This is a genomic window from Sinimarinibacterium thermocellulolyticum, assembly GCF_040327995.1.
Classification (GTDB): Bacteria; Pseudomonadota; Gammaproteobacteria; order Nevskiales; family Nevskiaceae; genus Solimonas; species Solimonas thermocellulolyticum.
This window is the reverse complement of the sequence record NZ_JBEPIJ010000015.1, coordinates 1-57,671: the sequence shown is the minus strand read 5'-3', so window position 1 is coordinate 57,671 and position 57,671 is coordinate 1. Positions and strand designations below refer to the sequence as shown.

41 protein-coding genes (1 of these 41 running past the window's edge) are annotated in these 57,671 nt (G+C 68.5%); 29 read left to right on the top strand and 12 right to left on the bottom strand.

What is annotated here, in order from left to right; all coding sequences use genetic code 11:
• From ABSH63_RS12585 to ABSH63_RS12545, 9 genes are all read left to right on the top strand, one after another.
• A protein-coding gene (locus tag ABSH63_RS12585; RefSeq protein ID WP_352890218.1) for a class I SAM-dependent methyltransferase crosses the window boundary here: on the top strand, window positions 1-874 show its 3' portion. The gene continues 299 nt to the left of window position 1, outside the view; only the last 874 of its 1,173 coding nucleotides appear in the window; the start codon falls outside the window, past its left edge; it ends in the stop codon at window positions 872-874.
• A gap of 25 nt (window positions 875-899) precedes the next feature.
• Window positions 900-1,565 (top strand): YceH family protein, encoded by a 666-nt coding sequence (locus ABSH63_RS12580; RefSeq protein WP_352890217.1) that lies wholly within the window; start codon window positions 900-902, stop codon window positions 1,563-1,565.
• Between the two features lie 13 nt (window positions 1,566-1,578).
• On the top strand, window positions 1,579-5,388 hold the full coding sequence (gene hrpA, locus ABSH63_RS12575) for an ATP-dependent RNA helicase HrpA (RefSeq protein ID WP_352890216.1): 3,810 nt from the start codon (window positions 1,579-1,581) through the stop codon (window positions 5,386-5,388).
• Between the two features lie 18 nt (window positions 5,389-5,406).
• Window positions 5,407-5,664 (top strand): type II toxin-antitoxin system CcdA family antitoxin, encoded by a 258-nt coding sequence (locus ABSH63_RS12570; RefSeq protein WP_352890215.1) that lies wholly within the window; start codon window positions 5,407-5,409, stop codon window positions 5,662-5,664.
• An 88-nt stretch (window positions 5,665-5,752) separates the two neighbouring features.
• Complete coding sequence (locus ABSH63_RS12565; protein WP_352890214.1) at window positions 5,753-5,980, top strand: CcdB family protein; 228 nt, start codon at window positions 5,753-5,755, stop codon at window positions 5,978-5,980.
• Between the two features lie 4 nt (window positions 5,981-5,984).
• Window positions 5,985-6,713 (top strand): orotidine-5'-phosphate decarboxylase, encoded by a 729-nt coding sequence (pyrF, locus tag ABSH63_RS12560; protein ID WP_352890213.1) that lies wholly within the window; start codon window positions 5,985-5,987, stop codon window positions 6,711-6,713.
• Between the two features lie 10 nt (window positions 6,714-6,723).
• Window positions 6,724-7,779, top strand: a complete 1,056-nt coding sequence (gene hemE, locus ABSH63_RS12555) for a uroporphyrinogen decarboxylase (RefSeq protein WP_352890212.1) — start codon at window positions 6,724-6,726, stop codon at window positions 7,777-7,779.
• Between the two features lie 29 nt (window positions 7,780-7,808).
• A complete protein-coding gene (yihG, locus tag ABSH63_RS12550; protein ID WP_352890211.1) occupies window positions 7,809-8,741 on the top strand; it encodes a 1-acylglycerol-3-phosphate O-acyltransferase, YihG family in 933 nt (310 codons plus the stop codon).
• Window positions 8,742-8,911: 170 nt separating this feature from the next.
• On the top strand, window positions 8,912-9,883 hold the full coding sequence (locus ABSH63_RS12545; RefSeq protein ID WP_352890210.1) for a chorismate transformation FkbO/Hyg5 family protein: 972 nt from the start codon (window positions 8,912-8,914) through the stop codon (window positions 9,881-9,883).
• 58 nt (window positions 9,884-9,941) lie between these two features.
• Here the strand turns inward: ABSH63_RS12545 and glpK are convergent, their stop codons facing one another.
• Window positions 9,942-11,411 carry a glycerol kinase GlpK gene (glpK, locus tag ABSH63_RS12540; RefSeq protein ID WP_352890209.1) on the bottom strand — a complete coding sequence of 490 codons (1,470 nt, stop codon included), beginning with the start codon at window positions 11,409-11,411 and terminating at the stop codon, window positions 9,942-9,944.
• A 76-nt stretch (window positions 11,412-11,487) separates the two neighbouring features.
• Between glpK and ABSH63_RS12535 the strand changes: the two genes are divergently transcribed.
• A complete protein-coding gene (locus ABSH63_RS12535; RefSeq protein ID WP_352890208.1) occupies window positions 11,488-12,447 on the top strand; it encodes an alpha/beta fold hydrolase in 960 nt (319 codons plus the stop codon).
• On the opposite strand, the gene ABSH63_RS12530 is transcribed toward ABSH63_RS12535, so the two are convergent.
• Window positions 12,414-14,969, bottom strand: a complete 2,556-nt coding sequence (locus ABSH63_RS12530) for a TonB-dependent receptor (RefSeq protein ID WP_352890207.1) — start codon at window positions 14,967-14,969, stop codon at window positions 12,414-12,416. The two genes, ABSH63_RS12535 and ABSH63_RS12530, sit on opposite strands and share 34 nt — an antisense overlap.
• Window positions 14,966-15,634 (bottom strand): TetR/AcrR family transcriptional regulator, encoded by a 669-nt coding sequence (locus tag ABSH63_RS12525; RefSeq protein WP_352890206.1) that lies wholly within the window; start codon window positions 15,632-15,634, stop codon window positions 14,966-14,968. Before ABSH63_RS12525 ends, ABSH63_RS12530 begins: the two co-directional genes overlap by 4 nt.
• A 101-nt stretch (window positions 15,635-15,735) precedes the next feature.
• On the opposite strand from ABSH63_RS12525, the gene ABSH63_RS12520 reads away from it, so the two are divergent.
• The 3 genes from ABSH63_RS12520 to ABSH63_RS12510 are packed head-to-tail and all read left to right on the top strand — an operon-like array spanning window position 15,736 to window position 18,821.
• Window positions 15,736-16,101, top strand: coding sequence for a c-type cytochrome (locus tag ABSH63_RS12520; RefSeq protein ID WP_352890205.1), 366 nt, complete (start codon window positions 15,736-15,738; stop codon window positions 16,099-16,101).
• 21 nt (window positions 16,102-16,122) lie between these two features.
• The gene (locus tag ABSH63_RS12515) at window positions 16,123-17,532 is read left to right on the top strand and encodes a D-arabinono-1,4-lactone oxidase (protein WP_352890204.1); all 1,410 of its coding nucleotides are present in this window, start codon (window positions 16,123-16,125) and stop codon (window positions 17,530-17,532) included.
• The gene (locus ABSH63_RS12510; protein WP_352890203.1) at window positions 17,529-18,821 is read left to right on the top strand and encodes a DSD1 family PLP-dependent enzyme; all 1,293 of its coding nucleotides are present in this window, start codon (window positions 17,529-17,531) and stop codon (window positions 18,819-18,821) included. Before ABSH63_RS12515 ends, ABSH63_RS12510 begins: the two co-directional genes overlap by 4 nt.
• 120 nt (window positions 18,822-18,941) lie before the next feature.
• Here ABSH63_RS12510 and ABSH63_RS12505 read toward each other — a convergent pair whose 3' ends face one another.
• The 6 genes from ABSH63_RS12505 to ABSH63_RS12480 form a co-directional block, all read right to left on the bottom strand.
• Complete coding sequence (locus ABSH63_RS12505; protein WP_352890202.1) at window positions 18,942-19,856, bottom strand: hypothetical protein; 915 nt, start codon at window positions 19,854-19,856, stop codon at window positions 18,942-18,944.
• A 27-nt stretch (window positions 19,857-19,883) separates the two neighbouring features.
• Window positions 19,884-23,669, bottom strand: coding sequence for a methionine synthase (gene metH, locus ABSH63_RS12500; RefSeq protein WP_352890201.1), 3,786 nt, complete (start codon window positions 23,667-23,669; stop codon window positions 19,884-19,886).
• Between the two features lie 411 nt (window positions 23,670-24,080).
• On the bottom strand, window positions 24,081-24,503 hold the full coding sequence (locus ABSH63_RS12495; protein ID WP_352890200.1) for a PaaI family thioesterase: 423 nt from the start codon (window positions 24,501-24,503) through the stop codon (window positions 24,081-24,083).
• Window positions 24,494-25,234 (bottom strand): TSUP family transporter, encoded by a 741-nt coding sequence (locus tag ABSH63_RS12490; protein WP_352890199.1) that lies wholly within the window; start codon window positions 25,232-25,234, stop codon window positions 24,494-24,496. The genes ABSH63_RS12495 and ABSH63_RS12490 overlap by 10 nt, the downstream gene beginning before the upstream one ends.
• Complete coding sequence (locus tag ABSH63_RS12485; RefSeq protein ID WP_352890198.1) at window positions 25,231-25,545, bottom strand: hypothetical protein; 315 nt, start codon at window positions 25,543-25,545, stop codon at window positions 25,231-25,233. Before ABSH63_RS12485 ends, ABSH63_RS12490 begins: the two co-directional genes overlap by 4 nt.
• Before the next feature lie 16 nt (window positions 25,546-25,561).
• Complete coding sequence (locus tag ABSH63_RS12480) at window positions 25,562-26,746, bottom strand: magnesium transporter (protein ID WP_352890197.1); 1,185 nt, start codon at window positions 26,744-26,746, stop codon at window positions 25,562-25,564.
• Window positions 26,747-26,889: 143 nt separating this feature from the next.
• Here ABSH63_RS12480 and ABSH63_RS12475 point away from each other — a divergent pair, with 143 nt between their 5' ends.
• Genes ABSH63_RS12475 through ABSH63_RS12460 form a run of 4 tightly spaced genes read left to right on the top strand, consistent with a single transcriptional unit; the run spans window position 26,890 to window position 31,883 of the window.
• Window positions 26,890-27,525: a TetR/AcrR family transcriptional regulator gene (locus tag ABSH63_RS12475; RefSeq protein ID WP_352890196.1), complete on the top strand. Its 636-nt coding sequence runs from the start codon at window positions 26,890-26,892 to the stop codon at window positions 27,523-27,525.
• Window positions 27,522-29,912: an efflux RND transporter permease subunit gene (locus ABSH63_RS12470; RefSeq protein ID WP_352890195.1), complete on the top strand. Its 2,391-nt coding sequence runs from the start codon at window positions 27,522-27,524 to the stop codon at window positions 29,910-29,912. Before ABSH63_RS12475 ends, ABSH63_RS12470 begins: the two co-directional genes overlap by 4 nt.
• Window positions 29,890-30,690, top strand: a complete 801-nt coding sequence (locus tag ABSH63_RS12465) for an outer membrane lipoprotein-sorting protein (protein ID WP_352890194.1) — start codon at window positions 29,890-29,892, stop codon at window positions 30,688-30,690. The genes ABSH63_RS12470 and ABSH63_RS12465 overlap by 23 nt, the downstream gene beginning before the upstream one ends.
• Complete coding sequence (locus ABSH63_RS12460) at window positions 30,690-31,883, top strand: hypothetical protein (RefSeq protein WP_352890193.1); 1,194 nt, start codon at window positions 30,690-30,692, stop codon at window positions 31,881-31,883. Before ABSH63_RS12465 ends, ABSH63_RS12460 begins: the two co-directional genes overlap by 1 nt.
• 171 nt (window positions 31,884-32,054) lie before the next feature.
• Here ABSH63_RS12460 and ABSH63_RS12455 read toward each other — a convergent pair whose 3' ends face one another.
• Window positions 32,055-32,537 (bottom strand): FKBP-type peptidyl-prolyl cis-trans isomerase, encoded by a 483-nt coding sequence (locus ABSH63_RS12455; RefSeq protein WP_352890192.1) that lies wholly within the window; start codon window positions 32,535-32,537, stop codon window positions 32,055-32,057.
• Between the two features lie 331 nt (window positions 32,538-32,868).
• Here ABSH63_RS12455 and ABSH63_RS12450 point away from each other — a divergent pair, with 331 nt between their 5' ends.
• The 12 genes from ABSH63_RS12450 (at window position 32,869) to polA (ending at window position 53,280) form a co-directional block, all read left to right on the top strand.
• Window positions 32,869-33,954, top strand: coding sequence for an efflux RND transporter periplasmic adaptor subunit (locus tag ABSH63_RS12450; protein WP_352890191.1), 1,086 nt, complete (start codon window positions 32,869-32,871; stop codon window positions 33,952-33,954).
• A gap of 32 nt (window positions 33,955-33,986) precedes the next feature.
• Window positions 33,987-37,247 (top strand): efflux RND transporter permease subunit, encoded by a 3,261-nt coding sequence (locus tag ABSH63_RS12445; RefSeq protein ID WP_352890190.1) that lies wholly within the window; start codon window positions 33,987-33,989, stop codon window positions 37,245-37,247.
• Window positions 37,247-40,306 carry an efflux RND transporter permease subunit gene (locus ABSH63_RS12440; RefSeq protein ID WP_352890237.1) on the top strand — a complete coding sequence of 1,020 codons (3,060 nt, stop codon included), beginning with the start codon at window positions 37,247-37,249 and terminating at the stop codon, window positions 40,304-40,306. Before ABSH63_RS12445 ends, ABSH63_RS12440 begins: the two co-directional genes overlap by 1 nt.
• Before the next feature lie 44 nt (window positions 40,307-40,350).
• On the top strand, window positions 40,351-41,820 hold the full coding sequence (locus ABSH63_RS12435) for a M20/M25/M40 family metallo-hydrolase (RefSeq protein ID WP_352890189.1): 1,470 nt from the start codon (window positions 40,351-40,353) through the stop codon (window positions 41,818-41,820).
• Window positions 41,821-41,902: 82 nt separating this feature from the next.
• A complete protein-coding gene (ttcA, locus tag ABSH63_RS12430) occupies window positions 41,903-42,790 on the top strand; it encodes a tRNA 2-thiocytidine(32) synthetase TtcA (RefSeq protein WP_352890188.1) in 888 nt (295 codons plus the stop codon).
• A complete protein-coding gene (locus ABSH63_RS12425) occupies window positions 42,787-43,668 on the top strand; it encodes a TraB/GumN family protein (RefSeq protein ID WP_352890187.1) in 882 nt (293 codons plus the stop codon). The genes ttcA and ABSH63_RS12425 overlap by 4 nt, the downstream gene beginning before the upstream one ends.
• Window positions 43,665-43,904 carry a hypothetical protein gene (locus ABSH63_RS12420; RefSeq protein ID WP_352890186.1) on the top strand — a complete coding sequence of 80 codons (240 nt, stop codon included), beginning with the start codon at window positions 43,665-43,667 and terminating at the stop codon, window positions 43,902-43,904. The genes ABSH63_RS12425 and ABSH63_RS12420 overlap by 4 nt, the downstream gene beginning before the upstream one ends.
• 6 nt (window positions 43,905-43,910) lie before the next feature.
• On the top strand, window positions 43,911-45,668 hold the full coding sequence (locus tag ABSH63_RS12415; protein ID WP_352890185.1) for an autotransporter assembly complex protein TamA: 1,758 nt from the start codon (window positions 43,911-43,913) through the stop codon (window positions 45,666-45,668).
• Complete coding sequence (locus ABSH63_RS12410) at window positions 45,665-49,021, top strand: translocation/assembly module TamB domain-containing protein (protein ID WP_352890184.1); 3,357 nt, start codon at window positions 45,665-45,667, stop codon at window positions 49,019-49,021. Before ABSH63_RS12415 ends, ABSH63_RS12410 begins: the two co-directional genes overlap by 4 nt.
• Window positions 49,022-49,075: 54 nt before the next feature.
• Window positions 49,076-49,228 carry an LPS translocon maturation chaperone LptM gene (gene lptM, locus ABSH63_RS12405; protein ID WP_352890183.1) on the top strand — a complete coding sequence of 51 codons (153 nt, stop codon included), beginning with the start codon at window positions 49,076-49,078 and terminating at the stop codon, window positions 49,226-49,228.
• 27 nt (window positions 49,229-49,255) lie between these two features.
• Window positions 49,256-50,503, top strand: coding sequence for a diaminopimelate decarboxylase (gene lysA / locus ABSH63_RS12400; protein WP_352890182.1), 1,248 nt, complete (start codon window positions 49,256-49,258; stop codon window positions 50,501-50,503).
• Window positions 50,500-53,280 carry a DNA polymerase I gene (gene polA, locus ABSH63_RS12395; protein ID WP_352890181.1) on the top strand — a complete coding sequence of 927 codons (2,781 nt, stop codon included), beginning with the start codon at window positions 50,500-50,502 and terminating at the stop codon, window positions 53,278-53,280. The genes lysA and polA overlap by 4 nt, the downstream gene beginning before the upstream one ends.
• A 355-nt stretch (window positions 53,281-53,635) precedes the next feature.
• Here polA and ABSH63_RS12390 read toward each other — a convergent pair whose 3' ends face one another.
• Window positions 53,636-55,123 (bottom strand): OmpA family protein, encoded by a 1,488-nt coding sequence (locus ABSH63_RS12390; RefSeq protein ID WP_352890180.1) that lies wholly within the window; start codon window positions 55,121-55,123, stop codon window positions 53,636-53,638.
• Between the two features lie 81 nt (window positions 55,124-55,204).
• Complete coding sequence (locus ABSH63_RS12385) at window positions 55,205-57,340, bottom strand: hypothetical protein (RefSeq protein ID WP_352890179.1); 2,136 nt, start codon at window positions 57,338-57,340, stop codon at window positions 55,205-55,207.
• Between the last annotated feature and the right edge of the window lie 331 nt (window positions 57,341-57,671).

Sequence of the window (57,671 nt, the reverse complement as noted above, 5' to 3'; positions counted from 1 at the left end):
CGCGCGCATCGAGGAATTCAACACACCGCTGCGCGCGCGCCGCAACGTCGCGCACCACTACGATCTCGACGATGCCCTGTACCGGCAGTTCCTCGACGCCGATCTGCACTACTCCTGCGCCTACTTCGCACGCGCCGAGATGAGCCTCGAACAGGCGCAGCAGGAAAAGTGCGCGCTGATCGCGCGCAAGCTCGACTTTTCGCCCGACAGTGCGGTGCTCGACATCGGCTGCGGCTGGGGCAGTCTCGCGCTCTACCTTGCCGCGCATCACGGCGCCCGCGTCACCGGCATCACGCTCTCGCAGGCGCAGCTCGACCTCGCCCGTGAACGCGCGCGTGCGCGCGGCCTCGCCGATCGCGTCGAGTTCCGCCTAGAGGACTACCGGCAGACCCAGGGCCGCTACGACGCCATCGTCAGCGTCGGCATGTTCGAGCACGTGGGCCGACCGCAGTACCGGACGTTCTTCGCGAAGCTGGCAACCCTGCTCAAACCGGACGGCAGCGCGCTGCTGCACACCATCGGCCGCAGCTCTCCGCCGGGCGTGGGCAATCCATGGATCCGCAAGTACATTTTCCCCGGCGGCTACATTCCCGCGGCCTCGGAAATCCTGCCGGCGATCGAATCCAGCGGCCTGGTGCTGTGCGACCTCGAAGTCTGGCGCCGCCACTACGCGCGCACGCTCGCCGAGTGGCAGCGCCGTTTTGAGCGCGCCGAGCTGCCGCCGACGCTCGACGCTCGCTTCCGCCGCATGTGGGACTTCTACCTGCTCGCGTCGGAGGCGAGTTTCATCCACGGCGATCTCGTCGTCTTCCAGGCCCAACTCGCGCATCGCAACGACCGCCTGCCGCTGACGCGCGACTATCTGTATCGTTAGCGCCCCGTTCTGGCTTGCGCTATCCATGTCCGAGCTTTCGCTGTCGATCTCCGAGGCACGCGTCGTCGCCGTGCTGGTGGAAAAATCGATCATGACGCCGCAGTACTACCCGATGACGGTCAACGCCATCATGCTCGCGGCCAACCAGAAGACCTCTCGCCATCCGGTGATGAACCTGACCGAGGGCGAGGTCGGCCACGCGCTGCACAGTCTCGAAGCGCGCCGGCTCGTCATGCGCGACAACGCCTCAGCACGCGCGCAGAAGTGGCGCCATCAGTTCCAACACCAGATGCTGCTCAAGCCCGAGACGCAGGCGGTGCTGGTCGCACTGATGCTGCGCGGTGCGCAGACGCTGGCCGAGCTGCGCGCGCATGCCGAGGCGCTCAACGGCCCCAGAGACCTCGACGGCGTGCGTCGTGCGCTCGCCGATCTCGCCGACCGCGCGCAGCCGCTGGTGACCGAGCTCGCCCGCGCCCCCGGGCAGTCGGCGACGCGCTGGGCGCACCTTTTATGCGGCGCGCCCACCGCCGATGCGGCGGCGCCGATCAGTCCCCGCAGCGCCGCGGCCGCGAACGACGAAATCGTCGCGCTGCGCGAGCGCGTCGCTGCGCTCGAAGCACGCATGGCGGAACTCGAAGCACGGCTTGGTATCGGGCAGCCGGGCGTCGCGCCGGCCAGCGGCGCCGACTGACCCGCTCCCGCTGATGGATCTCGAGGCGCTGCGCGGACAGCTCGCGGCAGCGAAGGACAGGCTGCTGCAGCGTGATGTCGCGCGTCTGGCTGCGCAGCTCGCGCGCGCACGGCCGCCGCGCTTGGACGGCGCACGCTTTGCGCGCGATCTCGAACAGGCGCTGCTGCGCGCCGACAACCGCCAGCGCCTGCGGCCCGCGCGCATCGACTATCCGGCCGAACTGCCGGTCTCGCAGGCGCGCGAGGAACTGCTCGATGCGATCCGCGCGCATCCGGTCGTCGTCGTCTGTGGCGAGACCGGATCGGGCAAGACCACGCAGTTGCCGAAGCTGTGCCTCGAACTCGGGCGCGGCATGCGCGGCCTGATCGGCCACACCCAGCCGCGGCGCCTCGCCGCACGCAGCGTCGCCCAGCGCATCGCTGCGGAACTCGGTTCCCCGCTCGGCGATCTGGTCGGCTACGAGACGCGCTTCGACCGGCGCGTGTCGGCGCAGTCGCTGATCAAGCTGATGACCGACGGCATCCTGCTCGCCGAGCTGACGCGCGATCACGCGCTCGACGCCTACGACACCATCATCATCGACGAGGCACACGAGCGCAGCCTCAACATCGACTTTCTGCTTGGCTGGCTCAAGCGCATCCTGCCGCAGCGGCCCGATCTGAAAGTGATCGTCACCTCGGCAACGCTCGATCCCGAGCGCCTGTCGCGGCATTTCGACGATGCGCCGATCCTGCGCATCGGCGGCCGCACCCATCCGGTGGACGTCCGCTACCAGCCGATCGGCGACGACGGCGATCTCGAAGCTGCGATCGCCGATGCCGCGGAATCCTTGTGGCGTGGGACGGCCGCGGGCGACATCCTCGCGTTCTTGCCCGGCGAGCGCGAGATCCACGACACCGCGCGTGTGCTCTCTGCGCGATTTGCGCACGCCGAGATCCTGCCGCTGTACTCGCGCCTGGCCGCGAGTGCGCAGGACAAGGTCTTCACCCGCGGCCAAAGGCCGCGCATCGTGCTCGCGACCAACGTCGCCGAGACCTCGCTCACGGTACCGGGCATTCGCTATGTGATCGACAGCGGAACCGCGCGCATCAGCCGTTACGCGCCGCGCACCGGCGTGCAGCAGCTGCATATCGAGCCGATTTCGCAGGCCGCCGCCAACCAGCGCGCCGGCCGCTGCGGACGGCTCGGTCCCGGCATCTGCGTGCGGCTTTACGCGCAGGACGATTTCGCGGCGCGGCCGCCGTTCACCGATCCGGAGATCAAGCGCGCCAATCTCGCCGGCGTGATGCTGCAGATGGCCGCGCTCGGCCTGGGGCGGATCGATGAGTTTCCGTGGGTCGATGCGCCCGAGGGCCGGCACGTGGCGGAGGCGCAGCGCGTGCTCAAGATCCTCGGCGCCTTCGACGAAGGCGGCCGCCTGACCGCGCTGGGCCGTGAGATCGCGCGCTTGCCGCTGGATCCGCGCATCGCCCGCATCGCGCTGGCCGGACGCGACGGCGTCGCGCGTGCCGCGATCCTCGTTCTGGCCGCGGCACTGTCGGTGCAGGATCCGCATGAGGTACCGGCGGACGCGCAGGATGCGGCACGACAAAAGCACGCGCAGTGGCGACACCCGCGTTCGGACTTTTTGTCCTTGCTGCTGCTGTGGCAGCGCTGGCGCGAATGGAGTGCCGCGCACTCGAACCGGCAGTTGCGCAAGCTGTGCCGCGAGCACTACCTGTCCTTTCTGCGCATGGAGGAGTGGGAGGCGGTGCACCGGCAGATCGTCGAGCTGCTCGGCGTATCGGCCGAGGCGGCGCAACCGCCGTGGACCGTCGAATCGCTCGATGCCCAGTACGCGCCTATCCACCAGGCCTTGCTCGCCGGCCTGATCGATCACATCGGCCAGAAAGTGCCGGAGACCGGCGAGTACCAGGGGCCCAAGGGCCGGCGCTTCGTCGTGCACCCGGGTTCGGCGCTGGCGAAAAAGTCCCCGCCGTGGATCATGAGCGCGCAGCTCGCGCAGACCTCGCGGCTGTACGCGCGCACCAATGCCGCGATCGAGCCCGATTGGCTCGCGCGAGTCGGCAGCCATCTGATCCAGCGCCGCCTGCTGCACCCGGCCTGGAACGTCGAGCGCGGCGAGGTGTCCGCGCTCGAGCATCTGACGCTGCTCGGCCTGCCGCTGATGACGCGGCCCTGCCACTATGGCTCCACGCATCCCGCCGAGGCACGCGCGATCTTCATCCGCGAGGCGCTGGTCGGCGGCCGCATGGCGCGCAAGCCGGTTTTCCTCGAACACAACCTGCGCCTCATCGACGCGATCCGCGACAAGGAGGCGCGGCTGCGCCGCCCCGATCTGCTCGCCGACGAAGCGCAACTGTTCGCCTTCTACGACGCGCGCCTGCCTGCCGAGATCTGTACAACGGCCGCACTCAAGAGGCTGTTGCGTGAGCCGTCCTGGACCGCGCGGTTGACGATGCAGGAGGCCGACGCGCTGCGACCCGGGGCGTCGACCGACATCGAGGACCAGTTCCCCGATCACCTCGACGTGCACGGCGTACGCATCGCGCTGTCCTACCACCACGATCCGGGCGCCGAGCACGACGGCGTCACCTTCCACATCCCGCTGGCGCAGCTGCACGCACTGCGCGCCGAGGACTTCGACTGGCTGGTGCCGGGCCTCATCGCGGCGAAGATCGAAGGACTGATCCGCACGCTGCCGAACCGTCAGCGCCGCGCGTTCACGCCGGCCGCCGAGTTCGCGCGCGCGGCCGCGGCGCGGCTCGAACCGCACGGCGGCGATCTGCTCGCGCGCTTGTGTACGGCACTGACGGCGATGACCGGCGTCGCCGTCGCGCCTGAGGATTTCGACCCCGAGCGGCTGGATCCGCATCTGCGTCCGCGCTTCCAGCTCGAAGACGCCAAGGGCGCGATCCTCGGCAGCGCCGACTCGCTCCACGGCCTGCAGCACCGTCATCGCGATGCCGCGCGCAACGCGCTCAACCGCGCCGCCGAAGCCGATCCGGCGCTGGCACGCTGGCGCCGTCGCGACATCAGCGACTGGGATTTCGAAGACCTGCCCGAGCATGTGCAACTCGCCTCCGGCGCACGCGCCTGGCCGGGCCTTGCGGCGGACGGCGCAGGCATAGCCCTGCGGCTGTTCGAATCCGCCGATGCGGCCGCGACGGCGCACCGCCTGGGCGTGCGCGCGCTGCTTTTGCTGCGCATGGCCGATCGCGTGCGCGATCTCGGCAAGCGCGTGCGCAGCACGCTCGGCCTGCTCGCGCCGGCCTTTTCGCTCGACCTCGATGCGATCACCCGGGCGCTCGCCGAGCGCAGCGCCGATGCCGTGCTGCTGCGCGCGGACGTGCCGCGCTCGCGTGCGGCCTTCATCACGGCGCTCGAAGGCCGCGGCGCGTTCTCGATCGATGCGCAGCGGCGGCTCGACGATGTGCAGAACTGGCTGAACAAGGCGCGCGAGCTGCGCGCGCGCCTGCGCGCACTCGGCGAACGCTGGCCGGCCTCGCTCGCCGATCTGCGCGGCCAGCTCGACAGCCTGTTCGCGCCCGGCTTCGTCGCCGCGATTCCGGATGCGCAGTGGCCGCGCATCGCGCTGTACCTGCGCGCGATCGACGTGCGCCTGGAACGCCTGCCCAACAAGCCAGGCCGCGACGAGGAGCTGACCCGCCAGCTCGCACCGCTCGCGGCCCGCTTGCCCGCGCCCTTGCATCCGGCACGCTGGGTGCTGGAGGAATGGCGTATCGCCTTGTTCGCGCAGGAATTGCGGGCGCAGGGCGCACCGACGGCGGCGAAGCTCGACGAAGCTTTGCGCCAGTTCTGAATGCGCCTTACCATGCGCATGAGCATGCGCACGGAGCACGGCATGACGGCCTCGACGACGAAGCAGCGACTGAACCTGACCGTACGGGCTGACCTGGTGCAGTACGCACGCAAGGCCAAGCCGAATCCATCGCAGGTTCTCGAAGAAACCCTGCTGCAACGGCAACGCGAAGAGGCAGCGAGGCGCTGGCAGGAGGAGAACCGCGAGGCCATCGAGTACCACCGGCGCCGCATCGAGCGCGACGGCATGCTGAACAAGGACCTGCTCGCGTTCTGACGCGAATGGCCCAGTACAAGGTCTATCGCAATCGGCGGCCCAGTCGCGGCGAAGTCCCGTTCCTGCTCGACGTGCAGTCAAAAACCTGGTGACGACGGCTTCGCGCGTCGTCGTACCGCTGGCGCGCAGGAGCGGCTACGAGAAGCTGTACTCGCGGTTGAATATCGAGTTGAGCATCGACGGTGTGGAAGTCGTTGCGTCTTTCTCAGACCTCGGCGCGCTCGATGAGCGCGAACTGACCGAGGTGGTTGCCGACTTGTCCGATCGGCGCGACGAAATACTCGCTGCTATCGACTTTCTGTTCACCGGATACTGAACGCTTGAACACGATCCCCGACCAAGAACGGCTCATCGTCGCCCTCGACGTCCCCACCGCCGACGCCGCGCGCGCGCAGGTACACACGCTCGGCGATGCGGTGCGTTTCTACAAGATCGGGCTGGAGCTTTCGATGGCGAGCGGCTTTTTCGAGCTGTTGGACTGGCTCAAGGCCGAGCGCAAGAAAGTCTTCGTCGACCTGAAGTTCTTCGACATCCCGGAGACGGTCGCGCGCGCCGTGAAGAACCTCGCCGAGCGCGGCGCGGACTTGTGCACCGTCCATGGCAACCAGTCGATCATGGAAGCGGCGGCGCGGGCCAAAACCGGCGCGCTCAAGGTGCTCGCGGTCACCGCGCTGACCAGCCTCGATCAGGGCGATCTGAACGATCTCGGCTTCGACTGCGACGTGGCCGACTTGGTGCTGTCGCGCGCACGCCGCGCGCTTGCGGCGGGCTGCGACGGGGTCGTCTCGTCGGGCCTCGAAGTCGAGCGCCTGCGCCGCGAGGCGCCGCGTGAGCTGATCTGTGTGACGCCGGGCATCCGCCCCGTGGAGAACCGGATCGAGGCCGATCAAAAGCGCATCATGACGCCCGCCGCCGCGATCCTGGCCGGCGCCGACTATCTCGTCGTCGGCCGCCCGATCCGCGACGCGGCCGATCCGCGCGCGACGGCGCTCGCGATCCAGGCCGAGATCGCGCAAGCGGTTCAGGCGCGTCTGGGCGCCGCCGGTTGAGCTTGCCGCCATGCACCTTGAAAACGACCGATTCTTGCGCGCGCTCCGGCGTCAGCCCGTCGACCGCACGCCGGTGTGGATGATGCGCCAGGCCGGGCGCTACCTGCCGGAATACCGGACCACGCGCGCCAAGGCCGGCGACTTCCTGAGCCTGTGCCGCAATCCCGAGCTGTGCTGTGAGGTCACGCTGCAGCCCCTCGAGCGCTACGGCCTCGACGCCGCGATCCTGTTCTCCGACATCCTCACCGTGCCCGACGCGATGGGCCTGGGCCTGCACTTCGTCGAAGGCGAGGGCCCGGTGTTCGAGCATCCGCTGCGCGACGCGCACGCGATCGAGGCGCTGGGCGTGCCCGACCCGGAAACCGAGCTGCGCTACGTGATGGACGCGGTGCGCACGATCCGCAGCGCGCTCGGTTCGCGCCTGCCACTGATCGGCTTTTCCGGCAGCCCGTGGACGCTGGCGACCTACATGGTCGAAGGCGCCGGCGGCACCGACTTTCTCACGATCAAGCGCATGGCCTACGACACGCCCGAGGCGCTCGACAGCCTGCTCGCCAAGCTCGCCGCCGCGGTGAGCCTGTATCTCGAAGCGCAGCAACGCGCCGGCGCCGACGCGCTGATGATCTTCGACACCTGGGGCGGCGTACTGTCGCCGGCCGATTACCTGCGGTTCTCGCTCGAACCGATGGCGCGCATCGTCGAGCACCTCAAGCGCGTGACGCCGGACACGCCGGTGATCCTGTTCACCAAGAACGGCGGTCAGCATCTCGAAGCGATGGCCGAAACCGGCTGCGATGCGCTTGGCCTCGACTGGACCACCGATCTGGGCGCGGCGCGCGCGCGCGTGGGCGAGCGTGTGGCCTTGCAGGGCAATCTCGATCCGGCCTGGCTGTTGGCCGACCCGGCGCGCATCGAAACCGCGGTCGCCCGCGCACTGGCGAGCTACGGCAAGGGCCCGGGGCACGTATTCAACCTCGGCCACGGTATCCTGCAGCAGACGCCGCCGGAGCATGCGGCGGCGATGGTCGAGGCGGTGCGCGCGCTCAGTCCCGCCTATCACGCTTGAGCTGTGGCTGAACCCGCGAGGAGGCATTGATGTTTTCGGTGATCTTCCCCCCCAGCATCACGGGCATTCTCACCGTCGTGGTCATGGTCGGCTGGATGGTCGCCTGTTTCGTGCTGCTGCTGCCGGCGATCCTGCTCAAGCTCGTTCCGCACCCCCCGCTGCAACGCGGCTGTTCCCGCTACTGCATCTGGATCGCGACCAACTGGGTGCGCAACAACAAGCTGCTCTACCGGCTGCTGCATGCCGAACACTGGGAGATCGACCTGCGCGCACGCCTCGAGCCGAACAAGAACTACCTGGTGATCTGCAACCACCAGTCATGGGCCGACATCGTGGTGCTGTTCGATCTGTTGCACGCCCGCGCGCCATTTCCGCGCTTCTTCCTCAAGTGGGAGCTGCGGTACGTGCCGGTGATCGGTCTGGCCTGTTGGGCGATGGACTTTCCGTTCATGCGCCGGCACAGCCGACAGGCCCTGCAAGCCCATCCGGAGCTGCGCCGCCAAGACTTGGAGACCACGCGTCGCGCCTGCGAGCTATACAAGACCGAGCCGGTCACGGTGATCAACTTCCTCGAAGGCACGCGCTTCACTGAAACCAAGCGCATCGAGCGCCAGTCGCCGTATCGCCATCTGCTGCGGCCCAAGGCCGCGGGTCTGAGCTTCACGCTCAACGCCATGGGCGAGCAGTTCGCCGGCATCGTCGACGTCACCATCGCCTACCGGCCGACGCGCAAGCCGCTGCTGTGGAGCTTCGCCTGCGGCGAACAAGACCAGCTCGCCATCCACGCTGAGCTGCTGGCCATCCCGCAGGACCTGATGCACGGCGACTACGAGCACGACGCCGAATTCCGCCAGCGCTTCCAGAGCTGGGTCAACGGCATCTGGGCACGCAAGGACGCGCGGCTCGGACGCATGACCGGCGAGCGCCCGGCGCTGCAGGCGCCGCGACCGGCACATCACTGACCACCCGGGGCCTTTCCCGACGCCCAGAGGCGCGCTCGCGCAAGAACCCCCGCGCGCTCACCGGGCACACGCGGCGTTGCCGATCGCCCTGCTCGCATCGCGGAGGCGAGCGGGCGCGTCGATACAATAACGGCCCGCTCCATGCCGCCCGCCTGGCGTCGCCTTTGGTCATGTCCCCGCCCCCCATCCCGCGGCCGTATCGTCTGCGCACGCTCACGCAGGCGCCGCCCCGGCTCGGCGACCACACCCTGGCCTGCGTGGTCCACGCAGCGGCGATCACCGCGGATGAGGATCCGCGGCGCATCCACGTGCCGCTGCCGGTGTTATCCGGCCCCGCGGTGGAACTGTGGGAGACCGACTCGGCGGTGCACTGCGGTCACGAGGGGCGTATCGCCTACGCCCAGGGCGCGGCCATCTTGTTCGCACAGTTGCGTGTCGACGGCAGCGCGATGCGCGACCCGCGTCGCGCCACCGCCGCTGCCTATGCCGAACTGACCGCGTTCTTCGCGCGGCGCCGCGGCTGGCATTGGGTGCGCAGTTGGAACTACATCGGCGACATTCACCGCAATGCCGAGCGCGGCAACGGCGACGAGGAGCGCTACCGCCAGTTCGTGCTCGGCCGCCACGACGTGCTGTCCGCCGAGCCCGGCTTCGAGGCCCGGCTGCCGGCGGCCACGGCGATCGGCACCGGCGGCGACGCGCTGCTCGTCTACGTGCTCGGCGCGCGCCAACCCGGCCTGCAGATCGAGAATCCGCGTCAGGTCAGCGCCTTTCGCTACCCGCGCCAGTACGGTCCGCGCAGCCCGAGCTTTTCGCGCGCGCGCCGTCTCGACTGGGCCAACGGCGCCGACCTGATCGTCTCCGGCACCGCCAGCGTCGTCGGACACGAAACCGCGCACCCGGGCGACGCCGAACGGCAGTTGCGCGAAACGCTCGAAAATCTGCGGCAACTGCGCCGCGACGCGGGCGCCGATACCTGGGGCGCTGCCAGCACCAAGCTGTTCGTGCGCGACGCGGCGATCTGGGCGAGCGTGCAGCCGACGGTGCGCTCGCTGTTGCCGGCCACCGAACTCTGCGTGCTCGAAGGCGAGATCTGCCGCGCCGATCTGGCGCTGGAAATCGAAGTCCTGCTGCAGCGATGAAGCCCTTGCCTGCGGCAAGTCGGGGACATGGATGTCCACGGCTTGCGCAGCTTGCGTGCTAGGTTCGCACGCGCTGCACCGCGTCCTGCCAGCCGGCGTAGAGCGCATCCGCGCGCGCACGGTCCATCTTCGGCTCGAAGCGGCGCTCGGCTTGCCACAGCTTGGCGATGTCGTCGAGCGAGCCGTAGACGCCGACCTGCAGGCCGGCGACGAAGGCGGCGCCGAGCGCGGTGGTCTCCACCGTCCGCGGCCGCACGGTCGGAATCTGCAGGATGTCGGCGAGACATTGCGTGAGCCAGTCGTTGACGACCATGCCGCCGTCCACGCGCAGCTCGGTGGGCGACACCGCGTCCTGTTCCATCGCGCGCAGCAGATCGCGCGTCTGGTAGCCCACCGATTCGAGCGCCGCGCGCACGATGTGGGCGATGCCGGTGTCGCGGGTCAGGCCGAACACGGCGCCGCGCGCCTGTGGGTCCCAGTACGGCGCGCCCAGGCCGGTGAACGCCGGCACCAGATACACGCCCTGCGTATCCTCGATCGAGCGCGCCAGGCGCTCGGTTTCGCCGGCCGCTTTGATCAGGTGCATGGCATCGCGCAGCCACTGCACCGCCGCGCCGGCGACGAAGATGCTGCCTTCGAGCGCAAAGGTCGGCTTGTTTTCGAGCCGGTAGGCGACGGTGCTGAGCAGCCGGTGCTTGGACCGCTTCAGCTCGTCGCCGGTGTTCAGCACCATGAAGCAGCCGGTGCCGTAGGTCGACTTGATCATGCCGGGCGTGAAACAGGCCTGGCCGATCGTCGCCGCCTGCTGGTCGCCGGCGACGCCGCCGATCGCGATGCCGCCACCGAACAGCTCGGCTTGCGTCGTGCCAAAGTCGGCGGCAGTGTCGAGCACCTGCGGCAGCAGAGCACGCGGCACGCCAAAGAAATCGAGCAGTTCGTCGTCCCAGTCCTGCGTGCGCAGATTGAACAGCGCGGTGCGCGAGGCATTGGTGGCGTCGGTGACATGCGCCTTGCCGCCGGTGAGCTGCCACAGCAGCCAGCTATCGATGGTGCCGAACGCGAGCTCGCCCTTTTCGGCGCGCGCACGGGCGCCGTCGACGTGATCGAGCAGCCAGCCGATCTTGGTCGCCGAAAAGTACGGGTCGAGCAGCAGGCCGGTGCGCTGTGCGAGCCACTCGCTCTTGTCCTGATGCTGCTGGCAGAACGCGCTGGTGCGCCGGTCCTGCCAGACGATGGCGTGGTGGATCGGCTTGCCGCTGGCGCGGTCCCAGATCACCGCGGTCTCGCGCTGGTTGGTGATGCCGATGGCGGCGACGTCGCCGGCCTTGAGCCCCGCCTGCCGGAGCGCATCGCGCACGCAGGTGACGGTATCGGCCCAGATTTGTTCGGCGTCGTGCTCGACCCAGCCCGGCTTCGGAAAATGCTGCGGCAGCTCGCGTTGCGCGACCGCGCGCTTGCCGCCGTCGGGCGCAAACACGATGGCGCGCGTGCTCGTCGTACCCTGGTCGATCGCCAGCAACACCGTCATCTGCGTGCTCCTCTACCTGTGCGACACTGCGCCGCGATGGCGCTCGGCGCCAAACCCGGCGGGAGTCGTTTTACACGTGGGCAGCACGCAATTCCAGTTCGACCTCGGCCACGGGCGCAGCGCGTACGTGCACGCCTGGCTGCCGACGACCGCGCCGCGTGCGGCGGTAGAGATCGTGCACGGCATGGCCGAGCACGGCGCGCGCTATGCACGGCTCGGCAGCGCGCTCGCCGCGCACGGCCATGCGGTGTACGCGGCGGACCTGCCGGGCCATGGCCGCAGCGTGCGCGACGCCGCCGAGCTCGGTCACGTCGCCGACCGTGACGGCTGGCGCCTCTCGCTGTCGGCGATCCACGCGCTGCGCGGCGAGATCGAGCGGCGCCACGTCGACGTGCCGCTGGTCTTGCTCGGGCACAGCCGCGGCTCCTTCCTGCTGCAGCACTATCTGTTCGAGCACGGCAGCGGCCTTGCCGGTGCGGTGTTCTCGGCCGGCACCGCGGACCTGGGCCCGCTGCGCGCGCTCGGCCTGCTGCTGATGCGCATCGAAGCGCGCTTCTTGGGCGGTGCGCATCGCAGCGCACTCGCCGAGGCGCTCACGTTCAAGGCCTTCAACCGCCACTTCAAACCCACCCGCACCGACTTCGACTGGCTGTCGCGCGACGCGGCCGAGGTCGACGCCTACGTGCGCGACCCGCTGTGCGGCTTTCGCTGCTCGGCGGCGCTGTGGATCGAGCTGCTCGAAGCCGGCGGGCAGTTGCGCGATGCACGGCGACTCGCGCGCATTCCCAAGACCCTGCCGGTGCTGCTGCTCAACGGTGCCGCCGACCCGGCGTGCCGGTTCGAATCCGGCGCGCGCACGCTCGCCACGCTGTATCGCGACGCCGGATTGCGGGACGTGACGCAGCATGTGTATGCCGATGCCCGCCACGAGCTGTTCAACGATGTCTGCCGCGATCAGGTCACGCAGGATCTGATCGCATGGCTGGCGTCGCGCACCTCGAATCAGGAGCCGAAGCGCACGCTCAGCGCCGCATAGAGTTGGCGGCCGCTGGCCTGCTGCGCGAAATAGGTGCCGGGGAAGAAGGTTGCGTCGGTCACCTGGTTGAGTACGCGCTCGTCGGTGAGGTTGTTGGCGCCGACGGTGATCGACCAGCGCTCCCGCGTGTCTGACAGCGCAAAGCGCGCCGAGTAGCGCGTGTACGCATCTACGCGGCTCGCCGGATCGAGATCGGTGTCGGTGAACTGTTCGCCCTGGTAGAGCACATCGGCGGCGAGACGCCCGGTCAGCCCGAACACGGGGAAGGTGAGCATGGGCGTCAGCGTCGCCGTCGCCTTGGGCGCGAAGGCGATGGTCCGGCCGCTCAAGTCCTGCTGGGCATCGAGCTGCAACTCGCCGGTCTGCGGATTGCGCACCGGCGCCGGTGCGCTGCTGTAGCGGTCGTACTCGGCATCGAGCAGACCGAGCGAGCCCATGATCTGCAGCGGTTCGAACGGCGTCAGCCACAGGAAGTCGGCTTCGAGTCCGCGCGAAGTCGCCGACGCGGCATTGCTGACATCGAAAAAGATGCCGTTGAAGGCCAGCACCTGCAGATTGTCGAAGCGTGTTTCGTAAAGCGTGGCGTTGACGCGCAGCGTGCGATCGAGCAGCGTCGCCTTCACGCCGAGTTCGAAGGTCTCGGCGTTCTCGGGTTCGAACTCCAGATCCTCGCCGGTGAACGACAGCGCGTTGTAGCCGCCGCTCTTGTAACCGCGTGCGTACGAGGCATACAGATTGACGCCGCCATCGCCGAAGTACTGGATCACGAACTTCGGCGAGACGTCGGACTCGTCGCGCTCAAGATCGAGCCGCTCGTAATTCTCCGCACCGAGCAGCAGCGACATCACGCAGATCGGCAGACCGAGCGTGTCGAGCGTACAGTGCCGGGTGCCGCGCGCATCCACGGTCTTGTCCTCGGCGTTGATGCGGATGCCGGGCGTGATCGCCCAGCGCTCGTTGAGAAACCAGGTGGCCTGGCCGAACAAGGCCAGCGAGGAGACATCCTGGTCGTAGTCGAGCTGATAGAAGTCCTCACCGATCACCGGGCCGAGCAGATCGCCGATCAGCGGGATGCCCGGCAGTCCGATGGCACCGAACAGATTGATGCCGGAACCGCTGGCGAGCTGCAGGAAGTCGTCGGTCAGCAGGTACGCGCCGAGGTCGCTGCCGGCCATGATGCGTGCGAGCAGCGTGTAGCTGGACTCGTACCAGAACGCGCCGGCGACGAAATCGATCTCGCGGCCGAGACCGAACAGGCTGTCGGCACGCGCGGCGAAGCGCAGTTCCGCCGACCACTGCTCGTGATCCTCGTGGTTGTCGAGCCGGGCGATGTCGGCTGGCGAGACATCGAGCTCGTTGAGCTGGTCGATGTGAAACCTCGATCCGGCGAGCACCAGCGTCAGGCTGCTGTCATGCAGGCCGCCGGCCACGGTCCCGAGATCCCAGCGCGTGTTGAGGGCCACGGTCTCGGAGCCTTTCTCGATGAAACCGGGCGTGTCGGCCGAGGTGTTGAAGTCGTAGGGATCGTCCTCGATGTCCGGGTCGTAGCTCTGCAGGAAGTTGCGCGTGTCGTCGTCGAGCAGCATCAACTGGAACGGCCAGAACGCCGCCTCGGTATCCGAGACTTGCGCGGTCAGTTCCGTGGTCAGGTCGTGCAGCGGGTACAGCAGCAGCTTGATGCGCCCCGCCTTCTGCGTCAGCTTTTCTTCCTCGCGATCGAGAAAGCCGTTGTACAGCTCGCCGTCCTCGCTGCGGTAGAGGCCGGCTACGCGGATGCCGCCCCAGTCGGCGACCATGCCGCCGGCGCCGCCTTCGATGCGGTGCGCGTCGAAGCTGCCGTAGCTGTAGCGCGCATCGGCCTCGAAGACGTCGCTCGGACGCCTGCTGGTGACGTTGAACACACCGGCGATGGTGTTCTTGCCGAACAGGGTGCCCTGCGGTCCGCGCAGCACCTCGACGCGATCGACATCGAACATCGATTCGGTGAAGTAGCCGGGCCGGCCGAAGTAGATCTCGTCCTGCACGAAACCCACCGAGCTTTCGAAGCTCGGATTGAAGGCATTGGTGCCGAAGCCGCGGATGAACAGCTGCGGCGAGCCCAGATCGTCGGCATCGATGCGCACGTTCGGCACATAGGCCGCGACCTCGGCCAGATCGGCCGCATTGATCATCTGGATGAAGGCGCCGTCGACCGCGGTCACCGAGATCGGCACGTCCTGCAGCGACTGCTCCTTCTTCTGTGCGGTGACGACGATCTCCTCGATCGCGGTCCCGCGCGGCGACGGTGCCGGCGTCGCGGCGCCCGGTGTTTGCGCCTGCAGCGGCACGACGTCGATGGTCGCTATCGTCTCGGCCGCGGCCGGGCTCCCCGCGTCGGATCGGGGCTTCGCGTCCGCATCGGCGACGACCGCTTCTTCACCGAAGAGTGCGTCGAGCACATCGTCTTCGGCGCCCTGCGCAAGTGCCGCGCCGGCGATCAGGCACATGGGCAAGGCGGTGGCAGCCAGCATTATGCGAATCATCGTGGTCTTTCTCGTTGAGCTCTTGCGGCCTGCGCGGCCAGTGCAAGCAAAAGACGGTCCGTTTCATCGGCCAGCTCGGCGGCGAGCTGCCGCGGACGGCGTGCAGTGGCGATGGTGATCGCCGCCTGCAGGATCGCGCCGAGCAGCAGCGTCGATAGCGCCGGCAGAGAAGCCGGTGCGAGCTCGCCGTGCGCCGCAGCGTTCTGCAGACCCTCGACGACGATCTGCCGCGCGATCGCCGTATCGGCCTCGTGCCAGTCCTTCCAGCCGAGCGCCGCCGGCGCGACGACGTAGACCAAGCGCCCGTAGCGCGGCTGCGCGCACAGCTCGAAACAGGTGCGCATGCCGAGCTGCACCATGCCGAGCGGTGTGTCCGCCGTGAGCGCGCGCGCACGCACGCGCTCACCCATCTCGCGGTCGATCGCCTCGAACACTTCACGGAAGATCGCCAGCTTGTCGCCGAAGTGGTGATAGAAGGCGCCCTTGGTGACGCCGGCGGCCTCGACGATGCGCTCGATGCCGACCGCCTCGAAGCCATGCTTCACGAAAAGCTTCTCCGCTGCGCGCAGCAGCCGCTCGCGCGTGTGCGTGCCGCGCGCCTGGCGGCGCCGCGAAACGGCGCCGGAACGCGCCGAGACACCACCGGCCTGATCGGATTTCCCCATTGACGTAAAACATACCCGGAGTATGTAATTCGGAAAAGTGGGGGAATTGGCATCGGTCGTGGCCGGTGTAAGCTGGCGCGACCTCGAGGGGAATGTCGACGATGAGCCTACGTTTCGGATCGCTGCCGTTGGCGTGCGCGGTGCTTCTGGTTGCCTGCGACCGGGCGCCGTCTGCGCCGCAGGCTACGCCGGCGGCGCAGTCCGCAGCGCAGACCGGCGCGCCGGCCGACCCGGCGGTGGTCCGGCTCTACGAGCAGACCTGCCGCGCCTGCCACGATCCGCGTGCGCGCACTGGCGCACCGGCCGCCGGTGACGCGCAGGCCTGGGCACCGCGGCTGGCCCTGGGCATGGACGTGCTGATCGAACGCACGATCAACGGCTATCGCGGGATGCCGCCGCTCGGTGCCTGCATGGATTGCAGCGAGGACGACTTTGTCGCGCTGATCCGCTACATGGCCGGGCAGTGAGCAAATGATGAGTCGGCACCGATGAACAGAAGGGACTTTCTGATCGCTTCACTCGCGGCTGCCGGCAGCCTTGGCCTTTCGGCCTGCGACGATCGCGGCGCTGCCGAGATGCCCAAGGCGCCGACACCGACCACCGGCCCCGATGGCAAGCGCTTGCTGCCGTGGCAGAACTGGTCCGGATATCTGCATGCGCTGCCGACTCGGCGCCTCGTCCCGCAAAGCGAGGACGAACTGGCAAGCCTGCTGAAATCCGCGCCGGCACCGATCCGACCGGTCGGCGCCGGCCATTCCTTCACCGCGCTGGTGCCGACCGCGGGCTCGCTGCTGTCGCTGCGCAACTTCAGCGGCCTTTTGGCGCACGACGCCGAGACGCTCACGGCGAGCTTCGGCGCTGGCACGCGCTTGGGCGATGTCGGCCCCGCGCTCGACGCCATCGGCCAGGCGCTCGCGAACATGCCCGACATCGACTCGCAGACGCTCTCGGGTGCGATCGCCACCGCCACGCACGGCACCGGCCGCGGCCTCGGCGCGCTGCACAGCTACGTCACCGGTCTGCGCCTGGTCACGCCGCGCGGCGAGGTGCTCGACTGCAGCGCCGAGCGCAACCCGCAGGTGTTCGCCGCGGCACGTGTCTCGCTCGGCAGCCTCGGCGTGATCACGCAACTGACCCTGCGCAACGTGCCGACCCACCGGCTCCGGCGCCGCGTCTGGTTCGAACCGTTGGAGCAACTGCTCGAGCGCTTCGACGAACTGACGCGCCAGCATCACAGCTTCGAGATGTACTACCTGCCGTTCTGCAGTACCGCGGTCGCGATCGCCATCGATCCGACCGACGCGCCGATCTCGCCGCGTGGCGAGGAGCAGGACAACGATGCGGTGATGCAACTCAAGCGAGCGCGCGACTGGCTGAGCTGGTGGCCGGGTCTGCGCCGGCGCGTGCTCGACCTGGCGACGCAGGACCTTACGCCCGAGGACGCGGTCGACCTCTGGTACCGCATCTTCCCGTCGAGTCGCGAGGTGCGCTTCAATGAGATGGAGTACCACCTCGATGCGCAGGCGCTGATTCCGGCGTTCCGCCGCGTGCGCGAATGCATCGAGACGCGCCATCACGCCGAGTTCTTCCCGATCGAGCTGCGCGTCGTGCGCGGCGACGACGCCTGGCTGAGCCCGTTCCAGGGGCACGAAGTCTCGGGCTCGATCGCGATCCATCGCTATCACCTCGAAGACCCGCTGCCGTATTTCGCCGACATCGAGCCCATCTTCCAGTCCTACGACGGCCGTCCGCACTGGGGCAAGATGCACACGCTCGACGCCGCACGGCTCGCCAGCCTCTATCCGCGCTGGGCGGACTTCCTCGCGCTGCGCGCCGAGCTCGACCCCGAGGGACGCATGCTCAATCCCTACCTGCGCACGTTGTTCGGCCTCGCATGAACCGCAGACGCCGCCTGCTGATCGGTGCCGCCGTGGCCGCGCCGCTCGCCGCACTGGTCGCCGCCAAGCCACGGGCACGTTCGGGCGCACACGACGACTACTTTCTCGGCTTGCAGTCGGCGCTGGCCGAGGCCGGCCTGCTGCGGCCGACGCTGGTGATCGACCGTGCGCGCCTCGACCACAATCTGGGCCGGCTCAAGGCGAATCTGCCGGCGAATTTTGCTTATCGCATCGTCGCCAAGTCGCTGCCGAGCCTGCCGCTGATCGAGCATGTGCGCCGCGCCACCGGCACCGACCGCCTGATGGTCTTCCACCAGCCGTTTCTCAACCTAATCGCCGAGCGCATGGCCGATGCGCGGCTGCTGCTCGGCAAGCCGATGCCGGTCGGTGCGGCGCAGCGCTTCTTCGCGCATCACCGCAACCTGGATTTCGACGCCGCCGCGCAGATCGAATGGCTGGTCGATACGCCGACGCGGATCACGGAGTACGCCGAGCTCGCCCGCGCGCGCACCGGCGAGGGGATGGGGCCGCTGCGTGTGAACTTCGAGATCGACGTCGGCCTGCACCGCGGCGGCTTTGGCGATGCGCAGGCACTCGCCGAAGCCTTGCGTGCGGTGCTGGCCGAACCGGCGCTGCAGTTCTCTGGCCTGATGGGCTACGAGGCGCATGCGTCGAAGATTCCCGGCTTTCTCGGCGGTCCGCGCGGCGCGCTCGCCCGGGCGATGCAGCGCTATGCCGACGCGCTTGCGGCGGTGCGCGAAACCCTGGGCGCGGATTTCGATGCGGGCGCGCTGACCCTCAACGCCGGCGGCAGCACCACCTATGCGATGTACGACGGCAGCGAGCCGTGCAACGAGCTGGCGATGGGCTCGGGGCTGGTCATGCCCACCGACTTCGACGTGCCCACGCTCGCCGATCACCAAGCGGCCTGCTTCATCGCAACGCCGGTGCTCAAGGCGCTCGAGCGCACCGATATCCCGGGCATCGAGTCGCTGGCCGGCCTGATGCGCGCCTGGGACCCGAATACGGCGCGCGCCTTTTTCCTTTACGGTGGCTACTGGCTCGCCGAGCCGGTGTCACCGCCGGGGTTGCAGCGCAATCCGATCTGGGGGCATTCGACCAATCAGGATCTGTACAACGGCTCGACCGAGGTCGAACTCGGTGTCGGTGACCACGTCTTTTTCCGTCCGCATCAGAGCGAGTTCGTGTTCCTGCAGTTCGGCGACCTCGCCGTCTACGACGCCGGCCGTATCGTCGAGACCTGGCCGGTGTTCACGCAAGGGGCGTGAGGCCGCGCCGCTGCGGCCGGCCATCCGCGATGCAGCCATCGCTCGCTTGCGCCATGCGTCACGCGGGTGGCCGCAGCGCTCGGACGGGAAACGGCGGCCGTCCACAGCAGCCGCCGACGGTTACGGCACGGCGGCCACGGCGAAGCGCCGGTCCCATTCCTCGCGCTGACGCACCAGGCGACGGTCCTGCCAGATCAGGAACGGCCGCGTGCCGAGCTGCCGGCCCACTTCGCTGATCGCAAGGTCCAGGCTGCTGGCGATGCGCAGATGACCGGCGATGTACTCGGAGCGGCCCGAGGGCTCACGCCCGAGCTGTGGCAGCTCGCGCCGCTGCGCCGCCTGGTAGCGTGCCGGGTCCTCGGGTTCGAACTCGGTCTGGTAGAGCCGGTCGTTGAAGAACTGCAGTTGCAATCGGCCGGGCACGTCCCAGTGACGGTACTGCATCACCGTCACCGTATCCAGATCGCGCGGCGGCACGTCCTTGCGCACCGGCAGGTGCCGTGATTCGACGATGGGCGCAAAGCCGGCGCGTTCCAGATCGAACACGACCTCGTCGACGCTCGCATAGCTGCGGTAGGGGCCGAGCAGGCGTACCGGGTCCGGCTCGACGCGGGTGAAGGCGGCGAGCTCGGAATCGGCCGCCGGCTCGCCGAGGGATTCCTCGAAGTAGACCTCTGCTTCGTCCTCGGCCACGCGTGCGGCCACAGGCTCGGTGGGAGGCTCGGCTGCCGTATCGCTTGCGGACGCGGTCGCGGCGTGGCCGGTGTGCGGCGTTGGCGCCGGCGTGGGCTGAACCTCGGCGCCCGGGCTCGTGGCAGCATCGGGGGTGGCGGCGACGACGGGCACGGGCGTCGGGCTGGGCGCGGCCGGTACGGTGGCGATCGCGCCCTGCGGCGCCGGCTCGGGCAGCAGCGGTTGCACGGCCACCCACAGACCGGCCAGCAGCAGCGCGCCGAGCAGCCAGCGCAATGGCCGCCACTTCTTCCACCACTCGGGCGGTTCGAGCCAGTCGTGTTTGCGTTCGGGAGTGCTCATCGGCGCGCCCTCGCGCGCGGCTTCGCGTCAGTCTTCGGGATCATAGCCAAGATTTGGTGCCAGCCATTTCTCGGCAGTGGCCAGGTCCCAGTTCTTGCGCCGCGCGTAATCCTGCACCTGGTCGCGGTCGATGCGGCCGACGACGAAGTACTGCGCCTGCGGGTGCGCGAAGTACCAGCCGGACACCGAGGCCCCCGGCCACATCGCCATGCTCTCGGTGAGCTGCATGCCGGTGTGGCGCTCGACGTCGAGCAGTTGCCAAAGCGTGCGCTTCTCGGTGTGATCGGGGCAGGCCGGGTAGCCCGGCGCCGGCCGGATCCCCGTGTAACGCTCGTCGATCAGCGCGGCGTTGTCGAGCCTCTCGTCGGCGACATAGCCCCAGAACTCCTTGCGCACGCGCTGGTGCAGGCGTTCGGCGAAGGCTTCGGCGAGCCGGTCGGCGAGCGATTCGAGCAGGATCGCGCTGTAGTCGTCATGCGCCTGCCTGAACGCGCGGACCCTCTCGGCGACACCGAGCCCGGCGGTGACGGCGAACGCGCCGATGTAGTCGTGCAGGCCGGAAGTCTTGGGCGCGACGTAGTCGGCGAGGCAGCGATGCGGCACGCCCTCGCGATGCACGGTCTGCTGCCGCAGCCCGTGCAGACGCGTCAGTACTCGGGTGCGCGCCTCGTCGGCATAGACCTCGATGTCGTCGTCGTCGACCTGCGCCGCCGGGAACAGGCCGAACACGCCGGCGGCGGTCAGCCATTTTTCGTCGATGAGCCGATCGAGCATCGCGTTGGCATCGGCGAACAGCTTGCGCGCGGCCTCGCCGCTGGCCGGACTGTTGAGAATGTCCGGATAGCGGCCCTTGAGCTCCCAAGCGATGAAGAACGGCTGCCAGTCGATGTAGTCGCGCAGTTCCGCCAGCGGGTAGTCCTTGAACACGCGCACGTACTGCACGGCGGGGCCGTGATGCACGTGCTCGCAAGCCGGCCCTTCGCAGACGTCGCGGGTCTGTTGCAACAGCATGCGCGGTCGGAACGGGTGGTAGCCGCTCCAGTCGATCGGCGTCTTGTTGGCGCGCGCGGCTGCGAGCGGCAGGAACTTCTCCTGCCGATCCTTGTTGGCGTGACGCGCGCGGATGGCGTCGTACTCCGTCTTCACCTCGGCGAGCAGCTTGGGCTTGAGTTCTGGCGACAACAGGGCCGCCGCGGTCGGCACCGAGCGCGAGGCGTCCTTGACCCAGACCACGCCATGCGGATACATCGGATCGATCTTCACCGCGGTGTGCGCGCGCGAGGTCGTCGCGCCGCCGATCAGCAGCGGAATCGTGAAGCCCTGCCGGTGCATCTCGCGGGCGAAACTCACCATCTCGTCGAGCGAGGGCGTGATCAGGCCCGACAGGCCGATCAGGTCGGCGTTCTCGCTTTTGGCGGTGTCGAGAATTTTCTGCGCCGGCACCATCACGCCGAGGTCGATCACCTCGTAGTTGTTGCACTGGAGCACGACGCCGACAATGTTCTTGCCAATGTCGTGCACGTCGCCCTTGACCGTGGCGAGGACGATCTTGCCCTTGGCGTTTTGCGCATCCTCGGGTTTCTTCTCCGCCTCGATGAACGGGATCAGGTAGGCGACGGCCTTCTTCATCACGCGCGCCGACTTGACCACCTGCGGCAGGAACATCTTGCCGGCGCCGAACAGATCGCCGACCACGTTCATGCCGTCCATCAGCGGGCCTTCGATGACCTCGATCGGACGCTTGCCCTCGGCGGCGAGCGCTGCGCGCAGCGCCTCGGTATCGGTCTCGACGTACTGGTCGATGCCCTTGACCAGCGCGTACTTGATGCGCTCGCGCACGTCGAGTTCGCGCCATGTCAGATCCTCGCCCCGGGCTTGCTGCTTCTCACCCCTGAAGCGCTCGGCGATCTCGATCAGGCGCTCGGTGGCATCCTCGCGGCGGAACAGGATCACGTCCTCGATGCGCTCGCGCAGTTCCGGGTCGAGCTCGTCGTAGACCAGCAGCGCGCCGGCGTTGACGATGCCCATGTCCATACCGGCGCGGATCGCATGGAACAGGAACACCGAGTGGATCGCCTCGCGCACGTGGTTGTTGCCGCGAAACGAAAACGAAACGTTGGACACGCCGCCGCTGATCTTCGCGTGCGGCAGGTTCTGCTTGATCCAGCGCACGGCGCGGATGAAGTCCAGACCGTAGAGATTGTGCTCGGGGATGCCGGTGGCGACGGCGAAGATGTTCGGATCGAAGATGATGTCTTCCGGCGGGAAGTCCACCTGCTCGACCAGGATCTTGTAAGCGCGCGCGCAGATCGCTTGGCGCCGTTCCAGCGTGTCGGCCTGCCCCTGTTCGTCGAAGGCCATCACCACTGCCGCCGCGCCGTACTTGCGGCACAGCTTCGCCTGCTCGATGAACTTGGCCTCGCCCTCCTTCATCGAGATGGAGTTGACGATCGGCTTGCCCTGCACACACTTCAGGCCCGCCTCGATGATCTCCCACTTCGACGAGTCGATCATGACCGGTACGCGCGCGATGTCCGGCTCGCTCGCGATCAGGTTGAGGAAGCGCACCATCGCCGCCTCGCCGTCGAGCATGCCCTCGTCCATGTTGACGTCGATCACCTGCGCGCCCGCCTCGACCTGCTGGCGGGCGATGGCGATGGCCGCCGTGTAGTCGCCGGCCTTGATCAGGTTGCGGAACTTGGCCGAGCCGGTGACGTTGGTGCGCTCGCCGACGTTCACGAAAAGCGAACCCTCGCCGATGTTCAGCGGCTCCAGGCCGGCCAGACGGCAGGCGCGCGGCGGCGTCGCGCGCTCACGCGGCTTCACTCCCGCGACCGCCTGCGCGATCGCGGCGATGTGCGGCGGCGTCGTGCCGCAACAGCCGCCGACGATGTTGACCAGACCGCTGTCGGCGAATTCGCGCAGGATCGCCGCGGTTTCGTCCGGGCGCTCGTCGTACTCGCCGAAGGCATTGGGCAGGCCGGCGTTCGGATAGCAGGACACATAGCAATCCGCGATGCGCGCCAGCTCGGCGATGTACGGACGCATGTCCTTGCCGCCGAGCGCGCAGTTCAGGCCGACCGCAAGGGGCCGCGCGTGGCGGATCGAGTTCCAGAAGGCTTCGGTGACCTGTCCCGACAGCGTGCGCCCGGAGGCATCGGTGATGGTGCCGGAGAGCATCACCGGCAGGCGCAGGTCGCTGTCCTCGAAATACGTCTCGCAGGCGAAGATCGCGGCCTTGGCGTTGAGCGTGTCGAAGATGGTCTCGATCAGCAGCAGATCGACGCCGCCGTCGACCAAGCCGCGGATCTGCTCCAGATAGGCCGTGACCAGCGCATCGAAGGTGATGTTACGTGCGCCCGGGTCGTTGACGTCGGGGCTGATGCTGCAGGTGCGGCTGGTCGGCCCGAGCGCGCCGGCGACGAAGCGCGGCTTCTCCGGCGTCTTGGCCGTCCATGCATCTGCGGCTTGCCGTGCCAGCCTCGCCGCCTCGAAGTTGAGCTCGTAGGCCAGCGACTCCATGCGAAAGTCATGCAGCGAGATCGCCTGCGCATTGAAGGTGTTGGTCTCGATCAGATCGGCGCCGGCGTCGAGGTACTGGCCGTGGATGTCGCGGATGAGATCCGGTTGGGTCAGCACCAGAAGATCGTTGTTGCCCTTGAGGTCACAGGGCCAGTCGGCGAAGCGCGCGCCGCGGTAATGTGCTTCTTCGAGCTTGTGCCGCTGGATCATCGTGCCCATGGCGCCGTCGATGACCAGGATGCGTTCGCGCAACAGGGCGTCGAGACGTTCGTATGCAGGATGCGGGGTCATCGGGCGCAGCGTTCCTTCGGGCAGACCCCAAAGTATATCCGCTCATGCGGATTGACGGATAAGACGCCACCGACTCCACCGGGACGTCGCGCTCCGCCGCTCGTCCGCCCGGCGTGGCCTTGCGTCACCCGAAGCGGCCGCGCGAGCGGGAAGCGGCCTACAGTGCGCTCACGGTGTTCCGACGCCTCGGCGGTCCGAAACCGGCGTTCTCTCCCCCCAACCCGGATCCCCCCAACCTCCGGGTTCTTCAGGCCAGGTCCCCAGCCTGGCCTTTTTCTTGGACGAGGACCCGCCCTTGGAGGGTCTGGCGCGACCGCATCCGAGCGCCGGCGCGGCGCCTGCAGGCACGGCCATGTTCGACTCGTGCGGTTTTGCGCGCCAAGCTGCGGCAGGCCGCAGCGCCGAACGGTCTCAGCGCTGAGCGGCCGGCCGCGCGTAGCTGCCGGTCACATGCGCGACCACGCGCGCCGGATCGGCGCTGGTGTACAGCCTCACTTCCATGACCACGAGCCGGCGTCCGAGCTTGAGCAGGCGCGCCTCGCCGAGCACGTCGCCCGGCGCGGCCTTGTCGAGGAAGTTCATGTTGACGTTCGCGGTCACCGCCATCAGCTCCGGGCCCAGGTGCGAGAGCACCAGCGCGAACATCGCGGTATCGGCGGCGGCGAACAGCGTCGGTCCGGAGATCACGCCGCCAGGGCGCAGCATGCGCTCGCTGTAGGCGAGGCGGATGCGCGCCAACCCCGGTTCGACGTGATCGACGATGACACGGGATGCCGCCGCAAGGCCGCCGCGGATCAGCGCCTGGGTCTGCGCCGCATCGAGTTTCAGTTCCACAGCAATCCTTTCGCGCCGTCGAAGGCGAGCTTGAGTGACAGGATGATCAGTATCCACTTGAACAGCGCGGCGAACTGCACTTCGCTGACGTGGCCGTTGAGGCGCTTGCCGAAGGCGGTGCCGGCGACGACCGCGGCCGCGAGGCTCGCCAAGAGCAGCGGCCGCGTGAACGCGGAGAAGCCGACGACGCCGTAGGCGATCACGCGCAGCGCGTGGCCCAGCGTCTGCGTCAGCGCCAGCGTGCCGATCGTGGTTTGCTTCCCCCACTCCGGACGGAAGAACAGGCGGCCGACGACCAGCCCGGTGGCGCCGACGAACATGCCGATGCTGCCGTTGAGCAGGCCGGCGAGCGCGAACGCCGGTCGCGGCGGCAGCGCGGCGCGCTCGGCGCGGCCCGGTGCCAGCGAAGCCAGAATCAGGCCGGCGAGAACCAGGCGCACGATGTCGGCGTCGATGTCGGCGACGAAGGGCGCCACGAGAAACGTCGACGGCACCGCCGCGAGCAGGAACCAGCCGGCGGCATGCCACTCGACGTGGCGCAGGTAGGCGAAAGTACGTGAGCTGTTGGCGACGAACTGCACCGCCGCGAACAGCGACACCGCCTCGGCCGGCGCCATGCCCAGCGCATAGAACACGCCGATCAGGATGGTGCCGCCGCCGAGGCCGGCGACGCCGGACAGCGTCGCGGTCAGAAAGCCAGTGACGACGATGGCGACGTCGACTGCAGTCATCGCCGGCGCTCGTCCTTTCCCTCGCGCGGCGGGCCGTGGCGCAGCACGCGCTGCCACTGCAGGTAGCTGCGCAGCTCGGCCGCGGTCATCTCGCCGTTGCCGTCGGTGTCGACATCGTCGAAGACCGCGGCCAGCTCGGGCATGCCGGCCGCGGCCTCGTCGCGATCGAGCGACTCGCTGTCATTGGCGTCGGCCGCATCGAACGCGGCGCGCAGCGGCGCCAGCGGATCGCGGCGTGCGTCGGGCAAGCTGCCGCAGGCGCCGAGCGCCAGTGCGAGCAGCGCGCTGCCGCCTGCCAGCACGATCCTCATATGGCGTATGCGCGCGTCATGCGCTCACCAGCGTGGTCGCCAGCAGCAGCATCAGGCCCATGCCGACGATGTCGGTGAACGTGGTCAGGAAGATGCTGCTCGCGGTGGCCGGGTCGGCGCCGCAGCGCCGTAGCGTCAGCGGCACCAGCACGCCGAAGATGCCACTGCTGGTGCAGGCGCCGACCATCGCGATGAGGATGGTCAGCGCCAGCATCGGCGCGCCGCTCGCGCCGGTCTGCGCCGCGTACAGCCACATCGCCGCGGCGGCGACCAGGCCGACGAGCAGGCCATTGAGCGCGCCGAGCAGCGCTTCCTTGCGCAGCACGCGGCCGACCGGCTGGTCCTTCATGTCGCCGAGCGTCAGGCCACGCAGCGTGATCGCCAGCGCCTGGCTGCCGGTGTTGCCGCTCTGGCCGGCGAGCACCGGCAGAAAGGCGGCGAGCGCGACGATGCGCGTGATCGTGTCCTCGAACAGGCCGACGACGAATGCGGCGGCGAAGGCGGTCAGCAGATTGAGCTGCAACCACGGGTGCCGCATCCGGAAGGCGTCCCAGAAACCGGTGTAGACGCGTTCGTCCTTGTCGACACCGACCATCTGGCCGGTCTGCGCGGTGATCTCGATGGCCTGGCGCTCGAACAGCCGCCAGCCGCGCACGACGCCGCGCACGCGGCCCTGCTCATCGACGACCGGGTACACCGGATAGTGACGGTGCACCGCCGCGGCGATCGCCTCGCCGGCGTCCATCTGCTCGGTGAGCGCGAACGGCGCCGGCAGCATGATGTCCCTCAGCGGCTGGTCGGGCGAGGCCAGCAGCAGGTCGCGGATCACCACCAGGCCGGTGAGACGGTCCTCGCCGTCGACCGCGTACAGATAGGTGATCTGGCGCGCGTCGTCGCTGCTGCGCAGGTACTCGATCGCGTCCTGCACCGTGGCCTGCTCGGGCAGCAGGCCCAGCGCCGGCTCCATCAGCTCGGCGACGGTGCCGGGAATCTCCAGTTCGGTCGAGGTGGTCAGCTCGGCGCTTTCACGCAGCGCCGGCGGCAGGTGGGTGATGATGTCGTCCGCCAGGCCGCGCGGCAGCGCGTCGAGCACCGCGGCCACCGTCTGCGCTGATTCGCGCGACAGCAGCACCGCGCCGTCGAGCGGCACGCGCGCGCCGACGGCGCGCACCAGCTCCCTGACTTTCTGCGACTCTTGCATGTGCGCTCCCGTGGCCGTTCCGGTGTCGATGGCTGCGCCGCATTCTGACAGCAGCCCATGCGCTTGGGGATGCACCTAAGCCCCGCGGCGCTTGACAGCGGCCCCACAGCGTTCATACTGGTCGGTATGTTGCGAGTTCCACGATGAGTACCGCCGCCCGCCGTCAGCCCGACCGCACGCGCCAGACGCTTCTCGAATGCGCCTTCGAGGAAATACACCGGTCCGGCTTTCGCGCTGCCAGCCTCGACGCGATCCTCGAATCCAGCGGCGTCACCAAGGGCGCGCTCTATCACCACTTCGGCAGCAAGACCGAGCTCGGCTATGCCGTCGTCGACGAAGTCGTGCGCCCCTGGGTCGAGTCCTCGTGGCAGCCGCTGCTCGACGCCGACGACTGCGTCAGCGCCGCGATCCGGCTCTGCGAGGAACTGACCCGGCAGCGCAGAGCGCGTGCGATCGAATACGGTTGTCCTTTCAACAACCTGATCAACGAGATGTCGCCGATCGACGAGGGCTTCCGCAAGCGCCTGCAGCAGATTCTCGACGACTGGCGCAACGGCATCGTCGCCGCGCTGCGCAAGGGCCAGGCGCGCGGCGTCGTGCGCAAGGACATCGCCGCCGATGACGCCGCGGCCTTCATCATCTCGGCGGTCGAAGGCGCTATCGGCCTGGCCAAGTCCAAGCGCTCGCGTGAGTTCCTCGAATCGAGCATGCGCGGCCTGATGGCCTATCTCGAAACCCTGCGTGCGCGGCCCGGAGCGGGCCACGGAGCATCTCGATGAATCCTCCCGCAAAACCGCTGCCGCGCCACGAGCGCTGGATCGTCGCTTACGCCGAGTGGATCCTGCGCTGGCGCTGGGCGGTGCTGCTGTTGTCGCTGCTGTGCTTCGTCGGCCTAGGCGCCGGCGCGCGCCTGCTGAGCTTCTCGACCGACTACCGCGTCTACTTCGGCCCCGAGAATCCGCAGTTGCTCGCCTTCGACGAAATCCAGAACGTCTACAGCAAGAACGACAACATCCTGCTGATGTTCGAGCCGCGCGATGGCGACGTGTTCGCGCCGCGCGTGCTCGAAGCCGTGCGCGAATTCACCGCGCGCGCCTGGCAGTTGCCGTACGTGCTGCGCGTCGACTCGATCACCAACTTCCAGCACACCCAGGCCGCCGGCGACGATCTCGCCGTCGAGGCACTGCTGCCGGACGACGCCGCGATCACGCCCGAGCGAATCGAGCACATCCGCAGCGTCGCGCTCGCCGAGCCGGTGCTGGTCGGGCGTCTGATCTCGGCCAGCGGCCACGTCACCGCGGTCAACATCACCTCGCAGTTCCCGCCGCTCGAGCAGCTCACGCAAAAAGAGCTGCCCGAGGCGGTTGCCGCGACGCGCGAGCTGCGCGACCAGATTCTGGCCGAGTATCCGGAGATCGCGCGCATTTCGATGACCGGCTCGAACATGATGTCCAACGCCTTCACCGAGGCGGCGACCGCGGACATGAAGTCGCTGGTACCGGCGATGTACCTGATGATCGTCGTCATCACCTGGCTGATGCTGCGCTCGGGCTCGGCGACCTTCGCGACCTTCCTCGTCATCGTCCTCGCCGCAGCCTCGGCGATGGGTCTGGCCGGCTATGTCGGCATCCAGTTGACGCCGCCGTCGGCGGCGAGCCCACAGATCATCACCACGCTGGCGGTCGCCGATTCGATCCACATCTGCGTGACCCTGGCTGCGCTGATGCGCGCGGGTCGCGGCAAGGCCGAGGCGCTGGTCGAATCGATGCGCCTGAACTTCGTGCCGGTGCTCTTGACCTCGATCACCACGTCGATCGGCTTTCTCGCGGTAAACCTCACCGACTCGCCGCCGCTCAAGGATCTGGCCAACATCTCGGCGATGGGCGTGATGCTGGCGTGGTTCTACTCGGTGTTCACGCTGCCGGCGCTGCTCGCGGTGCTACCGCTCGAGGTCCGCGAGATCGGCGACGGTCGCGTCGGCGCGCTGACCCGCCTTCTCGATCGCGCCGGCGAATTCGTCGTGCGCCGCCGCACGCCGGTGTTCTGGAGCACGATGCTGATCTCGGTGGCGCTGACCGTGCTCGCCTTGCGCAACGAGGGCAACGATCTGTTCGCGCACTACTTCGGACCGAGCATCACCTTCCGCGCCGACAGCGACCGCATCGCCGAGAACCTCACCGGCTTGTATACGATGGAGTTCTCGCTGCGCTGCGGCGAGCCGGAGTGCGTGTCCGACCCCGAGTACCTGCGCGTGCTCGAAGACTTCACCGCGTGGTGGCGCCAGCAGCCCAAGGTGCTCTACGTCGGTACGCTGACCGACATCTTCAAGAAGCTCAACAAGAGCATGAACGGCGACGATCCGGCCTACTACCGGCTGCCGGACCAGGCCGACCTGTCGGCGCAGTACCTGCTGCTCTACGAGCTGTCCCTGCCGTTCGGGCTGGACCTCAACAACACGATCAACATCGACAAGTCCTCGTCGCGCTTCATCGTCGTCTTCGAGCATCTGAAGTCCAAGGAGACGCGCGCGATCGAAGCCTCGGCGCGGCAGTGGCTAGAGACGCACGCGCCGGCGCTGGCGACGCACGGCACCTCGCCGGCAGTGATGTTCGCCTACATCTCGCAGCGCAATCTCGAATCCAATTTCCTGTCGTTGCCGCTGTCGCTGGCCTGCATTTCGCTGCTGCTGCTGCCGGCGCTGCGCTCGTGGAAGATCGGCGCCGTGTCGATCATCCCCAACCTGCTGCCGCTGGGCGCGGCCTTCGGCGTTTGGGCATTGATCAGCGGCGAGGTCAATTTCACGATGGCGATCGTGCTCAACATGACCGTCGGTATCATCGTCGACAACACCATCCATTTCCTCAGCAAGTATCTGCGCGCGCGCCGCGAACTCGGCTACGCGCCGGAAGCAGCGATCCGCCACAGCTTCCACAGTGTCGGTGCGGCGCTGGTCGTGACTACGCTGATTCTGGTGTCCGGTTTCCTGATCCTGTCGATGTCGGCCTTCGTGCCGAACAGCGGCATGGCGCGGCTGACCGCGATCGGCATCGTCGCCGCGCTGCTGATCGACCTCTTGCTGCTGCCGACGCTGCTGCTCAAGATCGATCGCGCCGTCGCCCCCGCATTGAAAAAGGAGAAACCCGATGAAGTCCTTGCCACGCCTTGACCGGATACTCGCTGCCGCGCTGATCAGCACGCTGCTCGCCGGCCCCGCGGCCGCCGAGACGCCCGAGGAGAAAGGCCTTGCGATCGCGCGGGAGGCCGACCGCCGCGACGAAGGCTACGGCGACAGCGCGGTCCAGATGCAGATGATTCTGCGCAACCGCCAAGGTGAGGAGGCCACGCGCGAGATCCGCGCGCGCTCGCTCGAAGTCGCCGACGACGGCGACAAGTCGCTGATCATCTTCGACCAGCCCAAGGACGTCGAAGGCACGGCGCTGCTGACCTGGTCGCACAAGGTCGAGGACGACGACCGCTGGCTGTATCTGCCCGCGCTCAAGCGCGTCAAGCGCATCGCCGGCAACAACAAGTCCGGCCCGTTCATGGGCAGCGAGTTCGCATTCGAGGATCTGGGTTCGCAGGAGGTCGAGAAGTACACCTACAAGTACCTGCGCGACGAGGCCTGCGGCGAGCTGACCTGCTTCGTTGTCGAGCGCTATCCGGTGGACAAGAACTCCGGCTACACGCGCCAGGTGATGTGGATCGACCAGACCGAGTACCGGCCGCAGAAGATCGAGTTCTACGACCGCAAGCAGTCCCTGCTCAAGACCCTGGAGTTCAAGGATTACGCGCAGTATCTCGACAAGCACTGGCGCGCCGCGCGCATGGACATGGTCAACCACCAGACCGGCAAGTCGACCACGCTGCTGTTCCGCGAATACCGCTTCCGCAACGGCTACAGCGATCGCGATTTCGATCAGGCCAGCCTGAAGAACGCGAAGTGATGCTGCGCATCGGCATCCTGGCCGCGGCGCTGGCGCCGGTCGCGGCTACGGCAGACGGCAGCACGCTCAAGCTCAGCGCGGAGTTGTCGCACGAGGCACGCGGGTATCTGCAGGACGCGGCTTGGCCCGGTCAGAGCGGCGACAAGCTCGGCGTCTCGCTCGCGCTGCTGCCGGAGCTGTACTACGCCTGGAACCGCGACACCAGCATCACCGTGCGGCCGTTCGCACGCTGGGACACGATCGACGACGAACGCACGCATGTCGATCTGCGCGAGCTGATGCTGCAGCACCGCTTCGGCGATTTCGATCTGCGCGCCGGCGTCGGCCGCGTGTTCTGGGGCGTGACCGAATCCGTGCATCTGGTGGACATCATCAACCAGACCGACCTGGTCGAGAATCCGGATGGCGAGGACAAGCTCGGCCAGCCGATGCTGAGCCTGGCGTGGACCACGGACTACGGTAGCTTCACCGGCTACGTGCTGCCGTATTTCCGCGAGCGCACGCTGCCGGGGCCGGATGCGCGGCTGCGCGCGCCGCTGCCGTATGCGATCGACGACGCGATCTACGAATCCTCGGAGGAGGAGAAGCACGTCGACGCCGCCGTGCGCTGGAGCCTGTCGACCTCGCTGCTCGACATCGGCATCTCCCATTTCTCCGGCACCGCGCGCGATCCGCGCTTCGAGATTGCGCCGGGCGAGACCGGCCCGCATCTGGTGCCGATCTATGACCAGATCGAACAGACCGGCGTCGATCTCAACGTCGTCACCGGCGGCTGGATCTGGAAGCTCGAAGCGATCCACCAGACCAATCGCATCGAGGACTTCACCGCGGCGGCCGCCGGCTTCGAGTACACCTTCTCGGCACCGCTCGGCACCGGCTGGGATGTCGGCGCGCTCGCCGAATTCCTCTGGGACGATCGCGGCAGCGACAGTCCGTCGCCGTTCCAGCGCGATGTGTTCGTGGGCACCCGCATCGCCGCCAACGATGTCGCCGGCACCGAACTGCTCGCCGGCGCGATCGTCGACACCGAGCGCGGCGGCGCCTTCGGCAACGTCGAGGCCAGCCGGCGGCTTGGCGACGCCGGCAAGCTGGTGGTCGAGCTGCGGCTGTTCATGGACGCTGACGAAGAGGACCCGTTGTTCTTCTTCCGCCGCGACGACTATCTGCAGATCGAGTACATCCGGTACTTCTAGGCGCCTGGGCGGTAGGAACCGCGCAGACGAGGCAAAGCCATTGCGAGGCAGATTTCGCGTTGATTCGAGGCCAATCGCGGGGATTATTGGCCGAGAAACAGCCCAGGCTCCTGGCCCGCTCCTCTCACACAGGGAGCGCGCGACAAACGGCGCGGCTGTGGGGCCTGCGGTCTAGTGTTGATGTCCGCCCGGCCCGTGCACGTGACCGTGGCTCAGTTCCTCGGCCGAGGCTTCGCGCACCTCGGTTACCTCGACATCGAAGTTCAGCGCCTCGCCGGCGAGCGGATGGTTGCCATCGACGGTGATCATGTCGCCGGCGACACGGGTGACGACGACGCGCATCGGGCCGCGACTGCTCTGCGCCTGAAACGACATGCCCGGCCGAATGTCCGAGATACCCGCAAAGGCGCGTCGCGGGACTTGCTGAACCAGGCTTTCGTCGCGCTCGCCATAGGCCTGTGCCGGTTCGACGCGCACCGTGAACTTGTCGCCCGCCTGTTTGCCGGCGAGCGCGTTTTCGAGGCCGGCGATGATGTTGCCGGCCCCGTGCAGATAGGCGAGCGGTTGTGCCCCGCGCGAGCTGTCGAGCACGACGCCGGCGTCGTTGGTCAGGGTGTAGTGGATGTAGGCGACGCGCCGCTGGGCGATTTCCATGATGTGTTCCGGTCCAAAGGCCGCCATGCTAGCAAATGCGCCGCGCCGGCCGTCCGGCGACCTTCCGAGGACGCCGGCATCCAAGCTGGCAGTGGGTGCAGTGGGCCGATGCTGCGTGGACGCTCGCCGCCCGCATCGCGACGCAGAACTGGCGGGCTTTGCCGATACTTGGCTGGTTGTACAAATAAATGGCGCGACTCGTCGCAGGCCCGACCCAAGTGCTCGGTCATCGGCAGGCATGTTGCGAAATATCAATGACTTGCGCGATGTGGCCGGCTGGCATGGGTTTTGGTCTTTGCTGGGCGTCTCGGGGTCGATACGGAGTTCACGTATGAGTGTACGGATGGGCGCGCTGGCGCTGATGGCGGCGGTCGCGCTGAGCGCATGCGGCGACGGCAGCGCCCGCGGCAAGGACAAGGCCGAACAGCAGGCCCGTATTCCGGTGGAAACCGTGCGTGTGCAGACCGGGCCGATCGCAGCCGCCTACCGCGGCACGGCGACCCTCCAAGCCGAGGACGAGGCCACGGTGACGGCCAAGCAGAGCGGGGTGATCGAGCGGGTTTTGGTCGAGGAAGGCGAGCGCGTGCGCGCCGGGCAGGTGCTGGCGAAGCTCGAAACCGAGCGGCTCGAACTGGAGCTGGCACGCGCCAAGGCGACGCTGGATCAGCTCGAACAGGACTTCCGCCGCAACGAGTTGGTCTATGCACGCAAGCTGATCGCGCGCGAGGTCTACGAGCGCGCCAAGTACGAGCTCGACGGCGCGCGCGCCAGCTTTGAGCTGGCGCGCCTGGCGCTTCAGGAAGCCGAGATCAAGGCGCCGTTCGACGGCGTGGTCTCGCTGCGTCACGTCAAGGTCGGCAACACGATCCAGGCCGGCAGCCCGGCGTTTCGCATCACGCGCATGGACAGGCTCGAAGCGCAGATCTTCGTGCCCGAGCGCGACATCCACAAGCTCGCGCCCGGACAGCCGGCGACGTTGGTCGTCGACGCCTGGCCGGACAAGCGTTTCCAGGGCCGCATTTTGCGCGTGAATCCAGTGGTCGACGCCGCCACCGGCACGGTCAAGGTCACGGTGGCGATGGCGCCCGATCAGCCGGAGCTGCGCCCGGGCATGTTCGGCCGTGTCGAGATCGTCTACGACCGCCGCGCCAACGCCCTGCTCGTGCCCAAGGACGCGGTGCTCACCGAGGACGAACAGCACTCGGTGTTCGTCGTCAGCGAGGGGCGTGCACACCGCCGCTCGATCCGCGTCGGTTACAGCGACGCCGATCACTATGAAGTGCTCGACGGCCTGAAGGCCGGTGAAGAGCTGGTCGTCACCGGCCAGACCAGCCTGCGCGATGCCAGCGAGGTGGAGGTGGTCAATGCGCTGGCGCCGGCCCCGGCGGTCGCGTCCGGCGCCGACGCGCGTAGCTGACCGGGCTCGGGCGTGAGCATGGGGGCGCGGTCATGAAATGGATCGAGTTCTGCACGCGGCGTCCGGTCGCGATCAGCATGCTCACCTTCGCCGTGCTGCTGTTCGGCATGGTGTCGCAGTCGCGGCTGGAGCTGACGCTGCTGCCGGACCTGTCCTACCCGACGCTGACCATCCGCACCGAACTCCCCGGCGCGGCGCCCGAGGAGGTCGAGACGCTGCTGTCCAAGCCGATCGAGGAAGCGGTCGGCATCATCCGCAACGTGCGCCAGGTGCGCTCGACCTCGATGGCCGAGCGCAGCGACGTCACGCTCGACTTCAACTGGGGCACGGCAATGGACTTTGCCGTGCTCGACGTGCGCGAGAAGCTCGACGCATTGGAGCTGCCCCGGCAAGCGCAGCGGCCGATCGTGCTGCGCTTCGATCCGAGCCAGGACCCGGTGATGCGCTACGGGCTCGCGCTCAAGGTCGATCAGGGCGGCTCTGCGCCGGTCGCCGACGAAGCGGCGCTCAAACGACTGCGCCGCATCGCCGAGGATCTGGTGCAAAAGCCGCTCGAAGGCGTCGACGGCGTCGCCGCGGTGAAGATCGCCGGCGGTCTCGAAGACGAGGTCCAGGTGCTGGTCGATCTGGGCAAGCTCGCGCAGTTTCAGCTCACGCTGGAACAGGTCGAGCAGCGCCTGGCGGCCGAGAACGCCAACATCTCCGGCGGCCGCGTCGAGCAGGGCGCGTCGAGCTACCTGGTGCGCACGCTCAATCCGTTCCGCACGCTCGACGAGATGCGCGAGACCATCCTGGTGACGCGCAGCGACCGGCCGATCTATCTGCGTGACGTCGCCGAGGTGCGCGCCGGCTTCAAGGAGCGCGAGTCGATCATCCGCGTCGACGGCTCCGAGGCGGTCGAGATCTCGATGTTCAAGGAGGGCGACGGCAACACCGTCGCCATCGTCGATCGCATCAAGTCGCGCGTCGAGGCACTCGGCAAGCAGTTGCCGGCCGATGTCGAGATGAGGCCGCTCTACGACCAGTCGGTATTCATCCGCCAGGCCGTCGACGAGGTGATCTACGCGGCGATCGAGGGCGGCCTGCTCGCGATCCTCGTGCTCTATCTTTTCCTGCGCAATGCCTGGACGACGATGATCGTCGCGGTGGCGATTCCGATCTCGGTGATCGCGACCTTCAACGTGATGTACGGCGCCGGCCTGTCGCTGAACATCATGTCGCTCGGCGGCATCGCGCTGGCGATCGGCATGCTGGTCGACGACGCCATCGTCGTGCTCGAAAGTATCCACCGCCAACGCGAGCACGGCCTGCCACTGCGCGACGCCGCGGTCAGCGGCACCCGTCGCGTCGCCGGCGCGGTGACCGCATCGACGCTGACCAGTGTCGCCGTGTTCTTCCCGATGGTGTTCGTCGAGGGCATCGCCGGACAGCTCTTCGCCGACCAGGCGCTGGTCGTCACCTGCGCGCTGAACTTCTCGCTGATCGTGTCGCTGACGCTGATTCCGATGATGGCCTCGCGCGCCGCGCGCGTGCAGCCGCTCGCGCCGGCGGCGCCGGTGGTGCGCGAGCGCGGCCGTGTCCGCGAATGGCTGTCGCGGACGCGCTACGCCGCTTTCGAGACGCTGCCGGCACTGCTGCTGTGGCCGTTCGTGCAGGTTTTCCGTCTCGCCGGGCTGCTGCTCGGCGCCGTGCTGCGCCCGCTCGCCGGCATCTGGCAGCGCGGCTTTGCTGCCTTGGAGCGGCGCTACGCGGCGCTGCTCGGCTGGGCGCTCGACCATCGCCTGCCGGTGCTCGCCGCCGCGGGCGCTCTGTTCGTGCTCGCGCTGCTGACGCTGTCGCGCATCGGCGTCGAGCTGATTCCGCCGTTCAACCAGGGCGAGTTCCGCGCCGAGATCCAGATGCCGCCGGGCACGCCGCTCGAACGCACCGACGCGCTGTTGCAGGACGTGGCGCGCCAGTTCAGCAGCAGCGAGCTGGCGCGCGAGAGCGTTGCCGCCAGCTACACCGTCGCCGGCACCGGCAATCGTCTGGATGCGAATCCGCAAACCGGTGGTGAGAACTTCGGCACTTACAACGTCGTCATCGAGCCGCAGGCCTTCGCCCGCGAAGAGGCGTTGCGCGATGCGCTGTCGCGGCATCTCGATGTGCTGCCCGGCGTCAGCTACCGCTACGCGCGTCCGGCCCTGTTCACGCTCAAGACGCCGCTGGAGGTCGAGATCGCCGGCCACGATCTGGCGCAACTCGAACGCATCTCGGAGACGCTGCGGCGCCGCCTGATCGCATCGAGCCGCTTCACCGAGGTCGAGACCACCCTCAAGCCCGGTCATCCGGAAATCCAGGTGCTGTTCGACCAGGAGCGCGCGGCGCGGCTCGGTCTCGACACCGCAGTGCTGGCCGCGCGTGTCGCCGCCATCGTGCGCGGCAGCGTCGCCACGCGCTATCGCATCGGCGATCGCGAGATCGATGTGCTGGTGCGCGGCGCCGAGGATCAGCGTGCGAGCATCGACGACATCCGCAATCTGATCGTCAATCCGGACAGCCCGCAGCCGATCCGCCTGTCCTCGATCGCCGAGGTCCGGCTTCGCTCGGGGCCGAGCGAGATCCGCCGCGTCGATCAGCAGCGCGTGATCGTCGTCTTTGCCAATCTCGCCTACGGCGATCTTGGCGAAGGCATCGCCGAGATCGAATCCATGCTCGACGACATCGCGCTGCCGTCCGGCCTGTCGGCGCGCATCGCCGGACAGAGCGAGGAGATGGAAGTGTCGTTCCGCTCGCTGACGCTGGCGCTCGCGCTGGCGGTGTTCCTGGTCTATCTGGTGATGGCCTCGCAGTTCGAGTCGCTGCTCCACCCCTTCGTCATCCTGTTCACGATTCCGCTCGCCGGCATCGGCGCGATCTTCGCGCTGTATCTCACCGGCTCGGTGATCAACGTCGTCGCGCTGATCGGCATGATCGTGCTCGCCGGCATCGTCGTGAAAAACGGCATCGTGCTGATCGATCTGGTCAACCAGCTGCGCGCGGCCGGACAGGCGTTGCGGCCGGCGATGCTCGAAGCCGGGCGCATGCGCCTGCGCCCGATCGTGATGACGACGCTGACCACGGTGCTCGGCCTTTTGCCGATGGCGCTCTCGGGCGCCGAAGGCGCCGAGGTGCGCCAGCCGATGGCGATCACCGTCATCGGCGGTCTGCTGGTCTCGACTTTGCTGACGCTGGTGGTGATCCCGGTGGTCTACTCGCTGGTGCAGCGCGACGCCACGCCGCTGGCCGCGGCCGAGCCGGAGCCGGCGCCGTGATGCTCACCGAGCTTTCGCTGCGGCGGCCGGTCACCGTGGTGATGTTCTTCGTCTGCATGAGCGTGATCGGCACGATCGGCGGCCAGCGCCTGCCGCTGGAGTTCCTGCCGGACATCGAATTCCCCGGCATCTTCGTGCAGATCCCTTATCGCAATTCGACGCCGGAGGAAGTCGAGCGCCGCATCACGCGCCCGGTCGAGGAGGCGCTGGCGACGCTGTCCGGCATCCAGCGCATGAACTCGGAGTCGTCGGACAGCGGTGCCGGCATCTTCATCCTGTTCGACTGGGGTCAGGATCTGGCGATCAAGGGTGTCGAGGCGCGCGACCGGATCGAGGCCATTGCAGACGAACTGCCGCGTGACATCGAGCGCGTCCAGATCCAGAAGTTCGAGGCCGGCAGCATCCCGGTGCTGATGCTGCGCGTCTCGGCGCAGCGCGATCTGTCGAACGCCTACGACATGCTCGAACGTGTGCTCAAGCGGCGCATCGAGCGGCTGCCCGGTGTCTCACGCGTCGATTTGTACGGCGTCGATCCCAAAGAAGTGCGCATCGAACTCGCCGCCGATCGCGTCGCCGCGCACGGTGTCGACCTGCGCGCGCTGGCCGAAACCCTGCAGCGCGCGAACTTCTCGCAGACTGCCGGGCATCTGGTCGAGGGCGGGCGGCGCTGGTACGTCAAGCCCGAAGGGCGCTTCACGTCGATCGAGCAGCTCCGCGCGATGGTGATCGACCCGCGCGGCCTGCGCCTGGGCGACATCGCCGAGGTGCGTTACGCCGAACCGGTGCGCACCTACGGTCGGCACCTCAACGGCAGCTATTCGATCGGCCTCGACGTGTTCAAGGAGACCGGCGCCAATCTCGTCGACGTGGCCGACCGCGTACTCGCCGAAATCGAGGACATACGGCGTCTGCCCGAAATGGCCGGCGTGAACCTATACATCATGGAAAACACCGCCGACAACGTGCGCAGCTCGCTCGACGATCTGCTGCAGGCAGGTTCGTTCGGCGCCCTGCTGTCGATCGCCGTGCTGTATCTGTTCTTGCGCGACTGGCGCATGACGCTGATCGTCACCAGTGCGGCGCCGCTGTCGCTGCTGATCACGCTGGGCGCGATGTTTTTTCTCGACATCTCGCTGAACATCCTCAGCCTGATGGGTTTGATGCTGTCGATCGGCATGCTGGTCGACAACGCCGTGGTCGTCACCGAGTCGATCTTCAAGGCACGCAGCGAAGGACGCGATGCGCGCAGCGCCACGCTAAAGGGCGTCCGCGGGGTGGGCTTGGCGGTTGCGATGGGCACGCTGACCACCGCGATCGTGTTCCTCCCCAACCTGTTCGGCGACCAGAACGAAATCACGGTTTATCTCTCCCACGTCGCCACGACGATCTCGGTCGCGCTGCTGGCGTCGCTGCTGATCGCGTTGACGCTGATTCCGCAACTGACCACGCGCATCGCGCTGGGCGGCGGCGAACGCGTGCGCTGGATCGAGGCGCTCGCCGACCGATACGCGCAGGTGCTTGCCTGGACGCTGCGCCATCCGGGCAAGACCGGCGTCTTCATCGTGCTGGTGCTGGTGAGCGTCGCCGTGCCGGCGAGTCTGGTGAAGATGGACATGTTTCCGCAGGACCGCAGCAAGCGCCTGTTCCTGACGTACAACGTCAACGGCGTCTACCGCCTGTCCAAGGTCGAGGAGTCCGTCGCCACCATCGAGCGCTATCTGCTCGCGAACCGGGCGCGCTTCGAGATCGAGTCGGTGTACTCGTACTTCGACATCGGCCGTGCCGAGACCACGATCCTGCTGGTCGACAAGGCGCAGCGCCGGCAGAACCCGGAAGCGATCATGGCGGCGATCCGCGAAGGGCTGCCGAAGATCGCGATCGGCGAGCCGAGCTTCGAGCAGAACCGCCAGGGATCCGGCGAGAAACTGTCGGTGCAGGTCTTCGGCGAATCGAGCGAGCGTCTGCGCGAAGTGGCGCTCGAAGTCGAACGCATCGTCCGCGGCGTTCCGGGCCTGACCGACGTGCGCCTTACGACCTCGGCAGAGGACTGGGAGGTGCGCGTGCGCGTCGACCGCGACAAGGCGCGACTCTACGGCCTGTCGAGCCAGCAGGTCGCCGATGTCGTCGCCGGTGCGATGCGTGGCGTGCCGCTGCGACCGTACCGGACCTCGACCGGCGAAGTCGATCTGGTGCTGGTGTTCCGCCTGCAGGACCGGCTCGACCTCGATGCGCTGCGCTCGCTGCCGATCATCACGCCCGAAGGCACGCGCGTGAGCCTGTCGACGCTCGCCGAGCTGTCGATCGGTGATGTGCCCGGCACGATCCGGCGCGAGGATCGTCTGAGCGCGCTGTCGATCGCGTTCGGCACCGCCGAAGGCGTGACCTCCGAGGATGCGCGCGAGCGCATCGGCCAGACGCTCGCGGGCGTGCAACTGCCTCCCGGCTATAGCTGGGGCTTCGGCCGCGCATTCAGCGAAGAAGAGGAGAGCATGCAGACGATGATGCAGAACATGCTGCTTGCGATCGCCTGTATCTACATCGTCATGGCCGTGCTGTTCGAGTCGGTGCTGGCGCCGAGCGCGATCATCACCGGCATCCTGTTCTCCTTCGTCGGTGTCTACTGGTTCTTCCTTTGCACCGGCACCGATTTCTCGTTCATGGCGATGATCGGCATGCTGGTGCTGATGGGCATCGTCGTGAACAACGGCATCGTGCTCGTCGACCACGTCAACCGTCTGCGCGCCGCCGGGCTCGAACGTCAGGCCGCGGTCGTGCAGGGGTCGCGCGACCGCCTGCGGCCGATCCTGATGACCGCGGCGACCACCGTGCTCGGCATGGTGCCGCTGGCACTGGGCGACACCGCCGTCGGCGGCGAGGGGCCGGCTTATTACCCGATGGCCCGCGCCATCATCGGCGGACTGCTGTTCGCGACCGGCGTCTCCCTGCTGGTCCTGCCGACGATCTACCTCGCCCTCGAAGACCTCGGGCACTGGGCGCGGCGCGTGCTGCATCGCGCGCGCCAGTGGTGGCCGATGCCTGAGCCCTTGCCGAGGTCGTGATTCACACCGCTTTTGGCCGCGCGGTTTCGGGCTAGGCTAGCGCCATGTACCGACCGATCGTGATCCTGCTCGCCATCGCCGTGTTTGTGGGCGCCGGCATGGTCTTGCGCACGCTGGCGCTGCGTCCACAGCCGCCACTGGCCAGCGCCGTCGAGCGTCTGCCGCTGGACGAGGTGGCGCTCGCGGACGGACTCGCGCAGGCGCTGCGCATCCGCACGATCTCGCACGCGCAGGACGCGCCGATCGACGATGCAGAGTTCGCCGCATTCCACGCGCTGCTCGCGCAGCGTTTTCCGCGGACGTTCGCGCGGCTCGATGTCGAGCGCATCGGTGCGTGGAGCCTGCTGCTGCATTGGCGCGGCGAGGGGGATGCCGCCAAGCCGGCGCTGCTCGCGGCGCACATGGATGTGGTGCCGGTCGAGCCCGGCAGCGAGACGCGCTGGACCCATCCGGCCTTCGCCGGCGTCGTCGCCGACGGCTACGTCTGGGGCCGCGGCGCGCTCGACGACAAATCGAGCCTGTTGGCGCAGCTCGAGGCCGTGGAGCGCCTGCTGGCGCAGGGCTACACGCCGGCGCGCTCGATCTATTTCGCCTACGGGCACGACGAGGAGATCGGCGGCGCGAACGGCGCCGCGCGCATCGCCCAGACGCTGCGCGATCGCGGTGTGCGGCTCGCGTTCACGCTCGACGAGGGCAGCGCGATCACCCGCGGTGTTGTGCCCGGCATCGACAAGCCGGTCGCGGCGATCATGGCCGGCGAGAAGGGCTATGTGAGCTTGCGCCTGACGGCGCGCGCACCGGGCGGGCATTCGTCGATGCCGCCCGAGGACAGTGCCATCGTGCGGCTCGCGCAGGCGATCGAGCGGCTGGCGGCGCGCCCGCCGCCTCCGCGGCTGACGCCGCCGGTCGAAGCCATGCTCGTGCGCCTTGCGCCGGAGCTGCCGTTCGGCGCGCGCCTTGCGATCGCCAACCGCGAACTGCTGTCACCGCTGCTGCTGCGCCAGCTGGGACGCAGCCCGGTGACCGCGGCGCTGACGCGCACGACGCAGGCGTTCACGCTGGTGCACGCCGGCGTCAAGGACAACGTCATTCCCACCGAGGCCTACGCACTGGTCAACTACCGTCTGCTGCCGGGCACGTCGATCGCCGACGTGCAGGCGCATGTGCGCAGCGTGATCGCAGATGAACGGATCGAGCTGTCGGTCGAGGCGGGTTTCGGCAACGAGGCGCCGCCGCCGTCCGATCCCGATGCGCCGGAGTTCGCGCTGATCGCGCGCACGGTCAACGAGGTCTTCCCCGAAGCCCTGGTGTTGAGCGGCATCATCCTGGCGACGACCGACAACCGTCACTACACCGACCTGCGCGATCAGGCCTATTACTTCTCGCCCTTCGTTTACACGCTCGCCGACGGCGCGCGCATCCATGGCACGGACGAGCGCATCGGCATCGGCGCCTACGCCGACATGGTGCGCTTCTACGTGCGGCTGTTGCAGAACGTTGGCGATGACGGCTGAGTGCGCCGCGGACTCGCGCAAGGCTCGGTCGCTGTTGGCAGTCATGCGAAAATGCCGGCCGTCGTCTCACCGGTCGTTGCCGATGTCCGTCTCCGCTGTCGAAGTGCCGATTCATGGGTTGCCGCGCGCGCCGCGCAGCAGCGGCGCGCGCGCGCGCGTCGAGTCCAACAAGCTGGCCAAGCGCCTGCGCCGACAGGTCGGCCAGGCGATCATGGACTACAACATGATCGTCGACGGCGATCGGGTGATGGTGTGCCTGTCCGGTGGCAAGGACAGCTACACGATGCTCGAACTGTTGCTGCAATTGCAGGCCAAGGCGCCGGTGAAGTTCGAGCTCTTGGCGGTGAATCTCGACCAGAAGCAGCCGGGCTTTCCCGCGCACGTGCTGCCGGATTACCTGCGCGCACGCGGCGTGCCCTTCCACATCATCGAGCAGGACACCTACTCGGTGGTCAAGCGCGTGATTCCGCAAGGCAAGACCACCTGCGGCCTGTGCTCGCGGCTGCGTCGCGGCGCGCTCTACGCCTTTGCGCGCGAGCACGGCTACACCAAGATCGCGCTCGGTCATCACAAGGACGACATCGTCGCCACGTTCTTTCTCAATCTGTTCCACGGCGGCAAGCTCGCGGCGATGCCGCCGAAGCTTCAGTCCGACGACGGCGACAACATCGTCATCCGCCCGCTGGCCTACTGCCGCGAGCGCGACATCGCCGCATTCGCGGAGCAAAAGGGCTTTCCCATCATCCCGTGCAATCTATGCGGCTCGCAGGAGAATCTGCAGCGCAAGCAGGTGCGGCGGATGATGGACGAGTGGGAGCGCGAGCATCCCGCACGTATCGAACAGGTCTTCTCCGCCTTGACCAACGTCGCGCCGTCGCAGCTCGCCGATCCGCGGCTGTTCGACTTCGCGACGCTCGGCGGCGACCGCCGCGAGGCCCGCGACTGGCTGATGCCGGACGCATCCGCATGAGGCGAGCCGCGTGGGCGCTGCTCGCGCTGTGCGGATCGTACGCCGCGCAGGCACAGAGTCCGGCACCGTTCGCCTGGCAGGTCCGTGTCGCCGGTGCGCCGGTGACGCACCATCTGGTCGGCTCGATCCACCTGCTGCCGCCGTCGGCGCATCCGCTGCCCGCGGGCCTCGAACGCGCCTACGCGGCGAGCCGGCGTCTGGTGCTGGAAAGCGACCTCGCGGCCCTGTCGTCGCCGGCGGTGCAGGCGCAGATGCTCGCCGCCGGCAGCGCCACCAGCGCGGACGGCATCGCCGGCGAGATCCCGGCCGCCTTGCACGCGCGGCTGCGCAGCCGCCTCGAACGCCAGTCGCTGCAGGCGACGCTGTGCGATGCGCTGCGCGCCTGGCTGTGCGCACTGACGCTGGAACTCGGCGCCTATCAGCGCGCCGGCTTCCTGCCCGACCTGGGCATCGACCAGCACTTCCACGCACGCGCGCGTGCCGACGGCAGGGCCGTGGTCTGGCTCGAAGCCTTGGAACAGCAGGTCGCGCTGTTCACGCAAATGCCGGATCGGCTCGGCGTCGATTTTCTCGTCGCGGCGCTCGACGGGGTCGATGACCCCGCGCTCAGTCCGCGGGCGCTGCTCGAGGCCTGGCGCAAGGGCGATGTAGCCCATCTGCACGCGCAGGTCGAACGCTTGCGCCGCGAGCATCCGCTGGTCTACGCGCGCCTGCTGGCCGAGCGCAACGCGGCCTGGTTGGAACCGCTCGAAGGCTGGCTGCGCGACGGCACGCCGACCCTGGTCGTGGTCGGCGCCGCGCACTTGGTTGGTTCCGACGGCCTCGTCGCCGGGCTGCGCGAGCGCGGCTTCGAGCTGCGCGCCGGGGTGTCGCGATGAGCGCGCTGTGGCAGCTCAGCTTCCCGATGTATCCGCAAATCGTGCGCTGGACGCTGGATCACAAGCGGCTCGACTACCACGGCCACATGCTGCCGCCCGAGTTCCCGCTGCGGTTCCTCGCGGCGCAACCGCGCGGCCTGCGCCAATGGCTGCGCCGTTGGCAGGCGCATCCGGGCACGGCCTGGGTGCGGCGCATCTTTGCGGTGCATCGGCGCCGCCTCGAGCTGCCGGTGTAGCCGCTCGTGGCCAGGTCGCATCCCGGGCATCTCCCCGGCCGTCTGGGGCTCGCCGCGCTGCTGCTGGCGAGCGCGGCGGCGCATGCCGACATCGACGTGCGCGTCAGCGGCCTCGACGGCGAGCTTCTGACCAATGTCAATCAGCGCCTGGGCATCCGTGCCGACGCCAAGCGCGAGGATCTCGACGTGGCCCTGGTCGAGGCCTTGCACCGTCAGGCGTTCGAGGACATCCGCGTCGCGCTGCAACCCTACGGCTACTACAACCCGGTGATCGACGGCCGCCTGCAGGGCGAGGCGCCCGAGTGGCGGGCGCGCTACCGCGTCGATCCTGGGCCGCGTACGGTGATCGACAGCGTCGAGCTGCGCATCGACGGCGAGGGCAGCGCCGAGCTGCAGCCGCAGCGCGAGGCGATTCTGCAGCGCCTGCGTGCCGGCGAACCGCTACGGCACACGCGCTACGACGACGCCAAGAAGGCCTTGTCGAGCGCCGCCTATGCGCGCGGCTATCTCGATGCGCGCTTCACGCGCGCACAGATGCGCGTGCTCGCGGACGAGAATCTCGCCCGGATCCTCCTGCACTTCGACACCGGCCGGCGCTACCGCTTCGGCGCCGTCAGCATCGAGCAGGAGGTGCTCGATGCGGACGTCGTCGAGCGTTACGTCACCATCGAGCCCGGCGCGGTCTATGACCCGCAGAAACTGCTCGACACCCAGTTCGCGCTCAGCGATCTCGGCTACTTCGCCAGCCTCGAAATCCTGCCGCAGCGCGAATCCGCGGAGGACGGCGTGGTGCCGATCGTAATCCGCACGACGCCACGCGCGCGCACGCTGTACAACTTCGGCGTCGGCTACGGCACCGATACCGGCGCGCGCATCGGCGCCGGCGCTGAGGTGCGCCGCTTCAATCGGCGCGGCCACACCGGCAAGCTCGAAACACGGCTGTCCGAGGTCAAAAACACCGCGCGCGGCGAGTACCGCATCCCGGTCGGTAGCGTGATCGGCGAGACGCTGGCGCTCGCCGCCGAGTTGACGACCGAGCGTCTGGAAGACGGCGAAAGCCAGAAGTGGGGGACCGAGCTGAGTCTGTCGCGCACCCCCGGAGACTGGCAGCGCAAGCTCTACATCGGGTTCACGCACGAAGAATCGGAACTGGGTTCGACGCGACAGCGCGCCGACCTGCTGACACCGGGCGTCGCGCTGACGCGCAACGAACTCGACGATCCGATCTACACCCGGCGCGGCTGGTCGCTGTTCGTCGACGTGCACGGCGCAGTGCGCGACGTGCTCTCGCCGACCAGCTTCGTCAGCTCGCGCGCGATCGTGCGCGGCGTGCTGCCGCTGGGCGAGCGCGCGCGCCTGCTCGGCCGCGCCGAGTACGGCGCCAACCTGGTCGAGGCCTTCGGCGAGCTACCGGCGTCGCAGCGCTTCTTCGCCGGCGGCGATCAGTCGGTGCGCGGCTACGCCTATCAATCCATCGGTCCGCGCGACGAGCAGGGCGCGGTCATCGGCGGCAAGTTCGTGAACACCTACAGCATCGAAGTGGAAACGCGCATCTGGAACGACTGGGGTGCGGCGCTGTTCTACGACCTCGGCGGTGCCGACGACGATCCGGCGCCCAAGCTGCTGCAGGGTATCGGCGCCGGCCTGCGCTACCGCGCGCCGGTCGGCTCGGTGCAGGTGGATCTGGCCCATCCGCTCGATGATCGCGACGGCGGCAGCGGCAGCGGCGTGCGCCTGCATCTGGGCGTGAGGGTGGGCCTGTGAGCGCGGCGTCGATCACGCGGATGCTGCTGCGCGTGCTGCGCGACGCCAGCGGACTGCTGCTCACGCTGGTCGCCGGCGCGCTGGTGTTCCTGCTGTTCACCGAGGCCGGCGCTCAGCTCGCGCTGCGCGAACTCCAAGCGCGGCTCGGCATGATCCGCGCCGAGAACGTCGGTGGCCGGCTGTGGGGACCTCTGCACGCCGAGCGCCTGGTCTACGAGGACGACTTCGTCGTCGTCGAGCTCGACGCGCTGTCCGTGGACTGGTCGCCGTTGCAGGCGCTGCGTGCACGCGTCGCGATCTCGGCGCTGCAGGCCGAACGCCTGCGCGTCGTCGTCAAGCCGCGCGAGCCGGCAGCGCCGACCGAACCTTCCGGCGATGCGCTGACGCGGCTGCCGGTGGACCTGGTCCTCGGCGCGCTGCGCGTGAACCAGGTCGAGGTGAGTCTGCCCGAGGCCGAGCCGCTGCGCTTCGATGCGGTCGTCCTGCAGGCCGATTGGCTGGGCGAGCGCGTGCGGCTGCACACGCTGCAGGCGAGCACGCCGTGGGTCGGCGCGCTGACGCTCGCCGGCAGCGTGCGGCTGCGGGCGGACGCCGTCGAGATCGAGGCGCTGAGCGTCGCCGGTTTCGTCGATGCCCAGATCGAGGGGCGCTACGGCTACGACGCGGCGTCCGATCTGCGGCTGCGCTGGTCGGCACTGCGCTGGCCGCCGCAGGGCGAGGTGCAGCTTGCGAGCGAGCATGGCAGCCTGCACTGGCAGGGCCTGCCCGATGACTGGCGCTTTGCGCTCGATGGCAGGCTGCAGGCGGCCGGCGAGACGCTGCAGATCGTTGCCGACGGCCACGGTTCGCTGGCCGCATTGACGCTCACGTCCGCGCGTATCGACAGCGGTCACGGCCGCATCGACGCGCGTGCAAAGCTGCAATACGACGGCCTGCAGCTCGATGCGCAGGGGCGCGTCGAGGCGCTCGATCCGCAGCACTACCTGCCGCAGCTCGAAGGTTGGGTGCAGGGCGGGTTCCGCGTGCAGGCCAGGCTTGCCGGCGCCGCGCCGGATCTGCGCTTCGAGTTGAACCTCGATGATTCGCGCCTGCAAGGGCACGTCGCCGATGTCGATGCCACCGGCCACTGGCGCGGCGAGGTGCTGACGCTCGAGCGCTTCGAGGCACGCGCCGGCAACAACCATGTGCGCGGGGCCGGACAGGTGCTGCCGACGCTCTCCGCACAGGTGCAGATCGACGCCGCGGAGCTCTCTGCGCTGCTGCCGGAACTCTCAGGCCGCGTGAGCGCACGCCTGCGCGCCGACGGGCCGCTGGCCCGGCCGCGGCTGTCCGGCCGCATCGACGCCGAGCAGCTCACCTACGGCGACTACGGCGGCGAGCAGGTGCAGATTCGCTTCGACCTCGATCCGGCGCAGCGTCTAGAGCTCGACGCGAGCCTGCGCAAGCTGTCGGTGGGCACGCCGATCGACAGTGCCGAGATCGATCTGCGCGGCACGCTCGCGGATCATCGGCTGAGCCTTGCTGCGGTGTTGCCGCAGGGCAAGGTCACGGCAGCGCTCGCGGGTGCACTGGATCTGCAGGCGCGCGACTGGGCCGGCCGCATCGACGAGACGCGGATCGAGCTTGCCGAGTTCGCGCCGCTGGTTCTCGAAGCGCCGGCGGCGCTGCGCCTGCGGCCCGGTCGGGTCGAGCTCGAACCGGCGTGCCTCACCGCCGATGCCGCGCGGCTGTGCGCGGCGCTGCGCCCTGTCGACGGCGCACGCCGCATCGCTTTGCGCCTGGAGCGCCTGGAACTGGCGATGCTCGAACCCTGGCTCGGCGGTCTCAAGGCGCAGGGCCTGATCGAGGGCCGAGGCTATGTCGATCTGGGCGAAAGCGGCCTCGACGATCTGCGCCTTGATCTCGGAACCAGCCGCTTGCGCCTCGCCCGCGCCGGGCTGCCGCCGCTGACGCTGTTGCCGGGCCATCTGCGCGTGATCGAGGACGGCCGCGCCCTTTTGCTGACCGCCGAGCTGCCGCTGGAGCGCGGCGGGCTCGCTGCGAGCGGCCGGCTCGCGCCGGGCGAGGACTTGCTCGCGCGTGCGCTGACCGGCGAGCTGCGCCTCGACGTGCCCGAGCTGAGCTGGCTGCAGCTACTCAACGTCGAATTGCAGGACACCCGTGGCCGCCTCACGGGCGAGGTCCGCGCGCAAGGGACCCTCGCCGCGCCGCGCTTCGACGGCCGCGTCGGTCTGAGCGAGGCTTCGCTGCGCCTGCGCACGCCGGGCATCCGTCTCGACGACATCGAGGCCTCGTTGACCGGCAGCAGCGATGGCGTGCTGCAGGTGGATGCGCACGCGCGCTCGGGTGAGGGTGCGCTGCGCGTCGACGGCGAACTCAACCCCTGGCGAGAGCCGCTGGGCCTACGGTTGCGCGTCCACGGCGAGGACTTTCTTGCGCTGCGCACGCCCGAAGCCCAGGTGCGCATCACGCCGGATCTGCGCGTCGAGCTCGCAGATGGCGAGTTGCACGTGAGTGGCGTCATCGACGTGCCGCGCGCCGAGATTACGCCCAAGCGCATCGGTGGCGGCGTCGGTCCGAGCACCGACCAGATGATCGTGCGCCGTGGCGACGCGGCCAGCGGCGACGGCGCGCTCGGCATCCACGCCGACGTGCGCCTGCGCTTGGGCGAGGCGGTGCGCTTCGACGGCTTCGGCCTGACGACGCGACTCATCGGCGCGGTGCGCGTGATCGAGCGACCCGGCGTGCCGACGAGCGCGCGCGGCGAGCTGCGCCTGATCGACGGCCGCTACGAGGCCTACGGCCAGGAACTCGATGTGGAAACCGGCAAGCTGCTGTTCACCGGCGGCGCGCTGACCCAGCCCGCGGTCGAGCTGCGCGCGACGCGCGAGCCGCGCGAGGACATCATCGTCGGCGTGCTCGTGCGTGGCACCCTCGACAAGCCGCAGTTCAGCCTGTTCTCGACGCCGGCGATGCCGCAGGAACAGCAGTTGTCGTGGCTGGTGCTCGGCCGCTCGCTCGACGGCGCCGGCAGCGCTTCGGACCGCGGCCTGGTCGCCGATGCCGCGCTCGGCTTGGGCCTCGCCGGCGGCGAGTGGCTTGCGCAACGCTTCGGCAGCCGCATCGGCCTGGACGAGGTCACGCTCGGCGCCAAGCCCGGCGAGCGCAGCGAGCAGGCGCAGCTCACCGTCGGCAAGTACCTGTCGCCGAAGCTGTTCATCAGCTACGGCGTCGGCCTGTTCCAGCCGGGCCAGTCGTTCCGCCTGCTCTACGACATCGGCCGCGGCTTCAAGCTCGCCACCGAAACCGGCGTCGAGTCCGGCGGCGATCTGCTGTACACGATCGAGCGCTGAGGGCAGCGGGTCGCGGCCGCTATACTGCGCGCCCGCTTGTTCCCGAGCGTGCCGATGCGCGTGCTGATCCCCTTGCTCCTTGCCGCGGTGCTCGCCGCCTGCGGCCAGACCGGGCCGCTGGTGCCGCCGGATCAGGCGGCGATGCCGCCACCAGAGGCGGACGCGACCGCGACGCCGGCGCCCACGCCCGCCGCCCCCACACCCTGACGCGCCCCGAGGCGCCGTTCTGTTCCGATGGATCATTTCGAATCCCGCGACGGCGCGCTGTACGCCGAGAACGTTTCCGTCGCCGAGATCGCGCGCCGCTACGGCACGCCCTGCTACGTCTACTCGCGCGCGACGCTGGAGCGGCACTACCGCGCCTTCGACGAGGCGCTGGCCGGCGTCGATCATCAGGTCTGCTACGCGGTCAAGGCGAACTCCAATCTCGCAGTGCTCGATGTGCTGGCGCGCCTGGGCGCCGGCTTCGACATCGTCTCTGGTGGTGAGCTCGCGCGCGTGCTCGCCGCCGGCGGCGATCCGCGCAAGGTCGTCTTCTCCGGCGTCGGCAAGACCGAGGAGGAGATGCGCGCGGCGCTCGCCGCCGGCATATTCTGCTTCAACGTCGAGTCGGCCTTCGAGCTCGAACGGCTCGATGCGATCGCACGCAGTCTCGGCACACGCGCACCGATCGCACTGCGCGTGAATCCGGATGTCGATGCGAAGACGCATCCGTACATCAGCACCGGCCTCAAGCAGAACAAGTTCGGCGTCGACATCGCCACTGCCGAAGCACTCTATGCGCAGGCAGCCGGCATGGCCGGCATCGACGTCGCCGGCGTTGCCAGCCACATCGGCTCGCAGTTGCTGGACATCACGCCGCTGCTCGATGCGCTGGATCGCGTGCTCGCGCTGATCGAGCGGCTGGCCGCGCGAGGCATCGTGCTGCGCCACATCGACTGCGGCGGCGGCCTGGGCGTGCGCTACCGCGACGAGAACCCGCCGACGCCGCGTGACTGGGCGGTGGCGATCAAAGCCAAGCTCGCCGGCCGTAGCTTGCGCGTGCTCGCCGAACCGGGCCGCGCGATCGCCGGCAACGCCGGAATCCTCGTGACCCGCGTGCTCGGCATCAAGCGCGGCGAGGAGAAGTCGTTCGCGATCGTCGACGCCGCGATGAACGACCTTTTGCGTCCGACGCTGTATCAGGCGTGGATGGACATCGTGCCGGTGCAAGCGCGCAGCGACGTGGCGGCACGGGTCTACGACGTCGTCGGCCCGGTCTGTGAGACCGGCGACTGGCTCGGCAAGGACCGTAAGCTTGCGATCGCCGCCGGCGATCTCTTGGCGGTGCGCACCGCGGGCGCCTATGGTTTCGTCATGGCCTCGAACTACAACACTCGTGCGCGTGCGGCCGAGCTGATGGTGGACGGTGATACGGTGCACGTGGTCCGCGCCCGCGAGACGTTCGCGGATCTTGTGCGCGGTGAATCGACGCTGCCATGAGTGAGGCGGCGCACAAGTCGGCCGCCAAGCCGTTGATTCTCATCGACGGATCGAGCTGGCTGTTCCGCGCGTATCACGCCCTGCCGCCGCTGACCAATGCGCAAGGCCAGCCGACCGGCGCGGTGTTCGGCATGGCCAACATGCTGCGCAAGCTGCTCCGGGATTACTCGCCCGAGCGCATCTGTGTGGTCTTCGATCCCAGCGGCAAGACCTTCCGCGACGATTTGTACGCCGACTACAAGGCGACGCGCACCGAGACGCCGGAGGATCTGTCGGCGCAGTACCCGGCGATTCTCGAACTGGTCGATGCGCTGGGCTTGCCCTCGCTGACCGTCGACGGCGTCGAGGCCGACGACGTCATCGGCACGCTGGCGCGCGCCGCCGCCGCGCGCGGCGAGCCGGTGCTGATCGTCACCAGCGACAAGGACATGGCGCAACTCGTCGACGAGCGCGTGCATCTGCTCGACACGATGAAGAACCGCCGCCTCGATCCGGCCGGCGTCTTCGAGAAGTTCGGCGTGCCGCCCGAGCGCATCGTCGACTACCTCGCGCTGATGGGCGACAACGTCGACAACATTCCGGGAGTGCCCGGCGTCGGCCCGAAAACCGCGGCGAAGTGGCTCAACGCGTACGGCACGCTTGACGACATCATCGCCAAGGCCGACGAGATCAAGGGCAAGGTCGGCGAGAACCTGCGCGCGCATCTCGACCAGTTGCCGCTCGCGCGCGAGCTCAGCCGAATCCGCTGCGATATCGCCCTGCCGCTGTCGCTCGACGAACTCACGCCGCGCACGCCAGATGCCGAACGTCTCGCCGCGCTGTACCGCAGCCACGGTTTCAACCGCCTGCTCGAGGAGATCGAGCGCGGCGAGGCCGCGAGCGAGGAGGTCGCACCGTCGCCACCGCCGCCGCGCGAATCGCCCGCGACCGCGGTCACCACGGTGCTCGACGAAGCCGCGCTCGACGCCTTGCTGCATGCCCTGCGGGAGGCGCCGCTGATCTGCTTCGACACCGAGACCGACCGCCTCGATCCGCATCAGGCGAATCTGGTCGGGCTCGCGTTCGCGGTCGAGCAGGGCAGAGGCTGGTATGTGCCGCTCGCGCACGATTATCTCGGCGCGCCCGCACAACTCGATCGCAAGACCGTGCTCGATCGCCTGCGCCCGCTGCTCGAGGACGCACGCAAGCCCAAGCTGGCGCAGCACGGCAAGTTCGACATGAACGTGTTGGCCGCGCACGGCGTGCGCGTCGCCGGCCTGACGCACGACACCATGCTGCAAAGCTATGTGCTCGACGCCGCCGGCAACCGCCACGACATGGACTCGCTGGCGCAGAAGTATCTCGGCCACACGACGATCAAGTTCGAGGACGTGGCCGGCAAGGGCCGCCATCAGCTTCCCTTCAACCAGGTCGAGATCGACAAGGCCGCCGCGTACGCGGCCGAGGACGCCGACATCACCTTACGCCTGCATGGCGCGCTGTATCCGCGCGTCTGCGCGATCCCCGAGCTCAAGCGCGTCTACGAGACCATCGAGATGCCGCTGGTGCCGGTGCTGGCGCGGATGGAGCAGACCGGGGTCAAGGTCGATGTCGGTTTGCTGCGCACGATCAGCAGCGAACTCGCCACGCGCATGGACGAGCTCATGGCGCAGGCGCACGCCGCGGCCGGCAGCGAGTTCAATCTCGGTTCACCCAAACAGCTCGGTGCGATCCTCTACGAGCGGCTCAAGCTGCCGGTGCTCGGCAAGACCCCCAAGGGCGAACCCTCGACCGCCGAGGACGTGCTGGAGGAGCTGGCCAGCCAGCACCCGCTGCCGCGGCTGATTCTCGACTGGCGCGCGCTCGCCAAGCTGCGCTCGACCTATACCGAGCAGTTGCCGCAGGCGGTCAATCCGCGCACCGGGCGGATTCACACCGCCTACGGCCAGGCGATCGCCGCGACCGGGCGGCTGTCGTCGTCGGATCCGAACCTGCAGAACATTCCGGTGCGCAGTGCCGAAGGCCGGCGCATCCGCCAGGCCTTCGTCGCCGAACCCGGCAACGCCCTGCTGGCGGTCGATTATTCGCAGATCGAGCTGCGCCTGATGGCGCATTTCTCCGGCGACGCACGTCTGCAGCAGGCGTTTCGCGAGGGCCGCGACATCCACCAGGCGACCGCTGCCGAGGTCTTCGGCCTGCCGGTGGACGAGGTGCCGGCCGAGCGACGCCGCGCCGCCAAGGCGATCAACTTCGGCCTGATCTACGGCATGTCCAGCTTCGGCCTTGCGCGCCAGCTCGGCATCGGCCGCGGCGAAGCCCAGGAGTACATCGACCGCTTCTTCGGCCGCTATCCCGGGGTCAAGGCGTTCATGGACGCGACCCGCCAGGCGGCGCGCGAGCGCGGCTATGTCGAAACCCTGTACGGCCGCCGTCTGTACCTGCCGAACATCCGCTCCAAGAACCAGAGCCTGCGCCAGTACGCCGAGCGCACCGCGATCAACGCACCCTTGCAGGGCACGGCGGCCGACCTGATCAAGCTGGCGATGATCGACGTTGCCGACTTTTTGCAGCAAAAGGCCGCCGATATCCGCATGATCATGCAGGTTCACGACGAGTTGGTGTTCGAGGGCCCGGCCGCGACGCTGGCCGCACTGGCACCGGCGATCGCGGCGCGCATGTGCCGCCCCGGCGGCGACCGCTCATCCCCCTTATCGGTACCACTCGTCGCCGATTGGGGGGTCGCCGGCGACTGGGATGCGGCCCACGCCGTCAGCGGTCACGCAACTAGCGCTGGCTGAACGAAATTTAGTTTTTCAGCCGAGCAAATCTCACTGACTTTGATGTCAGTCTGCGCGCGTAAGCCGTTGATTTCATGAGTTCAGGGTGTGTTCAGCACGGCGCCGTGGCGGCCCCTGTGCGACCGTGGTTTGAACTCCAGCGCGCGGCCCCCATCTAAGTCTGCGAGCGGCGATCCTCCCTGTCCCGCTCCCCGCCTCACTCCCTGGGCGGGTCCGGCATCCCCCAAGCCGGAAAGCGTCGCCCGGTGGCCTCCCCCCAAGGTCACCGGGCTTTTTTCACGTCCGCCGCCTGACCAGGCCGAGGTATCCCGGCCCCGCCCGTACACCGGCCACGGTCATGGTGGCGTGCGGCGCCTCACTCGACGACCTTGAGCTCGACGCGGCGGTTGTTCTCGCGTCCGGCCTCGGTTTCGTTGGTGTCGATCGGCCGGCTTTCGCCGTAGCCCACCGGCGTCATGCGCCGAGCCGCCACGCCGCGGCCGGTCAGATAGGTCTTGACCGAGTTCGCGCGCCGCTCCGACAGGCCCAGATTGTAGGCGTCGGTGCCGATGGCGTCGGTGTGGCCTTCGAGTTCGACGTCGAGGTTCGGGTAGGCCTGCAGGGTCTCGGCGACCTCGTTGAGGATCATCTTGGCTTCCGGCGTCAGGCGATCTGAGTCGAACTCGAACTTGACCCCGCGCAAGATGAAGTTCTTGTCGAGCGCGCAGCCGTTGGCGTCAACCTGCTCGCCCGGCCGCGGCCTGCGGCAGTCGCCCTGCAGGGCGCAGCCATTGGGTAGCACCTTGGCGCCGGGCGGCGTGTTCGGGCACTCATCCAGATGATCCGGCACGCCGTCGCAATCCGAATCCAGTGGGCAGCCGTCGGGTCCGACCGGGATGCCGGGCGGCGTGTCCGGACAGCGGTCGAGATGGTCGAGTACGCCGTCGCCGTCCTTGTCGCTGAGCGGACAACCGTCGCTGCCGACCTGTACGCCGGGCGGCGTGTTCGGGCAGCGGTCGAGACGATCGGGAACGCCGTCGCCATCGGTGTCGATCTCGCAGCCGTCGGCACCGACGATCGCCCCCGGCGGCGTGCCCGGGCAGCGATCGAGGTAGTCGGGCACGCCGTCGCCGTCGGTGTCCAGCGGGCAGCCATCGGCGTCGACCTGCACACCGGGCGGTGTGTTCGGGCAGCGGTCCTTGGCGTCCGGCACGCCGTCACGATCGGCGTCCAGCGTCGGGTCATAGGGACGCTCGCCCAGGGCGATGCGCAGGCCGGCGAGGACCTGCCAGGTGTAGTAGTCCGAATCCGGCAACACGCCTTTCTCGGAGATGCTGTCGATCTGGTAGCGGCCTTCGAGCGAGAGCATGGTCAGGCGGCCCAGGCGCTGCAGGAAGCCGAGCGTCGCATAGGGTCCGAAGGCGCCGACGCTCTCGCCGAGAAAGTCCACGCTGGAGGCGTGCGCGCCGCCGCCGATGAATGGCTGGAAGTCCGAGGCCTGCTCATAGAACGGCGTGCCGGGGAACAGCAAAAGCCCGGCCCGAAACGTGGTGCGCTCGTAGTCGCCGGCATTGCTGGTTTCGAGCACGGAGAAGTCGCCGCCGAGTTCGAGGGTGAGGTGGTCGCTGAGCGGTCGCGTGGCTTTGAGACCGCCGGCGAAGCCGGAGTCCAGATCGCTGCGGTCGGCGAGGATCGCGCCGATCTGCGGCCACAGCGACCAGCGGTTGTCCATGACCGGCCGCAGGTATTCGTAAGCCGGCGCCGGCGTCGCCGCCGCGCCGGGCGCCGCCGTCGCTTCCTGTGCACCCGCCATCGCCGGTGCGAGCCCCATCGAAATCGCGCACAGCCAGCGCCTGCAATTCATGGCTACTTTCCTTGTGTGGTGCCGGGAATCTGCATCCGCGGCTGAAGATGTCGGTCCTATCGCCGTCGACCCGGGCCGGGATCAGGGCGGCCCCGGGGTGCCGCATTCCTGCGGCACCGCCGGATTGTTCGTCAGCACGGCGAGCAGCTGCTCGACCGCGTTGGTCAGTTGACAGGCCAGCGGCTCCAGCACCGGTGAGATCAGAAACTCGTCGAGCGTGTCGATCAGCGGCGCGGTGATGGGTCCCAGTATCCCTTGCAGCGTGGTCACCAGGCTGTCGATCGGCACCGCATCCAGCGTCTCCAGCAGCGGCGACAGACCCGAGGTCACCGCCGACAGCACGTTGGTGACTTCCACGATGCCCAGCAGCGAGTTGCTGCCGAACAGCGGCGCCAGCGCTTCGCACAGTGCGTTGCCGTCGTTCGAGCCGCTGAGCAGGATGTCGTTGGTCACCGGCAGCACCAGCACGGTCATGCCATCGGTGCGGGTTTGGCTCGGGTCGGCCGGGTTGGTGTAGGTGGCCGTCACGCAGTTGAAGCCCACGCGCACGGCGGCGTCCGCGTATGCAAGTCCGTTGGGCTGCAGCGCGCCCTGCGGCAGGCCGTCTTGCGCGGCCGGCTCGTCGGGGAAGCCGTCGTCGTCGGCGTCGACGAGCACGCGCTCGCCCGGCGTGTAGAGGTCGCCCACGTTGGCCGAGGGCGCAGAGGCTTCCGTCATGCAGCGGAACGCCCCGGTCTCGGGGTCCTGTGCCCAGTAGCCGGCGACGCTGTTCCAGACGATGCCGTCGTCATAGGGATCGGCGCCGGGCTCGGTCGAGCGCGGCGGCAGATTGCTGACGTTCTGCGTCGGCGCGGTGGCGAGGAAGGCGGCGGCGCTGGGCTCGCCTTGCTCCCCGGTATCCGGATCCGGCGGCGGCAGCGCGGTGCAGTTGCCGTCGTCATCCAGATCGGTGGAGGCGCACGTGGCGGCGAACGCGAACACCTTGAGCGCGGCGCGCGGCGTGCGGTTGCCCAGGCCGTCGATCAAAAGGTTGTTGGCGCCCACACAGGCGAACTTGTGCGTCTGCGCGTCGGCCAGCGAGATCATGTCGCCGTCATCGAAACCCGACTTCGCGAACACGGCCAGGCTGTTGTTGCCGAGCACCCGTTCGACCACGACGGTGACCGGGCGGTCGTTGGTCAGGCCGTCGAAGGTGGCGACGACGGTTGTGTTGCCCGGGCCGGTACCGGTGACAACGGCAGTGTCGCCATCCACGGTCGCGATCGAGCCATTGCCGGTCGCCAGCGTCGTCGAGGCGGTGATGTTGCACTCGTAGGCATTGGTGAGGCCGACGTTGAAACGGCCGCGGATCTGCAGCTGTGCCGTGCCGCCCACGCCCAAGCGGATCGGCTGGTCCGGCGTCAGGCAGGCGCCGCTGTCGGCGCGGCAGCCGCCGAAGGCGCCCGCCGGCGGCACCGTCTCGATGCAGATGTCCTGCGCCGAGGCGATCTGCGCCGGCCGCACCTGGGCGCTGTCCGAAGCTTGCAGGCTGCCGGCTGGGCCGCAGACGTTGCCGGTATAGGTCGCGGTGATCGTGACCGGCGTCACCGCTTCGACATGGGCCTCGGCCTGCGCGAGCGAGCCGTCGATGATGACCACGCCATCCGGATCGGCGGTCCATTGGGTCGCCGGTGAATCCGACACGTCCTGAGTCGTGCCGTCGCTGAAGGTGAGCGTCGCGATCAGGTTGGCCTGTGTGCCGGTGGTGTTGCCGGAAACCAGGATGCCGGGCTCGACCGATGCGGTCAGACTGCTGCCGCAGGCCTCGTTGACGGTGACGGTGACGCCGCCCGAGGTGATGCCGCCGCCGCTGGCGGTGATCGTCGTCGTGCCGGGCATCGCACCGGTGAGCACGCCGCTGTCCGGGTCGATCGGCGCGACGTCCGGCGCGCTGCTGCCGAAGCTCAAATCGGGACACACGCCGACTACCGACTGCGTATCGCCGTTCTCGTCGACGCGCCGGTAGGTGCAGCCGCCGACGACCTGACACTGGCCTTGCTGACCGACCGCGAGGCTGTTGCCCGGACCGGGCAGGTTGCAACTGACCTGCCCGATGCCAGTCAGCACCGGCGGCGGCAGATCGGGGCTGCGCAGCGAACCCTCGCCGCAGGCAGCAAGAAGAAGCGCCGCAGCCAGAATCGGACTGGACGGAGGACAACGCAGGCTGGCCATACGCATGTGGGGTTCTCGATCGGGGCCCGGCCCCGGATAAGGTTTTCGCGCGATTTGGCCCGTGGATATCAGGGCGACCCCAGCACGAACCCGCACGATCGACATGCGGCGTACGTCCTCGAGCGGGCAGGCCATTCCCTTGAAACCCTCGTCAGACCCATAAGCGCGTGGGCACCGCCGATTGTTGCACTTCGGGTTGGCACCCGACAATGCGCTAGCCCGGATCCGTCACCAGCGAGCCGATAGACGCGCCTGGAGCACGGGCGGAGGCTTTCTGGTTTCGGAATGACCAATTTGACGACACGGTGAGGGTATTTTCGGCGCTTTGGACGCAGCT

Bases quoted from the DNA above. Each gene is read 5' to 3' on its own strand.
- ABSH63_RS12580 (WP_352890217.1), top strand. From the start codon at position 900: ATGTCCGAGCTTTCGCTGTCGATCTCCGAGGCACGCGTCGTCGCCGTG.
- hrpA (WP_352890216.1), top strand. From the start codon at position 1,579: ATGGATCTCGAGGCGCTGCGCGGACAGCTCGCGGCAGCGAAGGACAGG.
- ABSH63_RS12570 (WP_352890215.1), top strand. From the start codon at position 5,407: ATGAGCATGCGCACGGAGCACGGCATGACGGCCTCGACGACGAAGCAG.
- hemE (WP_352890212.1), top strand. From the start codon at position 6,724: ATGCACCTTGAAAACGACCGATTCTTGCGCGCGCTCCGGCGTCAGCCC.
- yihG (WP_352890211.1), top strand. From the start codon at position 7,809: ATGTTTTCGGTGATCTTCCCCCCCAGCATCACGGGCATTCTCACCGTC.
- ABSH63_RS12545 (WP_352890210.1), top strand. From the start codon at position 8,912: ATGTCCCCGCCCCCCATCCCGCGGCCGTATCGTCTGCGCACGCTCACG.
- glpK (WP_352890209.1), bottom strand. From the start codon at position 11,411: ATGACGGTGTTGCTGGCGATCGACCAGGGTACGACGAGCACGCGCGCC.
- ABSH63_RS12530 (WP_352890207.1), bottom strand. From the start codon at position 14,969: ATGATTCGCATAATGCTGGCTGCCACCGCCTTGCCCATGTGCCTGATC.
- ABSH63_RS12525 (WP_352890206.1), bottom strand. From the start codon at position 15,634: ATGGGGAAATCCGATCAGGCCGGTGGTGTCTCGGCGCGTTCCGGCGCC.
- ABSH63_RS12520 (WP_352890205.1), top strand. From the start codon at position 15,736: ATGAGCCTACGTTTCGGATCGCTGCCGTTGGCGTGCGCGGTGCTTCTG.
- ABSH63_RS12515 (WP_352890204.1), top strand. From the start codon at position 16,123: ATGAACAGAAGGGACTTTCTGATCGCTTCACTCGCGGCTGCCGGCAGC.
- ABSH63_RS12510 (WP_352890203.1), top strand. From the start codon at position 17,529: ATGAACCGCAGACGCCGCCTGCTGATCGGTGCCGCCGTGGCCGCGCCG.
- ABSH63_RS12505 (WP_352890202.1), bottom strand. From the start codon at position 19,856: ATGAGCACTCCCGAACGCAAACACGACTGGCTCGAACCGCCCGAGTGG.
- metH (WP_352890201.1), bottom strand. From the start codon at position 23,669: ATGACCCCGCATCCTGCATACGAACGTCTCGACGCCCTGTTGCGCGAA.
- ABSH63_RS12490 (WP_352890199.1), bottom strand. From the start codon at position 25,234: ATGACTGCAGTCGACGTCGCCATCGTCGTCACTGGCTTTCTGACCGCG.
- ABSH63_RS12485 (WP_352890198.1), bottom strand. From the start codon at position 25,545: ATGAGGATCGTGCTGGCAGGCGGCAGCGCGCTGCTCGCACTGGCGCTC.
- ABSH63_RS12480 (WP_352890197.1), bottom strand. From the start codon at position 26,746: ATGCAAGAGTCGCAGAAAGTCAGGGAGCTGGTGCGCGCCGTCGGCGCG.
- ABSH63_RS12475 (WP_352890196.1), top strand. From the start codon at position 26,890: ATGAGTACCGCCGCCCGCCGTCAGCCCGACCGCACGCGCCAGACGCTT.
- ABSH63_RS12470 (WP_352890195.1), top strand. From the start codon at position 27,522: ATGAATCCTCCCGCAAAACCGCTGCCGCGCCACGAGCGCTGGATCGTC.
- ABSH63_RS12465 (WP_352890194.1), top strand. From the start codon at position 29,890: ATGAAGTCCTTGCCACGCCTTGACCGGATACTCGCTGCCGCGCTGATC.
- ABSH63_RS12460 (WP_352890193.1), top strand. From the start codon at position 30,690: ATGCTGCGCATCGGCATCCTGGCCGCGGCGCTGGCGCCGGTCGCGGCT.
- ABSH63_RS12455 (WP_352890192.1), bottom strand. From the start codon at position 32,537: ATGGAAATCGCCCAGCGGCGCGTCGCCTACATCCACTACACCCTGACC.
- ABSH63_RS12450 (WP_352890191.1), top strand. From the start codon at position 32,869: ATGAGTGTACGGATGGGCGCGCTGGCGCTGATGGCGGCGGTCGCGCTG.
- ABSH63_RS12445 (WP_352890190.1), top strand. From the start codon at position 33,987: ATGAAATGGATCGAGTTCTGCACGCGGCGTCCGGTCGCGATCAGCATG.
- ABSH63_RS12440 (WP_352890237.1), top strand. From the start codon at position 37,247: ATGCTCACCGAGCTTTCGCTGCGGCGGCCGGTCACCGTGGTGATGTTC.
- ABSH63_RS12435 (WP_352890189.1), top strand. From the start codon at position 40,351: ATGTACCGACCGATCGTGATCCTGCTCGCCATCGCCGTGTTTGTGGGC.
- ttcA (WP_352890188.1), top strand. From the start codon at position 41,903: ATGTCCGTCTCCGCTGTCGAAGTGCCGATTCATGGGTTGCCGCGCGCG.
- ABSH63_RS12425 (WP_352890187.1), top strand. From the start codon at position 42,787: ATGAGGCGAGCCGCGTGGGCGCTGCTCGCGCTGTGCGGATCGTACGCC.
- ABSH63_RS12420 (WP_352890186.1), top strand. From the start codon at position 43,665: ATGAGCGCGCTGTGGCAGCTCAGCTTCCCGATGTATCCGCAAATCGTG.
- lptM (WP_352890183.1), top strand. From the start codon at position 49,076: ATGCGCGTGCTGATCCCCTTGCTCCTTGCCGCGGTGCTCGCCGCCTGC.
- lysA (WP_352890182.1), top strand. From the start codon at position 49,256: ATGGATCATTTCGAATCCCGCGACGGCGCGCTGTACGCCGAGAACGTT.
- polA (WP_352890181.1), top strand. From the start codon at position 50,500: ATGAGTGAGGCGGCGCACAAGTCGGCCGCCAAGCCGTTGATTCTCATC.
- ABSH63_RS12390 (WP_352890180.1), bottom strand. From the start codon at position 55,123: ATGAATTGCAGGCGCTGGCTGTGCGCGATTTCGATGGGGCTCGCACCG.
- ABSH63_RS12385 (WP_352890179.1), bottom strand. From the start codon at position 57,340: ATGCGTATGGCCAGCCTGCGTTGTCCTCCGTCCAGTCCGATTCTGGCT.